Source organism: Huaxiibacter chinensis (assembly GCF_022171985.1).
Classification (GTDB): domain Bacteria; phylum Pseudomonadota; class Gammaproteobacteria; order Enterobacterales; family Enterobacteriaceae; genus Enterobacter; species Enterobacter chinensis_A.
The window spans coordinates 282,108-339,778 of sequence record NZ_JAJVHF010000001.1 but is presented as its reverse complement, the minus strand read 5'-3'; the positions used below and the strand labels follow the sequence as shown (position 1 = coordinate 339,778).

The following is a 57,671-nucleotide window of genomic DNA, read 5'->3' as shown; positions in this document are numbered from 1 at the left end:
TCAAAACCCAGGATCAGATCCTCAACACGCTGGTCAACCTGCGCTAACCGTCTAACGGGATGATGTAATGGATCACGCAATATATACCGCAATGGGCGCTGCCAGCCAGACGATGAATCAGCAGGCAGTGACGGCCAGTAACCTGGCGAACGCCTCCACGCCGGGCTTTCGCGCGCAGTTAAATGCGCTGCGGGCGGTGCCGGTGGAAGGGCTGACGTTGCCGACGCGTACGCTGGTTGTTGCCTCAACGCCGGGCGCCGACATGACGCCGGGTCAGATGGATTATACCTCTCGTCCGCTAGACGTTGCGCTGCAACAGGATGGCTGGCTGGCGGTGCAAACGGCCGACGGTTCAGAAGGTTATACCCGTAACGGCAACATTCAGGTTGATGCCGCAGGCCAGCTGACGATTCAGGGTCATCCTGTGATTGGTGAAGCAGGGCCGATTGCCGTGCCGGAAGGCTCGGAAGTTACCATTGCCGCCGACGGCACCATCTCTGCTCTCAATCCGGGCGATCCGGCGAATACCATCGCCCCTGTGGGCCGCCTGAAGCTGGTAAAGGCAGACGGCAAAGAGGTGATGCGTGGCGATGACGGAATGTTCCGTTTGACGCCGGCCGCACAGGCCACCCGAGGCGCAGCCTTGCAGGCCGATCCGAGCATCCGTGTGATGTCCGGCGTGCTTGAGGGCAGTAACGTCAAGCCGGTCGAAGCGATGACCGACATGATCGCCAGCGCCCGTCGGTTTGAAATGCAGATGAAGGTTATCAGCAGCGTTAATGAAAACGCAGGCAAGGCTAACCAACTGCTGTCTATGAGTTAACAGGGCTAAATATGATCAGTTCTTTATGGATTGCGAAAACGGGTCTCGACGCGCAGCAAACCAATATGGACGTTATCGCCAACAACCTGGCGAACGTCAGCACCAATGGTTTCAAACGTCAGCGTGCCGTTTTTGAAGATTTACTTTACCAGACCATCCGTCAGCCTGGTGCACAGTCGTCCGAACAGACGACGCTGCCGTCCGGCCTGCAGATTGGTACCGGTGTCCGTCCTGTTGCGACTGAACGTCTGCACAGCCAGGGTAACCTGTCTCAGACCAACAACAGCAAAGACGTGGCGATCAAGGGTCAGGGCTTTTTCCAGGTACAGTTACCGGATGGTACCTCTGCCTATACCCGTGATGGCTCTTTCCAGGTGGATCAAAATGGTCAGCTGGTAACGGCGGGTGGTTTCCAGGTGCAGCCTGCGATCACCATCCCGGCGAACGCGCTGAGTATTACCATCGGCCGTGATGGTGTGGTGAGCGTGACGCAGCAGGGGCAGGCTGCTCCTGTTCAGGTTGGACAGCTGAACCTGACCACCTTCATGAACGACACCGGTCTGGAAAGCATTGGTGAGAACCTGTACACCGAAACGCAGTCTTCCGGCGCGCCGAACGAGAGCACGCCGGGTCTGAACGGTTCAGGTCTGCTGTATCAGGGGTATGTTGAAACCTCGAACGTCAACGTCGCGGAAGAACTGGTCAACATGATCCAGGTTCAACGCGCGTATGAAATTAACAGTAAAGCAGTCTCGACGACCGACCAGATGCTGCAGAAACTGACGCAACTTTAAGGTGTAGCCCGGCGCGGTAAACGCTGCGCCGGCTCCCTGTTTTCGAAGATGAAGGCAATGCAAAAACACGCGGCGATTCGTTATCCGATAGTGACTGTCCTGGCTGTAACCCTGAGTGGTTGCGCCCTGATCCCGTCAAAACCTCTGGTGCAGGGTGCGACTTCCGCCCAACCCATTCCCGGCCCGGCGCCCGTGGTGAATGGTTCTATTTTCCAGACCGCGCAGCCAATCAACTATGGCTATCAACCGCTGTTTGAAGATCGCCGTCCACGTAATATTGGCGATACATTAACCATCGTGCTGCAGGAAAACGTGAGCGCCAGCAAGAGCTCTTCTGCAAATGCCAGCCGCGATGGCAAGACCAACTTTGGCTTTGATACCGTGCCGCGCTATCTGCAAGGCCTCTTTGGCAATGCCCGTGCGGATGTGGAAGCCTCCGGCGGCAATAGCTTTAATGGCAAAGGCGGCGCCAACGCCAGCAACACCTTTAGCGGCACGCTGACGGTGACGGTTGACCAGGTTCTGGTTAACGGCAACTTACACGTCGTGGGTGAAAAACAGATTGCCATCAATCAGGGCACTGAATTCATCCGCTTCTCGGGTGTGGTTAACCCACGCACGATCAGTGGCACCAACACCGTACCGTCCACCCAGGTGGCGGATGCGCGCATCGAGTATGTCGGTAACGGCTACATCAATGAAGCGCAGAATATGGGCTGGCTGCAACGCTTCTTCCTTAACTTATCGCCGATGTAAGCGAGGTGACCTATGTTTAAATCCCTCTTCGCAGTCGCGTTGGCCCTGGTGGCGACATTCGCCCAGGCCGACCGTATTCGCGATCTCACCAGCGTACAGGGCGTACGAGAAAACTCCTTAATCGGCTACGGCCTGGTGGTGGGCCTGGACGGTACCGGTGACCAGACCACGCAGACGCCGTTTACCACTCAAAGCCTGAACAACATGCTGTCCCAGCTCGGGATCACCGTCCCGACGGGGACGAACATGCAGCTCAAGAACGTGGCGGCGGTGATGGTAACCGCGTCCTATCCGGCCTTTTCGCGCCAGGGGCAGACTATCGATGTTGTGGTCTCCTCAATGGGTAACGCCAAAAGCCTGCGGGGCGGCACCTTGCTGATGACCCCGCTGAAAGGGGTCGACAGTCAGGTTTACGCGCTGGCCCAGGGGAATATCCTGGTCGGTGGCGCGGGCGCGTCGGCGGGTGGCAGCAGCGTGCAGGTTAACCAGCTGAACGGCGGGCGCATTACCAACGGCGCTATTATCGAACGTGAACTTCCGACCCAGTTTGGCGCAGGCAATACCATCAACCTGCAGCTGAATAATGAAGATTTCACCATGGCGCAGCAGATTGCCGACACCATCAACCGCAGCCGTGGATTTGGCAGCGCCACGGCGCTGGATGCGCGTACCGTGCAGATTCAGACCTCCAGCGGCGGCAGCAACCAGGTGCGTATGCTGGCGGATATTCAGAATATGGAAGTAAACGTCCCGCTGCAGGACGCGAAGGTGATTATCAACTCGCGTACCGGCTCGGTGGTCATGAATCGCGAAGTCACGCTGGACAGCTGTGCCGTGGCGCAGGGGAATCTCTCCATCAGCGTCAACCGTTCTGCGAACGTCAGCCAGCCGGACACGCCGTTTGGCGGTGGGCAGACGGTGGTCACGCCGCAGACGCAAATCGATCTGCGTCAGAGCGGAGGCTCGCTGCAGAGCGTGCGTTCCAGCGCCAATCTGAACAACGTGGTTCGGGCCCTGAACGCGCTGGGCGCCACGCCGATGGATTTGATGTCCATCCTGCAATCCATGCAGAGTGCAGGCTGTCTGCGCGCCAAACTGGAAATCATCTGATGCTGGGTGATAGCAAGCTGATGACAAGCGCGGCGTGGGATGCGCAGTCGCTGAATGAACTGAAAACCAAGGCAGGCACGGACCCGGCGGCGAATCTCCGCCCGGTCGCCCGCCAGGTGGAAGGGATGTTTGTGCAGATGATGTTGAAAAGCATGCGTGAAGCCTTGCCCAAAGATGGCATGTTCAGCAGCGATTCAACGCGTCTGTATACCAGCATGTACGATCAGCAAATTGCGCAGCAGATGACTTCCGGTAAGGGTCTGGGGCTTGCCGATATGATTGTGAAGCAGATGCAGGCCGCCCAGGGCGTTGCGCCTGAAGAGCAGCCGCGCCAGGTTCCGATGAAGTTCGATCTGGAAACGGTGACCAGCTATCAAAATCAGGCGTTGACCCAGATGGTGCGTAAAGCCGTGCCGAAACCGGCGGCTACGTCGGATGAACCTTTATCGGGCGACAGCAAAGATTTTCTCGCACAGCTTTCACTGCCTGCGCGTCTTGCCAGTGAACAAAGTGGCGTACCTCATCATCTGATTTTGGCACAGGCAGCGCTGGAATCTGGCTGGGGCCAGCGTCAGATTCGGCGTGAAAACGGCGAGCCGAGCTTTAACATCTTTGGCGTGAAGGCATCGTCGAGCTGGAAGGGGCCAACCACTGAAATCACCACAACGGAATATGAAAACGGTGCGGCGGTGAAGGTGAAGGCCAAATTCCGCGTGTACAGTTCATATCTGGAAGCGTTGTCAGATTACGTGGGGCTGCTGAGCCGCAATCCGCGCTATACGGCGGTGACGCAGGCGGCCACCGCAGAGCAGGGGGCACAGGCATTGCAGAATGCGGGCTACGCGACCGATCCACAGTATGCCCGCAAACTCACCTCCATGATTCAGCAACTTAAAGCCATGGGTGAGAAAGTCAGCAAGGCTTACAGCAACGACATCGAAAATCTGTTCTAAAGGCTCAAGTTTATGCCGCCGCTGTCGATAATTCCTATCAGGACTCGTGTCTGAAAGTTTACAAGGAACCTCAATGTCCAGTTTGATTAACAGCGCCATGAGTGGCCTCGGTGCGGCACAGGCGGCACTGAATACAGTCAGTAACAACATTTCAAGCTATAACGTGGCGGGCTACACGCGCCAGACCACGGTGCTGGGTGCGTCGAACAGTACGTTGACAGGCGGTGGCTGGGTCGGCAACGGCGTTTATGTCTCAGGCGTGCAGCGTGAGTACGACGCGTTTATCACCAACCAGCTTCGTGCCGCGCAGAACCAGAGCGCCGGCCTGACAACGCGTTATCAGCAGATGTCGAAAATTGACGACGTCCTGTCTGATACCACTAACTCCCTCTCCACCACGCTGCAGGATTTCTTTAAGAGTCTGCAAACGCTGGTCAGCAACGCAGAAGATCCTGCGGCGCGCCAGACGGTGCTGGGGAAAGCGGATGGTCTGGTCAATCAGTTCAAAACGAACGATCAGTACCTGCGCGACCAGGATTCACAGGTGAATACCGCGATTTCTGCCAATGTCGATCAAATTAATAACTACGCTAAGCAGATTGCCAATCTGAACGATCAGATCTCCCGTCTGACGGGGGTCGGTGCGGGTTCGTCGCCTAACGATCTGCTCGACCAGCGCGATCAACTGGTCAGCGAACTGAACAAAATCGTCGGTGTAGAAGTTTCTGTTCAGGATAGCGGCACCTATAACGTCTCTTTTGGCACGGGTTACAGCCTGGTACAGGGAAGCAAAGCGAACCAACTGGCCGCGGTGAAATCGAGCGCAGATCCTACGCGTACGACGCTTGCCTATGTCGATGACGTGTCCGGCAATATTGAAATTCCTGAGAAGCTGATCACGACCGGTACGCTCGGTGGGTTACTCACCTTCCGCTCAGAAGACCTGGATAAAGCCCGTAATAACCTGAACCAAATGGCTTTAGCCTTTGCGGATGCGATGAATAAGCAGCATGAGGCCGGTTTTGATGCTAACGGCGATACAGGGGGTAAGCTGTTCGACTTTGGTTTGCCTTCTGTTTTGTCCAACGGTAAAAACTCAGGCACCGCCGCCATGACAGCCTCTGTGGCGGACAGCACCAAAGTTCAGGCAACGGATTACAAGCTGCAGTTTAACGGAACCGACTGGACCGTCACCCGCACATCGGACAAAACAAGCTTTACGATGAGTCCGGATGCGAGCGGAAATATGTCGTTCGATGGCCTCACTATCAACGTGAGCGGCAACGCGAATAACAAAGACAGTTTCATCGTGAAGCCAGTGTCCGATGTTATCGTCGGTATGGGGCTCAAGTTTAAAGATGAGTCCAAACTGGCTATGTCATCGACAAGCGGTAGTGGCGAGAGTGACAACCGTAACGGACAAAAACTGCTGGACCTGCAAAACAGCAAAATTGTTGGCGGAAACAAATCCTTCAATGATGCTTATGCGTCTCTGGTCAGTACAGTGGGAAGTACCACTGCTTCACTTAAGACCAGCAGCGAAACGAAAGCCAATGTGGCTACGCAGTTAACCAAACAGCAGCAGTCCATTTCCGGGGTTAACCTCGACGAAGAGTACGGTAATTTGCAGCGCTATCAGCAGTATTACCTTGCCAATGCGCAGGTGTTACAAACTGCCAGCACGCTCTTTGATGCACTGATTAATATTCGCTAAGGCTGAGGTGAACAATGCGTATTAGCACCCAGATGATGTACGACCAAAACATGCGTGGGATCACCGACTCCCAGAGTAAATGGCTTGGTTATGGAGAACAAATGTCGACCGGTAAGCGTGTTAATCGCCCGTCGGACGATCCTATCGCGGCATCGCAGGCTATTGTTCTTTCGCAGTCTCAGTCTCAAAACAGCCAGTTTGCCCTGGCAAGATCCTTTGCCACGCAAAAAGTCTCGTTAGAGGATAATGTCCTGGGTCAGGTCACCGCAGCGATAACCAGCGCTAAAGAGAAATTGGTCTATGCTGGCAACGCGACGTTAAGCGATGACGATCGTCTCTCTTTGGCGAGCGATTTACAGGGTATTCGCGATCAGATGATGAATCTTGCAAACACGGCGGATGGAAACGGCCGCTTTATTTTTGCGGGTTTCAAAACTGAAGAGCCTCCTTTCGATGCTGTGACCGGCGCTTATAAAGGTGGCGCTGAGCCGATTTCGCAGCAGGTCGACACCGCGCGTAATCTGGTCATCAGCCACACGGGCGCGCAGATTTTTGAAGGTATTACCAGTAACGCTAAAGAAGTCGCTGGCGGTGGATACGGTGAGACCAATGTGTTCAAGAACCTGGATGCGGTGATTAAAGCGCTTAAAGTGCCCGTCGATACTGACTCTGCTGCGGCAGATGCGCTGGGCAAAGTCTTGTCCGACGCACAGACCGGAATCACAAATACGCAAAATAACGTCCTTACGGTGGTGGCTGATGTGGGGACAAAGCTGAATGAACTCGAAAAGCTCGATAACCTTGGAAACGATCGGGCACTGGGTCAGACCAAGCAGATGAGCGATCTGGTTGATGTGGACTGGAACGCAGCGATTTCGTCTTACACTATGCAGCAGGCCGCCCTTCAGGCGTCTTACAAAGCATTCAGCGATATGCAGGGTATGTCACTCTTCCAGCTGAACCGATAATTTTTGACCTTTAGAACATGTCTTGAAACTGGATATGTTTTGTCTGCCCAATCCGTTATGCGGATTGGGCTTTTTTTTTAGCGGGACTGCAGTTCCACACGGTTAACGCGAGCACTTTCACTAAGACGAATCAGGAAGGCGATACCGCCGCAGGCAGTGGCCAGTGCCACTACGCCCGTCCAGCCCGCCAGGGTATATAACTGGCTGCCGAGGGCCGAGCCCAGCGCCATACCGATAAAGATTACCGTAAACAACAGCGCGTTAAGGCGGCCCCGCGCCTGAGGTTCCAGGCTGTACACCAGATTTTGATGCGCCACCAGACTCGACTGCAGGCCGAGATCGAAGCCTATGGCAGACAAAGCAATCAGGATAAGCTGGCCCTGAACGCCTAATGCAGGCATCAGGAACATCATCGCGAAGGAAACGGTAACCAGCACGGCACCCAGCTGTGTGACTTTTCCTGCGCCCAATTTATCGGCAAGCCCGCCGGCCAGCGGTGCCGCGAGGGCCCCCGCAGCACCCGCAATGCCGTATCCTCCGGCCACGGCGCTGCCCAGGTGGAAACGCTCCAGTAGCATGACCGCAAGCGTAGACCAGAAGGCGCTAAAAGCGACAGAGAGAAAACCCTGTGCCAGTGCGGCACGACGCAAAGCCGGATAACGACGCCATAAATGTTCCATGGAACGCATCAGGGCAGGGTAGCTGAGCGTAGTGTGCGCCGCAAAGCGAGGTAAAACGGCCCACAACAGCACGCCGATCATGGCGATACTGGCGGCGGCGAGTTGATACATCACCCGCCAGCCGAATGCGTCACCCACCACGCCGCTGACGGTACGGGAGAGTAAAATCCCCAACAACAGGCCCGTCATCACGGTGCCGACCGTTTTACCCTGTTTACCCTCAGGGGCCAGAATGGCCGCCGCAGGCACAATATCTTGCGCCATGGTTGCCGCCATCCCCATCAGCAGGCTAACCATCAGCAGGGAGTGGAGGCTACCGGTCAGGCTGCAACCCAACAGAAAAAGCGCCAGCGCCGCGCTTTTTAGCAGGATCAAGGTACGACGGTCGTGACGATCCCCCAGCGGAAGCAGGAACAATATTCCCAGCGCGTAGCCCGCCTGAGTCAGGGTAGGGACCAGACCCATCCCCTCAATGCTCAAATGCAGGTCGGCGCCCATTAACGGTAAAAGGGGCTGGGCGTAATAGAGCGCGGCGACGCTAAAACCTGCGCCTAGCGCCAGGATAAAAATAACCCAGCGGCTGACGGGGTGAACCTGAGTAGCGGTGTGCATAAGAAAGTCCTCAATATTGGTGTGAGGCTATTTTTCCCGATGAAGGCTTGCGACGGTAGCCAGCCTGGTGGTAAAACGCTTATACGTTAGACGTATAGGTATGAGGTCTATGAACAAAAAAGAACGTATAGACAGGGTTGAGCTCATGCGAACATTTGTTCGTATCGTTGAAACCGGTTCGTTATCTGCGGCGGCCCGTCAGCTCGCGACCACGCAGGCGACGGTGAGCCGCCGGTTGCAGTCGCTTGAAACCATACTGGGCGTTCGGTTATTGCTGCGCACCACGCATGCCACAAAACTCACCGATGACGGTGAACGATGCTATCAGCATGCCAGGCGGGTCATCGACAGCTGGCTGGCGCTGGAGGACGAGGTCGGGCAATCTGAGGATGAACCCGTCGGCACGCTGCGCGTCCGCGCACCGCACGCGTTTGGTCAGGATCAGCTGCTAACGCCTCTGGCACGGTTTCTGGATCGTTATCCGCAACTCACCGTTGAATGGATGCTGAACGATAAATCGGTCGACTTTTTGAGTGACAACATTGACTGCGCGATCCGTGTCGGTGCCGACGTTGACCCGGCGACAGTCTCGGTGCATCTCGCCGAGGTTCCCCGATACATCGTCGCCTCACCGCAGCTGCTGGAACGTTTTCCGCCCGTGACTAAGCCCGAGGATCTCAGCGCGCTGCCGTGGGTGGCGCTTAATACCTTTTACAGCCGCCATATTGAGCTGTACGACGGCATCGCCGCGCAACCGGTCAGGGTGGCTATTTCGGCCCGTTTAAGCACGGATAGCCTGTATGTTACGCGAAGTATGGCGTTAATCGGCCAGGGCGTTGCGGCCGTTTCCGCCTGGACGGTGGAGGAGGATATCCGCGAGGGAAGGCTGGTGCATCTTCTTCCGCACTGGCAACCCGCGCCGCTACCCGTCCATCTGGTTTATCCATGGTCGCGCTACTACCCGGCGCGATTACGACGATTTCTGGAGATTATGCGAGAAGTCATGCCGCAAATAGCGGGGATGCGTCCCCCCGTGCGCGGGCAATAAAAAAGCCGACCCTTGGGTCGGCTTTTTAGCTTGTTGAGAATTTACTCAACCGGGTTAGGGCGTGTTGCCGGTGCGGTTGCCTGGTGGGTCGCACTGTGACCACCCGCAGCACCTTTACCGTCGAAATCAAAGGTCGGGCGCACCCAGCTGCTGTGACGTGGTGCTTCCGGCTGATACTCCGGCGCAGGCGCACGCGTCATTGGCGCTGTAGCAGTACGGTTGCGCGTCGTGACAACAGCGACAGGTTCTGGCTTCACCTCGGGTTCCGGGGTAACAACAGGGGCCTGTGGCGCGTCAACCGCCGCGTCAGTCACTGGGGTAACCTCTTCTGGTGCTGGCGTTTCAGCTGGAGTGGATTCCGCTTCAACAACAGGTTCAGCGGTCACGGTTTCTACAGGCTCAGCGGTCACGGTTTCAACCGGTGCAGCGGCCTGAGCTTCCTCAACAATGTGTTGAGCCACAGCGGTATCTTCTTCAGCGATAACCTGTGGTTGCTCATCAACCGGTGCAGCAATCACTTCCGGATGCGTGGTTTCAACGTCTACGGCTTCAACCGCAGGCTGTTCAGCCGCAACGGTTTGCGCTGCTTCAGCTTCGACAACGACAGCCGCTTCAGGTGCGGAAATCGGTGCAATCGTCGGTTGTTCAGCTGTTTCAGTCTCCACCGGGCTCACAACGTTCAGCTCTTCTGACTGCTGTTCCTGCGGACGGGCAACCGGATAACGGATCCAGACTTTGCCTGATGCCATTTCTGGTGAAGCACAGGCTACGGCCAGCGGCATGGCAGACTGCGTTGGGTAACGTTCGTCACGATAACGACGACGACGCTGACCGCTCACGCGCAGATGGCGTGGGGAACGGCGAGAACGACGCGGCATACCGTTGTTGTCACGCGCTTCAGCCGTCTCTTCCTGTTCGGATGCCGTGTCGACAACCGCAGGCAGGTCTCGTTTTGCTACCTGAGTGTTCTGTGCCACCTCGGCAACAGGTTCAGTCACCGAGATAACGGTCTCGTCAGTCTGCTCGGATTCATAGCGCACTTTCTGAGACAGCTGACGCGGCTTACGACGTGGCATGACCTGTACGCGTTCTTCCTGCTCTGCGTCCTGCTCGACCGGCTCTTCGCGGTTAACAGTTTTGGCTTCCTGCTGCGCCTGACGTTTATCATCATTGCGGCGGCGGTTGCGCTCACGACGCGGCTGCTGCTCGTCACGCTGTTTCGGCTTGTCAGACTCATCGCCCGCTGGCTGGCGGATTTCGCGATCTTCCACGTTCTGCTGTGGTTTCTCACGACGGTTACGACGGTTGTCTTCGCGCGGTTCACGGCCTTCGTTATTGTCGGAACGGTTGTCGCGACGGTCGTTACGCTCGCTGCGATCGCCACGCTCATTGCGATCGTTGCGGTCACGGCGGTTGTTTTGACGCTTACGACGGTCCTGAGGACGCTCTTTTTTCTCTTCTTTCGGCGCCACTACCGGCTCGACAGGCTTCGCTTCTTCACCGGCAAACATCTTTTTCAGCGCAGCGATGAAACGGCTCAGCAGGCCAGGTTCAGCGGAATCAGGTTTATTCTCCGCAGCGGTCTTTTTCTGTGCAGCAGGCTTAGCCGCCACTTTCTCCTGAGCCACTTCTGGCGGGGCTTCAGGCATGATGAAGGTGGCCAGTGCAGGCTGCTCAGGCAGTTTGCGCTCAGCGGGCTCTTCATCAGATGGCATCGCCATCTCTTCTTCGTGCAGCTTAGGCAGCAGGTAGCTCAGCGTTGAGGTCTCTTCCCCTTTGCGAACACGCAGTACGGAGTAGTGAGGCGTTTGCATCTGGTCGTTTGGCACGATAATGCAACGCACACCGCCCTGACGCGCTTCAACGGCGCTGACAGCAGTACGTTTTTCGTTCAGCAGGTAAGAGGCAATCGGTACAGGAACGATCGCGTGGACTTCTTTGGTGTTCTCTTTCAGCGCTTCTTCTTCAATCAGACGCAGGATGGAGAGAGACAGCGATTCGTTATCACGTACGGTACCCGTGCCGGAGCAGCGTGGGCAAACGTGGTGACTGGATTCACCCAGAGACGGGCTAAGACGCTGACGGGACATTTCCAGCAGGCCGAAACGAGAAATGTGGCTGATCTGGATGCGCGCACGGTCCTGACGAACCGCCTCACGCAGTCGGTTTTCAACCGCACGCTGGTGGCGCACCGGAGTCATATCGATGAAGTCGATAACGATCAGACCGCCAAGGTCGCGCAGGCGCAGCTGACGGGCAATTTCATCGGCCGCTTCAAGGTTGGTGTTGAACGCCGTCTCTTCGATATCGCCACCGCGCGTTGCACGTGCGGAGTTGATGTCGATGGCGGTGAGCGCTTCGGTGGAGTCGATAACAATGGAGCCGCCGGAAGGAAGACGCACTTCACGCTGGAAGGCGGATTCAATCTGCGATTCAATCTGGTAGTGGCTGAACAACGGGATCTCACCGGTGTACAGTTTAATTTTGCTGGTGAAATCAGGACGACCCAGCGCGGCGATGTGCTGGCGAGCCAGCTCAAGCACTTTCGGGTTATCAATCAGAATTTCGCCAATGTCCTGACGCAGATAGTCACGGAAAGCGCGGACGATAACGTTGCTCTCCTGGTGAATCAGGAAGGGAGCCGGACGGTTTTCAGCGGCTTTCTGGATAGCTTCCCAGTGCTTCAGACGGAATCCAAGATCCCACTGCAGCGCCTCCGCGGATTTGCCAACCCCTGCGGTGCGGACAATTAAGCCCATGCCATCAGGCAGTTCAAGGCTTGCCAGCGCTTCTTTCAGCTCGGTACGATCGTCGCCTTCGATACGACGGGAGATACCGCCCGCACGCGGGTTGTTTGGCATCAGCACCAGGTAGCTGCCTGCCAGACTAATAAAGGTGGTCAGCGCAGCGCCTTTGTTGCCACGCTCTTCTTTATCGATCTGAACAATGACTTCCTGGCCTTCGCGCAACACATCTTTAATGTTTGGACGACCATGGGAGTTATAGTTTGCAGGGAAGTATTCGCGGGCAATTTCTTTAAGAGGCAGGAAACCGTGGCGTTCAGCGCCGTAATCGACGAATGCGGCCTCAAGGCTGGGTTCAATGCGGGTGATTTTACCTTTGTAAATGTTCGCTTTTTTCTGTTCGTGTCCAGGACTTTCGATATCCAGATCGTACAGGCGCTGCCCATCCACAAGGGCGACACGCAACTCTTCTTGCTGAGTTGCGTTGATTAACATTCTTTTCATCGTAACTTACTCATTATTCTTACATTGACGACTAAGCTGCGGGCAAGGTGACGCTTTCCGGGGTATGAACCGATGGCCTCGTGTCTGTTCACGTCGCCAACCTCACGGTTGTCGTACGCTTAAGAGGCGCAGAGTGTCGGTTGCCTGTATTTCATACGGAAAAACAGCGCAATTATCAGGGGAACAGCCTGGGTAAAACTCTCCAGAGAAGATTCCATTTACCGGGAAGTACTGCAACCCGCAGCCCGCTAACTGTCTGAAAGATCAATACGTCTTACGCCATTGCTGCGTGGATGATCGGTCAGACAAAATGGGTTATTCCGTCATTAACCTTACAAAACCCAGATTTAACACGGAAAACAACCTCATTATTCCACTGCTAACCGGGTTATAGCAAGATGACTTTTACCAATTATCACCCGGTTACTCACAGTTTCTTCACTTCAATACGGTGATTGCTTTAATAACCACCAAATCGATTGCGTGAAAGTGTCGCACTCGGGATGAAACTCAATATAAGCACAGAAAAATGAGTGGCGCTAATGGCTGACGATATTTAGAATCGCCAACCATGAAAACAGAGACTCCATCGGTAAAAATGGTTGCGATCGCGGATGACGAAGCGGGGCAACGAATCGACAACTTTTTACGTACCCAATTAAAAGGTGTACCAAAAAGTATGATTTATCGCATCTTGCGCAAAGGCGAGGTGCGGGTGAATAAAAAACGCGTGAAGCCAGAGTACAAACTGGAAGCGGGCGATCAGATCCGCATACCTCCCGTGCGCGTTACGGAACGCGAAGAAGAGGGGGTGTCACCTAAACTGCAGAAAGTGGCCGCGCTGAGTGACGTTATCCTCTATGAAGACGACCACATTCTGGTGCTGAACAAACCCTCGGGCACGGCGGTCCATGGCGGCAGTGGTCTGAGCTTTGGCGTGATTGAAGGGCTGCGAGCCTTGCGTCCCGACGCGCGATTCCTTGAGCTGGTTCATCGTCTGGACCGTGACACCTCAGGCGTGCTGCTGGTGGCCAAAAAACGCTCGGCGCTACGTTCTCTGCATGAACAGCTGCGCGAAAAAGGGATGCAGAAGGATTATCTGGCGCTGGTGCGCGGCCAGTGGCAGTCGCACGTCAAAGTGGTGCAGGCGCCGTTGCTGAAAAATATCCTGCAAAGCGGTGAACGTATCGTGCGGGTAAACCAGGAGGGCAAGCCCTCAGAGACGCGCTTTAAGGTAGAGGAGCGTTACGCGTTTGCAACCCTGGTACGCTGCAGCCCGGTCACCGGTCGTACCCATCAGATCCGCGTGCATACGCAGTATGCCGGGCATCCGATTGCGTTTGACGACCGCTACGGCGATCGCGAGTTTGATAAACAACTGGCGGGTTCGGGGCTGTCTCGCCTCTTCCTGCATGCGGCAGCCCTGACGTTCACCCACCCGAATACCGGTGAAACGCTGCGTATCGAAGCGCCGCTGGACGATCAGCTCAAACGGTGTCTGACGTTTCTGCGCGGCTGATTTTGCCTTGGTCCCTCTCCCTGTGGGAGAGGGCATCAGACCGCAGCGGAACCCTCACGCCGTCAGCGGATTATACTCCTCACGTCTGAGCATCTGACACAGCGCAATCAGCGGGAGCCCCACCAGCGTGTTGGGATCGCGCCCGTCCAGCTTTTCAAATAGTGCGATACCTAGCCCTTCGCTTTTAAAGCTCCCCGCACAGTCAAGCGGACGTTCCCGGCGCACGTAATCGTTTATCTCCTGCTCGCTTAAATGGCGGAAGTGAACATCAAAGGGTTCGCACTCCGTTTGCAGGTGACCCGTCGCAGAGTTGTAAAGGGCAAGACCTGTATAAAAGGTGACAATATTGCCTCTGGCGCGCATCAGCTGCTGGCAGGCATTGGCTTCGGTGTGGGGCTTTCCGGCGATCTCGCCGTCCAGGACACACACCTGGTCCGATCCTATAATCAAGTGGTTGGGATACCGCGTTGCCAGACTTTGCGCCTTCTCTTTGGCCAGGCGAAGCACCAGATGACGAGGCGATTCAGCCGGTTGCGGCGTTTCGTCGGCGTCTGGCGCGGCGCATTCAAACGGGATCCCGAGCTTCTCAAGCAACATTCGGCGGTAGGGTGAAGTGGAAGCAAGGATAAGATTTGGCATATTTTTATCACCAGATATAGCGTATCGATGCCAGCCATTTTAAACTACGGGCCGCAATGTGTGCGAATAATTGGCAAAAGGCAGCTCAGGTTGCCTTTTTCTTTGACTCTATGACGTTACAAAGTTAATATGCGCGCCCTATGCAAAAGGTAAAATTACCCCTGACTCTTGATCCGGTCCGTACGGCTCAAAAACGCCTCGATTACGAAGGTATTTATACTTCCGATCAGGCTGAGCGTATCGCCGAATCTGTGGTCAGTGTGGACACTGATGTAGAATGCTCCATGTCGTTCGCTATCGACAACCAGCGCCTTGCCGTTTTAACCGGTGATGCAAAGGTGACGGTAACGCTCGAATGTCAGCGTTGCGGGAAACCGTTTGTGCAACATGTCCACACAACATATTGTTTCAGTCCGGTTCGTTCTGATGAACAGGCTGAAGCACTCCCGGAAGCGTATGAGCCGATTGAGGTTAACGAATTCGGTGAAATCGATCTGCTTGCATTGGTTGAAGATGAAATCATCCTCACCTTGCCTGTAGTTCCGGTGCATGATTCTGAACACTGTGAAGTGTCCGAGGCGGACATGGTCTTTGGGGAATTGCCTGTTGAAGCGCAAAAACCCAATCCATTTGCCGTATTAGCCAGCTTAAAGCGTAAGTAATTGAGGAGTAAGGTCCATGGCCGTACAACAGAATAAACCAACCCGTTCCAAACGTGGCATGCGTCGTTCCCATGACGCGCTGACTGCAGTTACCAGCCTGTCTGTAGACAAGACTTCTGGTGAAAAACACCTGCGTCACCACATCACTGCTGACGGTTTCTACCGTGGCCGCAAGGTAATCACTAAGTAATCACGCGCAAGCGTGATGAAGCTTAGTGAGGATTTCCCCAGGCAACTGGGGAAACACCAAACCAGGCAGTGACGACACCTTGACACGTCTAACCCTGGCGTTAGATGTCATGGGGGGAGATTTTGGCCCATCCGTGACAGTGCCTGCAGCTTTGCAGGCACTGAATTCTAATTCGCAACTCACACTTCTTTTAGTCGGTAATCCCGACGCAATCACGCCATTACTCGCAAAAGCTGACTTCGAACAACGTTCACGTCTGCAGATTATTCCTGCGCAGTCAGTTATTGCAAGTGATGCCCGGCCATCGCAAGCCGTGCGTAACAGCCGCGGAACGTCCATGCGGATCGCGCTGGATCTGGTTAAAGAAGGGCGCGCGCAAGCGTGCGTCAGCGCGGGGAATACCGGCGCGCTGATGGGGCTGGCTAAATTATTGCTCAAACCTATTGAGGGTATTGAGCGTCCGGCGCTGGTGACGGTATTGCCTCATCAGCAAAAGGGCAAAACGGTGGTGCTCGACCTGGGCGCTAACGTCGATTGTGACAGTACCATGCTGGCGCAGTTCGCCGTGATGGGATCGGTGCTGGCAGAGGAAGTCGTCGGGATAAAAAACCCTCGCGTCGCGTTATTAAACATCGGTGAAGAAGAGACCAAAGGTCTCGACAGTATTCGCGAGGCGGCGGAAATTCTGAAATCCGTCCCCTCGATCAACTATATTGGATATCTTGAAGCCAACGAGTTGCTGACCGGAAAAACGGATGTGCTGGTATGTGATGGTTTTACCGGCAACGTGACGTTAAAAACGATGGAAGGGGTGGTAAGGATGTTCCTTTCTCTGCTGAAATCGCAGGGAGAAGGGAAAAAAAGGTCCTGGTGGCTGATTATTTTAAAGCGTTGGTTACAAAAAAGCCTGACGCGGCGATTCAGTCACCTCAACCCCGACCAGTATAATGGCGCCTGTCTGTTAGGATTGCGCGGCACGGTGATAAAGAGTCATGGTGCGGCCAATCAGCGAGCGTTTACCGTCGCCATTGAACAGGCAGTGCAGGCGGTGCAGCGACAAGTCCCCCAGCGGATTGCCGCTCGCCTGGAATCTGTATTAGCAAAAAGTGACTGAGCGTACATGTATACGAAGATTTTAGGTACCGGCAGTTATCTGCCAAAACAAGTGCGTACCAACGCCGATCTGGAAAAAATGGTTGATACATCTGACGAGTGGATTGTCACGCGCACAGGTATCCGTGAACGCCGTATCGCCGCGCCAGATGAAACGGTTTCTACCATGGGCTACGAAGCGGGTCTTCGTGCTCTGGAGATGGCCGGTGTCGATAAAGAAGAGATCGGGCTGATCATTGTCGCAACGACCTCTGCGACGCATGCATTTCCAAGCGCTGCCTGCCAGATTCAGGGCATGTTGGGCATTAAAGGGTGTCCGGCGTTTGACGTTGCTGCCGCGTGTGCAGGTTTTACCTACGCGCTGAGCGTCGCAGATATGTACGTAAAATCCGGTGCGGTAAAATATGCTCTGGTGATCGGCGCGGACGTTCTGGCTCGTACGTGCGATCCTGCCGATCGTGGAACCATTATTATCTTTGGTGACGGCGCGGGTGCGGTTCTGTTGGGTCAGTCTGAACAACCCGGCATCATCTCGACGCATTTACACGCTGACGGTAGCTATGGTGAGCTGTTAACGCTGCCAAATGCCGATCGCGTTAATCCGGATAACCCAATCCACCTGACAATGGCCGGTAACGAGGTCTTTAAGGTCGCGGTAACTGAGCTTGCCCACATTGTGGATGAGACGCTGGCGGCCAATAACCTCGATCGTTCCGCGCTCGACTGGCTGGTTCCGCATCAGGCGAACCTGCGTATCATCAGTGCGACCGCGAAAAAGTTAGGCATGTCGATGGATAACGTTGTGGTGACGCTCGATCGTCACGGCAATACTTCTGCGGCATCGGTACCCTGCGCGTTTGACGAAGCGGTACGCGATGGGCGAATCAAACGGGACCAGCTGGTCTTGCTTGAAGCCTTCGGTGGCGGTTTCACCTGGGGTTCCGCGCTGGTTCGTTTTTAGTATAAGGATTAAAACATGACGCAATTTGCTTTCGTCTTCCCGGGACAGGGATCTCAGGCTGTTGGGATGTTGTCAGACATGGCAGCAACCTACCCGATCGTGGAAGAGACTTTCCGTGAAGCTTCTGATGCTCTGGGTTACGATCTTTGGGCGTTGACGCAACACGGTCCGGCAGAAGAGCTGAACAAAACCTGGCAAACTCAGCCTGCATTGTTAACGGCTTCCGTCGCGCTGTGGCGCGTCTGGCAGCAGCAGGGCGGTAAAGCACCTGCGATGCTGGCGGGCCATAGCCTGGGCGAATACTCTGCGCTGGTCTGTGCGGGCGTCATCGCCTTTGCCGATGCAGTACGTCTGGTCGAAATGCGGGGCAAATTCATGCAGGAAGCCGTGCCAGAAGGCACGGGCGGGATGTCTGCCATCATCGGTCTGGATGACGCGGCGATTGCGAAAGCCTGTGAAGAGTCCGCTGAAGGTCAGGTTGTTTCACCGGTTAACTTCAACTCGCCAGGCCAGGTGGTTATCGCCGGTCATAAAGAAGCGGTTGAACGTGCTGGTGCCGCCTGTAAAGCAGCAGGCGCTAAACGCGCGCTGCCGCTTCCTGTCAGCGTGCCGTCTCACTGTGCTCTGATGAAGCCTGCTGCCGATAAACTGGCCGTTGAGCTTGAAAAAATCACCTTTAACGCACCGACCCTTTCCGTTGTGAATAACGTCGATGTGAAATGCGAAACTGCGCCAGAGGCTATTCGCCACGCGCTGGTTCGTCAGCTTTATAGCCCGGTTCAGTGGACCAAAACCGTTGAGTTTATGGCATCACAGGGCGTTACGCATCTTTATGAAGTCGGTCCAGGGAAAGTCCTCACCGGTCTGACAAAACGTATTGTTGACACCCTGACTGCCTCGGCGCTTAACGAGCCGGAAGCCCTGTCAGCGGCTCTCTCGCAATAAAAGAGGAATACCATGAGTTTTGAAGGAAAAATCGCACTGGTAACAGGCGCAAGCCGCGGTATTGGCCGTGCCATTGCTGAAACACTGGTTGCGCGTGGCGCGAAAGTGATTGGTACAGCTACCAGCGAGAACGGCGCACAAGCCATTAGCGAATATTTAGGTGCGAACGGTAAAGGTCTGATGTTGAATGTGACCGATCCTGCATCTATCGAATCTGTTCTGGAAAATATTCGCGCAGAATTTGGCGAAGTGGATATTCTGGTAAATAATGCCGGTATCACTCGCGACAACTTGCTGATGCGAATGAAAGATGCTGAGTGGGACGATATCATCGAAACCAACCTGTCATCTGTATTCCGTCTGTCAAAAGCGGTAATGCGAGCTATGATGAAAAAGCGTCATGGGCGTATTATCACTATCGGTTCTGTGGTCGGTACCATGGGAAATGCTGGTCAGGCTAACTACGCTGCGGCGAAAGCGGGTCTGATCGGTTTCAGTAAAGCCCTGGCGCGTGAAGTTGCGTCCCGCGGTATTACTGTAAACGTTGTTGCTCCGGGTTTTATTGAGACGGACATGACGCGTGCGCTGACCGATGATCAGCGTGCGGGTACGTTGGCGGCTGTTCCAGCAGGACGCCTTGGCGATCCGAAAGAAATCGCCAGCGCGGTTGCATTTTTAGCTTCTGACGAAGCGGGTTACATCACTGGTGAGACCCTCCACGTCAACGGCGGGATGTATATGGTTTAACCACGATGAAAAATATTTGCGTTATTAGGGCGAATGGCCTCAGAATAACGTAAAATCGTGGTAAGACATGCCGGGATTTAGTTGCAAATTTTTCAACATTTTATACACTACGAAAACCATCGCGAAAGCGAGTTTTGATAGGAAATTTAAGAGTATGAGCACTATCGAAGAACGCGTTAAGAAAATTATCGGCGAGCAGCTTGGCGTTAAGCAGGAAGAAGTTGTGAACTCCGCTTCCTTCGTTGAAGATCTGGGCGCAGATTCTCTTGACACCGTTGAGCTGGTAATGGCTCTGGAAGAAGAGTTTGATACTGAGATTCCGGACGAAGAAGCTGAGAAAATCACCACCGTTCAGGCTGCCATTGATTACATCAACGGTCACCAGGCGTAAGTGAACATCTCCAGGCGGTCATTCGACCGCCTGAGTTTTATCTTTTTTAGTCCCACGAAACTCTTTTTTTATCCCTCCCTGGAGGACATACGTGTCTAAGCGTCGTGTAGTTGTGACCGGACTTGGCATGTTGTCTCCTGTCGGCAATACCGTAGAGTCCACCTGGAAAGCTCTCCTTGCCGGTCAGAGCGGCATCAGCCTAATCGACCATTTCGATACTAGCGCCTATGCAACGAAATTTGCTGGCTTAGTAAAGGATTTTAACTGTGAAGAGATCATCTCGCGCAAAGAACAGCGCAAGATGGATGCCTTCATTCAATATGGAATTGTCGCTGGCGTTCAGGCCATGCAAGATTCTGGCCTGGAAATTACGGAAGAGAACGCTACCCGCATTGGCGCCGCTATTGGCTCCGGGATTGGTGGTCTTGGCCTGATCGAGGAAAACCATAGCTCTCTGGTTAATGGTGGCCCGCGCAAGATCAGCCCGTTCTTCGTTCCGTCTACGATTGTTAACATGGTGGCCGGTCATTTGACCATCATGTTCGGTCTGCGTGGCCCAAGCATTTCCATCGCGACCGCCTGTACCTCTGGTGTGCATAACATCGGTCAGGCCGCGCGTATCATTGCCTACGGCGATGCGGATGCCATGGTCGCAGGTGGTGCGGAAAAAGCCAGTACGCCGCTGGGCGTAGGGGGCTTTGGCGCAGCACGTGCATTGTCGACCCGCAACGACAATCCTCAGGCAGCCAGTCGTCCATGGGATAAAGACCGTGATGGTTTTGTTCTGGGTGACGGTGCAGGCATGATCGTACTCGAAGAGTATGAACATGCGAAAAAACGCGGCGCGAAAATTTATGCTGAAATCGTTGGTTTCGGTATGAGTAGCGATGCCTACCACATGACGTCGCCGCCAGAAGACGGCGCGGGTGCTGCGCTGGCCATGGTGAACGCAATTCGCGATGCCGGTATCGAGCCAGGTCAGATTGGCTACGTTAATGCGCATGGCACCTCGACGCCTGCGGGCGACAAAGCAGAAGCTCAGGCCGTTAAATCCGTATTTGGTGATGCTGCAAGCCGTATCATGGTCAGCTCAACCAAATCGATGACGGGTCACCTGTTGGGCGCGGCGGGTGCAGTAGAATCTATCTACTCTATCCTTGCACTGCGCGATCAGGCTGTGCCGCCAACCATTAACCTGGATAACCCGGATGAGGGTTGCGATCTGGACTTCGTGCCACACGAAGCGCGTCAGGTCAGCGGTCTGGACTACACCCTGTGTAACTCCTTTGGCTTTGGTGGAACTAACGGTTCTTTGATCTTTAAAAAGATCTAAATCGTCTGGCCATCACAGTGTTTAAAAAGGTCCGCTTGTCGGGCCTTTTTTATTCGGTTTTCTTCCCTTGTCCACCGTGATCCTTCCTGCCAAACTATCCCGCTACGACTAAGGAGTGACCATGTTTTTGATCAATGGCCATGAGCAGGATTGTCTTGCTGCGAACGACAGGGCAATTCAGTTTGGCGACGGATGCTTTACCACCGCGCGAATTGTGGAAGGAGAGATCGATCTTCTTCCCGCCCACCTGCATCGATTGCGAAAGACCTGTGAAACGCTTCTTATCCCTTTCACGGCGTGGTCGACGCTGGAAAACGAGATGAAACGCCTGGCCGCCGGTCATGCACAGGGCGTACTGAAGGTGATACTCAGCCGGGGCAGCGGCGTGCGCGGGTACAGCGCGTCTGACTGTCTGCATCCCACGCGTCTTCTCTCTGTTTCGGCTTATCCTGCACACTACGAACGCTGGCGCAGGGAAGGTATCACACTGGAATTGAGTCCTGTCCGCCTTGGTCGTAACCCGATGCTTGCGGGTTTGAAGCATCTTAATCGTCTTGAACAGGTGTTGATCCGTACTCATCTTGAGCAGTCAGCGGCGGATGAAGCCCTGGTGGTTGACAGCGAAGGGTTCATTACGGAATGCTGTGCGGCTAATTTACTGTGGCGACAGGGTAATGATGTCTTTACACCACGCCTGGATCAGGCTGGCGTAAACGGCGTCATGCGCCAGTTTTGTATGCAGAAGCTGGCACACTCTGGCTTTCGTGTTGTCGAAGTCAATGCGCGCATTGAGGCACTGGACGCTGCCGAGGAGGTAGTGGCCTGCAATGCGTTGATGCCCGTTGTACCGGTACGTGCTTGTGGCAACCTGCGCTTTTCATCGCGTACGTTGTTCCAGTTTTTGGCCCCACTGTGTGAGCAAACCAGATAGTCATGAAAAAAATGTTGCGCTTTGTCCTCTTACTCATTGTCGTGCTGGCGATTGCCGGCGGCGTCGGGATGTGGAAAGTTCGTCAGATGGCGGACAGTAAAATCCTGATTAAAGATGAGACCATATTCTCGCTGAAACCAGGGACCGGACGGCTCGCCCTGGGGGAACAACTTTATGCGGATAAGGTGATCAATCGTCCCCGCGTCTTCCAGTGGTTGCTGCGCGTCGAACCCGAGCTATCCCATTTTAAAGCCGGAACCTATCGCTTTACGCCAGGTATGACGGTGCGTGACATGCTTGAGCTGCTGGAGAGCGGTAAAGAGGCTCAATTTCCGCTGCGTTTTGTCGAAGGGATGCGCCTGAGCGATTATCTCAAACAGCTCCGCGATGCGCCTTATATCAAACACACCTTAAAAGACGATCGCTACGCCACGGTGGCTGAGGTGCTGTCCCTTGAACATCCGGAGTGGGTAGAAGGCTGGTTCTGGCCAGATACCTGGATGTATACCGCCGGAACAACCGATGTATCAATCCTTAAGCGGGCCCATAAAAAGATGTTGGCCGCGGTCGAGACGGCCTGGGAAGGACGTGCAGAAGGGTTACCCTACAAAGATCAGAATCAATTTGTGACCATGGCGTCCATTATTGAGAAAGAAACGGCGGTCGCCAGCGAGCGCGATCGGGTGGCCTCTGTCTTTATCAACCGTCTGCGCATCGGCATGCGGCTGCAAACCGACCCGACGGTCATTTACGGAATGGGCGAAAGCTATACCGGCAAAATCACGCGTAAGGATCTGGAGACGGCAACCGCGTATAATACCTACGTGATTAACGGGTTGCCGCCGGGTCCGATTGCGACACCGGGCCAGGCATCGCTGGATGCCGCAGCGCATCCGGCTAAAACACCGTATCTCTATTTTGTGGCGGATGGTAAGGGAGGGCATACCTTTAATACAAACCTTGCCAGCCACAATCGCTCTGTTCAGGACTATCTGAAAGCACTTAAGGAAAAAAATGCGCAGTAACTACATCGTCATTGAGGGGCTGGAAGGCGCCGGGAAAACCACGGCGCGTAACGTGGTTGTTGAGACACTCAAAGCGCTGGGCATTGCCGAGATGGTGTTTACCCGCGAACCTGGCGGTACCCAGCTTGCGGAAAAACTGCGAAGCCTGGTGCTCGACATCAAATCCGTCGGCGATGAAGTTATCAATGATAAAGCCGAAGTGCTGATGTTTTATGCTGCCCGCGTTCAGCTCGTTGAGACGGTCATCAAACCGGCACTGGCGAAAGGGCAGTGGGTCATTGGCGATCGCCACGATCTCTCCACCCAGGCGTATCAGGGAGGAGGGCGTGGTATCGATCAAACCATGCTGGCGACCCTGCGCGATGCGGTGCTGGGTGATTTTCGCCCCGACCTGACGCTCTATCTGGACGTTACGCCAGAAATCGGTCTTAAACGCGCGCGTGCCCGGGGCGAACTGGATCGCATAGAACAAGAGTCTTTCGATTTCTTTAACCGCACCCGCGCGCGTTATCTCGAACTGGCCGCACAGGATTCGTCGATTCGCACGATTGATGCCACGCAGCCGCTTGAAGCCGTCACCCTCGCGATTCGTGAAACCGTGACGCGCTGGTGGCAGGAGCAAACGGCATGAAATGGTATCCATGGCTGCGTCCGCACTTTGATCAGCTGATCGCCAGCTATCAGGCCGGTCGGGGGCATCATGCGTTACTGATTCAGGCTTTGCCCGGCATGGGTGAAGACGCGCTGATTTACGCGATCGCCCGTTTTTTGATGTGCCAGCAGCCACAAGGACAAAAAAGCTGTGGCAAATGCCGGGGCTGTCAGCTGATGCAGGCGGGCACACACCCGGATTACTACCGGCTCGAACCCGAGAAAGGGAAAAGTACTCTGGGAATTGATGCGGTACGCGATATCAGTGAAAAACTGTATGAGCATGCGCGCCTCGGCGGAGCGAAAGTTGTGTGGCTGAGCGACGCGTCGCTTCTGACGGAAGCGGCGGCGAACGCCCTGCTAAAAACCCTTGAAGAGCCGCCGGAAAAAACCTGGTTCTTTTTATCCTGCCGCGATCCGGGACGGTTACTGGCAACCTTACGCAGCCGCTGTCGTCATCACCACGTGGCGGTGCCTCAGGAAACCTGGGCATTAAGCTGGCTACAGCGTGAAGTGACAGCGTCACAAGAATCGGTTCTGGCCGCGTTGCGTCTTTGCAGCGGTGCGCCCGCAGCGGCACTGGAACTGCTGCAAAAAGAGGCGTGGTCACACCGAATGCAGCTGTGCGGTGCCGTGGAACAGGCGATCAACAGCCGCGACTGGCTAAGCGTGTTGAGCGTGCTTAATCACGATCGGGCCCCCGAGCGTCTTCACTGGCTGGTCTCTTTATTGCTGGATGCGATGAAACTCCAGCAGGGCGCCACGCTGGTCTCTAACGTTGATGTCTGGCCACTGGTGAATACGCTGGCAAACGCGCTGCCAGGCGCAACGCTACGCGCTATGGTTCACGAAATATGCCTCAGCCGCGAACAACTTCTGACGGTAACCGGTCTGAATCGCGAGCTTGTGCTCACCGATCTGTTACTGCGTATCGAACATTACCTGCAATCAGGCACGGTTCTGCCGGCCTCCCATCTCTGAGAGAGACATTATGTTTTTAGTCGACTCACACTGCCATCTTGATGGCCTGGATTATCAATCGCTGCATAAGGATGTGGATGATGTGCTGGCGAAAGCCGCCAGCCGTGACGTTAAGTTTTGTCTGGCCGTGGCGACAACGCTGCCGGGATATCGCAGCATGCGCGAACAGGTAGGGGTGCGCGACAACGTGGTCTTTTCCTGCGGAGTACACCCGTTAAACCAGGATGAAGCATACGAGCCGGAAGACCTTCGCCGTCTGGCCGCGGAGGAGGGCGTGGTAGCCATGGGTGAAACCGGACTGGATTATTATTACACGCCGGAAACCAAACCCCGCCAGCAGGAATCCTTCCGCCACCATATCCGCATCGGACGCGAGCTGAATAAGCCGGTTATTGTCCATACGCGTGATGCTCGCGCCGATACGCTGGCGATCCTGAGCGAAGAAAAAGTGACGGATTGCGGTGGCGTACTACACTGTTTCACAGAAGACAGAGAAACGGCGGGAAAATTGCTGGATATGGGCTTTTATATCTCCTTTTCCGGCATTGTGACGTTTCGTAATGCTGAGCAAATCCGGGACGCGGCACGTTACGTTCCGCTCGATCGCATTCTGGTCGAGACAGATTCTCCTTATCTGGCGCCGGTACCGCACCGCGGGAAAGAAAACCAGCCTGCCATGACAAGAGATGTCGCTGAGTATATGGCCGTATTGAAGGGTGTCAGTATTGAAGAACTGGCCCGCGTGACCACTGAAAACTTCGCCAGCCTGTTCCATATCGACCCCGCCCGCCTGCAATCTGTCTGATAGGTCTCTTTTTTTTAGGCTCGTAATTAATAAACAAAGCGAGTAGAGTTCACCGCCTCATTTGGGGCGGTGATGAAGTTTTTGGACACATCCGGACATGCTTTTTGTAAATAACTGAAAGTTTTTCGACCGTCTCGAGCTGAAACGTGATAGCCGTCAAACAAACCCGGAGTGATTTATTTTACTCTGTGTAATAAATAAAGGGCGCTTAGATGTCCTGTCCACGGCGCGGTTCTCCCCCCGGGCCAATGCGTGAAAACGTAAAAAAAGCACAAATACTCAGGAGCACTCTCAATTATGTTTAAGAATGCATTTGCTAACCTGCAAAAGGTCGGTAAATCGCTGATGCTGCCAGTATCCGTACTGCCTATCGCAGGTATCCTGCTGGGCGTCGGTTCTGCAAACTTCAGCTGGCTGCCAGCCGTAGTCTCTCATGTGATGGCCGAAGCAGGCGGTTCTGTTTTTGCTAACATGCCGTTGATCTTCGCTATCGGTGTTGCACTGGGCTTCACCAATAACGACGGTGTCTCTGCACTGGCATCAGTAGTGGCTTACGGCATCATGGTGAAAACCATGGCTGTGGTTGCGCCTCTGGTCCTGCACTTACCGGCTGAAGAGATCGCAGCGAAACACCTGGCCGATACCGGTGTTCTCGGCGGTATCATCTCGGGTGCGATTGCGGCGTATATGTTTAACCGCTTCTATCGTATTAAGCTGCCTGAGTATCTGGGCTTCTTCGCTGGCAAGCGCTTCGTCCCGATCATCTCTGGTCTGGCGGCTATCTTCACCGGCGTGGTGCTGTCCTTCATCTGGCCACCCATCGGCTCTGCAATCCAGACCTTCTCTCAGTGGGCCGCATATCAGAACCCGGTAGTGGCGTTCGGTATCTACGGTTTCGTTGAGCGTTGCCTGGTGCCATTTGGCCTGCACCATATCTGGAACGTTCCTTTCCAGATGCAGATTGGTGAATACACCAACGCAGCCGGTCAGGTATTCCACGGTGATATTCCACGTTACATGGCGGGCGACCCAACGGCAGGTAAACTGTCTGGTGGCTTCCTGTTCAAAATGTACGGTCTGCCAGCGGCTGCGATCGCTATCTGGCACTCTGCAAAACCAGAGAACCGTGCAAAAGTGGGCGGCATCATGATCTCCGCAGCGCTGACCTCGTTCCTGACCGGTATTACCGAGCCAATCGAGTTCTCGTTCATGTTCGTTGCGCCGATTCTGTACGTTATCCACGCGATTCTGGCGGGTCTGGCGTTCCCAATTTGTATTCTGTTGGGTATGCGTGACGGGACATCCTTCTCGCACGGTCTGATCGACTTTATCGTCCTGTCGGGTAACAGCAGCAAACTGTGGCTGTTCCCAATCGTCGGTATTTGCTATGCGATCGTTTACTACACCATCTTCCGCGTGCTGATCAAAGCACTGGACCTGAAAACACCAGGCCGTGAAGATGCAACGGAAGACAGCAAATCAACCGCGACCAGCGAAATGGCCCCGGCACTGATTGCAGCCTTCGGTGGTAAAGACAACATCACTAACCTGGACGCGTGTATCACTCGTCTGCGTGTGAGCGTGGCTGACGTGGCGAAAGTTGACCAACCTGGCCTGAAAAAATTGGGCGCAGCGGGTGTGGTTGTTGCGGGTTCGGGTGTTCAGGCAATCTTCGGAACGAAATCCGATAACCTGAAAACCGAAATGGATGAATACATCCGCAGCCACTAAGTTGTGACCTGGGGAGACTAAGGCAGCCGAATGGCTGCCTTTTTTATTGTCGATACATCAGAACTGATAGCTTGCGGTCACGCTCACGTTACGCGGTTCACCGTAGACCAGTGAACCCTGAACGTTAGTGTCGTACGTCTTATCAAACAGGTTATTCAGGTTACCCTGCAGGGAGAAATTCTTCGTGACCTGATAACGGGTGAAAAGGTCGACGAGCGCATAACTGCCTTGCTCGGCTCGCCAGGTGCCGTAAGCAGTGGCAACGTCGCTATATACCCGGTTCTGCCAGGTTACCCCGCCGCCAACCGTTAACGCAGGCACGGTCGGCAGGCGATAGCGGGTGAACAGTTTAACGCTGGTCCGCGGCAGATTTGGATTCACCGCTTTACCCTCGCTATCTTCTGCGACGTAGCGGGTCGCGCCAAAGGTCATCTGCCAGTTATCGGTCAGCGCCCCGTTGATTTCGAATTCCACCCCTTTGCTCACGGTTCCATCGACACCTTCATAGGCAGTATCGCTGGTGCCCGGAATAATCCGGCCCGTGCTCTGGCCCAGATTATCCTGTTCGATACGGAACAGGGCGAGCGTGGTCGTCAAACGGCTGTTCATCCAGTCAGATTTCAGACCCACTTCATAGTTATTACCGGTAATCGGCGCCAGATATTTTCCACTGCTGTCGCGGTAATTTTGCGGCTGGAAAATAGAGGTATAACTGCCGTAAGCAGACCAGTTCTCGTTGATGTCATATACCAGCCCGGCGTAAGGCGTGGTGTGGTTTTTCTCCATACCATAAGTCATGGTATCGACACGCCAGTTGGTATAGCGCGCGCCAAGAATGAGATGCAGCGGGTCGGCAAGGGAAATACGGGTCGCCGCGTAGAGCGACTTCATATAGGTCTTGTCATCCTGCGCCAGCGCCTGGGAGCCCCAGTTGGTTTCCGGGAAATTACCGTCATAGTCATAGAAACTGCCCAGCTCATCAGGGAAGACGTTAGACCACGAGTTCGTGTACCGGTTGGTCTGGCGGCTATAGCTTGCGCCGATCATCATGGTGTGCTGACGATCAAAAAGCTCGTAACCGCCGTCGGCAAAGAGATCGACCGCGTCAACCTTACGCTTGCCACTGTTCCATCCCGTCCCGCCTATGTAATCGTAGCCCGGGCCATAATTCACATACGGGCCTGTCAGCATTCCCGTGTTCTTGTCGACGAGCGCGTCAAGATACATCGCCTTGCTGTCAAATTTCGCTTCAGTATGGGTGGCGTTTAAGGTGGCCTGCCAGTTTTCGGCAAAGCGTTGCTTCAGGGTGACGAAGAACTTGTTGAACTCTTTATCATTGTAAGCCCAGTCAGGGGCCGTGCTGTGGGCACGGTCATAATGTCTGACGCTCCCGTCCGTGTTCCAGCGCGGCAGGCCGCCCCAGGTCTGATTGTTCACATCAATTCGCTGGTACTCATAACCCGCGGCGAGCGAGGTGGTGTCGCCCAGGTCGGCGTCAAGGATCCCTGAGAAGAACGTTTTCTTCTGGTTGTAATTGTCCAGCCAGGAGTCGTTATCCTGGTAACCCGCCACGATACGCCCGCGCACATTGCCATCAGCGGTCAACGGGCTTTGCATATCCATGACGTAACGTTGTTTATTCCAGCTACCGTATTCGGCCGAAAGGTTACCTTTAAACTCGCGGCTGGTGGCGTGCTTACGCACCATATTGATGGCCGCAGACGGGTTACCTGTCCCGGTCATTAAACCATTTGCGCCGCGAACGACCTCTACGCGCTCGTAAAGGGCGGTATCCGAGAGCGCATCACCCAAATTCCATCGCGACTCAAAATAGGTCGGGATGCCATCGATCATATAATTATCGATTTCAAAACCACGCGAGTAATAGCTGCTGCGATCGGAATCAGCCGTACTTTTGCTGATCCCCATCGTGTTATCCATCACATCGCCCAGCGTCTGAAGCTGTTGATCTTCCATTCGCTGCTGACTCACGATAGTCACTGACTGAGGAATATCGCGCTGGACCATCTGCATTTTCGTGCCAACGGTCGTGGTTTTTACGTTGTAATCCTGTGCTTCACTGTCCTGGCCGGACTGAGAGGATCCGTCGACAAGCAGCGTCTCTTCGCTTGTCGGCGCGGCAAAACTCATGGCTGGCATCAATGCCATAGCAATACAGGCTGCCAGCAACGAAGGTGTTGCGACAGGCTGACGTTGCCCATCCCTGGTATGAATAATGAAAGACATCATCAAACCCTTTCTGAATGAAATGTGAATGGTGTGCCTCCGTACCCTTTAAACGGCCGGAAGTCGTTATCTATGTTGGTAATGCGCATGGAAATGCAAATGCGAAATATACGCATTGTGATTAAGCCTGTAAACAGACGTTTCGGTGGGAAGTGAAATATTGTTTCAGGGCGAAAAGGGGAGGAGAAGCGGTGAAGAGTGTACTAATTGCACGATAAGGAAAGAAATCGAGGGATAAGGTTGAAAGGTCAGGAGAATCTCGCTCATACTCTTGTGTCGTGTCACAAACGCGATGCATGGAACGTGTTATCGCCTGGCGTGCCACGCCAGATTAACTAAAAAGGAAAACGTCATGGCTGAAGAAACGATTTTCAGTAAAATTATCCGTCGCGAAATTCCGTCGGATATCGTGTATCAGGACGAGCTGGTCACGGCTTTTCGCGATATTTCGCCTCAGGCACCGACACACATCCTCATCATTCCCAATATTCTGATTCCGACCGTTAACGACGTGAAACCCGAGCACGAACGGGCATTAGGCCGTATGCTGACGGTAGCCGCTAAAATTGCGCAGCAGGAGGGGATAGCAGAAGACGGTTACCGTCTGATCATGAACTGCAATCTTCATGGCGGCCAGGAAGTTTACCATATTCATATGCATCTGCTTGGCGGCCGTCCGCTGGGGCCTATGCTGGCGCACAAAGGTCTTTAATATGCTTAAAGGACGTATCGCTGTTCTGGCACTCACTATCCTGATAGCAGGCTGCAGTTCGCGTCCGGCTATTCCGGTGAGTGATGAGCAGACGCTGGTGATGGAGTCGTCGGTGCTGGCGGCGGGGATCACCGCTGAAACGCCGTCACTGACCATCAGTGACATTCAGCCATCGGCGTCCTCACGGCTTTATAACGAACGAAATGAACCTATTACCGTACATTATCGCTTTTACTGGTATGACGTAAGAGGTCTTGAGATGCATCCGCTTGAGGCGCCGCGTAACGTGACTGTCCCGGCGAATTCGTCGGTCACGCTTTACGGTAGCGCCAACTATCTGGGTGCACATAAGGTCAGACTTTATCTTTATTTGTGAGGGGTGAACCTTGATTAAAAATCTTAGCCGCTACGCGCTCGTGACGGCATTTGCGCTTTTCCTGTCCGGGTGTATTACGCGTACTGAACAACAGCCTGCACCCGTCGATGAAGCCAAACCGGGTACAGAGCAACCTGTTCCGCCTGGTCAGCCGGTGCCAACCGTGCCATCAGTGCCTACGATCCCGGCTCAGCCAGGCCCGATTGAACATCCGGACCAGACTTCACAGCCTGCGCCACGCGTTCGTCATTATGACTGGAATGGCGCGATGCAGCCGATGGTGGGCAAAATGTTGCAGGCTCAGGGCGTGACGGCAGGGAGCGTTCTGCTGGTAGACAGCGTCAATAACCGGACTAACGGCACGCTGAACGCCGGCGAAGCCACTGAAACGCTGCGCAATGCCCTGGCGAATAACGGCAAGTTTACGCTGGTTTCCGCTCAGCAGTTGTCCATGGCGAAACAGCAGTTAGGTCTCTCTCCGCAGGACAGCCTCGGCACGCGCAGTAAAGCGATCGGTATCGCCCGCAACGTGGGCGCGCAGTACGTCCTTTATTCGAATGCCACGGGCAATGTGAATGCGCCATCGCTGCAAATGCAGCTGATGCTGGTGCAGACAGGCGAGATTATCTGGTCAGGTAAAGGTGCCGTTACACAGCAATAAAAAGATGACGCGCGAGGCGATCCTTGCGCGCTATTTTCCCCGGTATCGCCTTATCGCGCCGCAAACCCACGCCGGGTTTAGCGGCGCGAGTTGCATTATTGAACGGGAGGGGCAGCGCAAGGTCTTGCGGCACCACCACGATGCTGCTGTTCCCGCTTTTCACTTTCGTCGCCAGTTTCGCGCCCTGCAGCGTCTGCCGAACAGTCTGGTTCCTGAACCCTGTTTCTTTGCTCACGGCTGGATGGCGGTGGAGTATCTTCCCGGTGAGGTCAAAAGCGTGCTGCCGGCAACGCCAACGCTTGCCGGCATGCTGTATCATCTCCACCGACAACCCCGTTTAGGCTGGCGTATCACGCTGTTGCCGCTGCTCGACTATTACTGGCAGCAGGCAGAACCTGCCCGACGCACCGTGCAGTGGCTAAGATGTCTTAAGCGTCTGCGGCAACAACGCGAGCCACGGCCTCTGCGTCTGGCTCCCTTGCATATGGATGTCCATGCCGGAAATATCGTGCATACCCGGGCAGGCGAAAGGTTGATTGACTGGGAATATTGCGGTGATGGCGATGTGGCGCTTGAACTGGCCGCCGTCTGGATGCCAACCGACGAGGCAAGACGGTTGCTTGTGCAGGCCTATGCCGATATTGCCAGCATCCCGGAGGCATTGCTGCAAAAACAGGTCAGGCGCTGGCGTCCCTGGGTATTGATGTTAATGGCCGGATGGTTCGAGCTGCGCTATCAGCAAACGGGCGATAAACAATTTATTACGCTGGCGGATGACGTCTGGCGTCAGTTACAAACTAAAGGATAAGAGAGGTGGGTGTGGGTCCGGTAATGTTGGATGTAGAAGGGTATGAACTGGATGCAGAAGAGCGTGAAATACTTGCGCATCCGCTGGTAGGCGGACTGATTCTGTTCACCCGCAACTATCACGATCCCGCGCAGCTGCGTGAACTGGTGCGGCAAATTCGCGACGCGTCGCATCATCGTCTGGTGGTCGCCGTCGATCAGGAAGGCGGGCGCGTACAACGTTTTCGTGAGGGCTTTACGCGTCTGCCTGCTGCGCAATCTTTCGCGGCGCTCCTGGGCGCTGAAGAGGGCGGCAAGCTGGCGCAGGACGCAGGTTGGCTGATGGCCAGTGAAATGATTGCGATGGATATCGATATCAGTTTTGCCCCGGTGCTGGATGTCGGACATATCAGCGCAGCGATTGGCGAACGTTCTTATCATGCCGATCCGCACATCGCCCTGGCAATGGCGACGCGTTTTATTGACGGCATGCATGCGGCAGGGATGAAAACCACAGGGAAACATTTTCCTGGACATGGCGCGGTGACGGCTGATTCACATAAAGAAACGCCACGCGATCCGCGCCCGGAAGAGGTCATTCGGGCTAAAGATATGTCGGTGTTTCGTTCGTTGATTACCGACAATAAGCTGGATGCCATCATGCCCGCGCATGTTATCTACAGTGAGGTTGATCCGCGTCCGGCCAGCGGTTCACCGCACTGGTTAAAAACCGTTTTAAGACAAGAACTGGGTTTCAACGGCGTGATTTTCTCCGACGATCTGTCGATGGAAGGGGCGGCGATCATGGGCAGCTATGCCGAACGGGGCCAGGCTTCGCTGGACGCCGGTTGCGATATGATCCTCGTCTGTAATAATCGTAAAGGTGCAGTTAGCGTGTTAGATAACCTGTCGCCGATCAATGCTGAACGTGTTACACAATTGTATCATAAAGGAACATTTGGCCGTCAGGAGTTGATTGATTCAGCGCGCTGGAAGGCGATCCACACAGAGCTTGAAGCCCTGAATGAACGCTGGCTGGCACATAAAGCGGGCCAATAACCCCTCTCGTAAGACGTAGCGTGGTGAGGATACGATGATCATTTATTTGCACGGTTTTGATTCGAACAGTCCGGGTAATCATGAAAAAGTGCTGCAGCTGCAGTTTATCGATCCGGATGTCCGGCTGATTAGTTACAGCACCCGACACCCCAAGCATGACATGCAGCATCTGCTCAAAGAAGTGGATAAAATGTTGCAGCTGAATGTTGATGACCGCCCGCTCATTTGCGGTGTGGGTCTGGGTGGGTACTGGGCTGAGCGTATTGGTTTTTTGTGCGATATCCGCCAGGTCGTGTTTAATCCAAACCTGTTCCCCAACGAGAATATGGAAGGCAAGATTGACCGGCCTGAAGAGTATGTTGATATCGCGACCAAATGCGTGAGTAACTTCCGCGAGAAGAACCGTGACCGCTGTCTGGCTATCCTTTCACGTCATGACGAGGCGCTGAGCAGTCAGCGATCGGCTGAGGTGTTGCATCACTTCTATGAAATTGTCTGGGATGAAGAACAAACCCACAAATTCAAAAGCATCTCACCGCATCTTCAGCGTATAAAAGCCTTCAAAACGCTGGGTTAACTCCCGTCGTTTCGTCCTCAGGCCCGGCAGCGAAAGCTGGCCGGGCCTTCTCTTTGCTACAATTGGTTAAATTACACCCACCAAAACTTGATTCACATCAATTTTGGTATGACCAATGCGCCTTGCATGTTATTCTCAATGCACCTGAATGGTTTCAGTGCTGTAACCTGTTGTTAATTAAGGGTTATTTTTATAACGTTTAATTAACAATTGGTTAATAATTTGAGGGGGTCACGTTGACTACACCATTGAAAAAGATAGTGATTGTGGGTGGCGGTGCAGGCGGCCTGGAGCTGGCGACGCAACTTGGCAAAAAGCTGGGACGCGGTAAAAAAGCCAAAATTACCCTGGTCGATCGTAACCACAGCCATCTGTGGAAACCCTTACTGCATGAAGTGGCAACCGGTTCGCTGGACGAAGGTGTGGATGCGCTGAGCTATCTGGCGCATGCGCGCAATCACGACTTCCAGTTCCAGTTGGGTTCCGTAGTGGATATCAATCGCGAGAGCAAAACGCTGACGCTGGCCGAACTGCGCGATGATAAAGGTGAACTGCTGGTACCAGAGCGTAAAATCGCGTATGACACGCTGGTCATGGCGCTGGGCAGTACCTCCAATGATTTCAACACCCCGGGTGTTAAAGATCACTGTATTTTCCTGGATAATCCGCATCAGGCGCGCCGTTTCCATCAGGAAATGCTTAACCTGTTCCTCAAGTACTCCAATAACCTTGGTGCGAACGGCAAGGTCAACATCGCCATTGTCGGCGGGGGCGCCACGGGCGTTGAGCTTTCTGCAGAACTGCACAATGCGGTTAAACAGCTGCATAGCTACGGTTATAAAGGGTTGACCAACGAGGCGTTAAACGTGACGTTGGTTGAAGCCGGCGAGCGTATTCTGCCTGCCTTACCGCCGCGTATATCCGGTGCCGCCCATAACGAACTGACCAAAATGGGCGTGCGCGTGCTGACCCAAACCATGGTCACGAGCGCGGATGCGGGCGGTCTTCACACTAAAGAAGGCGAATATATCCAGGCCGACCTGATGGTTTGGGCGGCAGGGATTAAAGCACCTGATTTCATGAAAGATATCGGCGGACTGGAAACGAACCGCATTAATCAGCTGGTGGTTGAACAGACGCTGCAGACCACACGCGATCCGGATATCTACGCCATTGGCGATTGTGCTTCTTGCGCGCGCCCTGAAGGTGGTTTCGTGCCTCCGCGTGCGCAGGCCGCTCATCAGATGGCCAGCCTGGCGCTGCATAATATTCTGGCGCAGAACAAAGGTAAGCCACTGAAAGCCTATGTTTATAAAGATCATGGTTCTCTGGTGTCGTTATCAAACTTCTCCACCGTGGGCAGCCTGATGGGTAACCTGATGCGCGGTTCGATGATGGTAGAAGGGCGCATTGCCCGCTTCGTCTATATCTCGCTCTATCGTATGCATCAGGTGGCGCTGCACGGTTATTTTAAAACCGGCTTAATGATGCTGGTGGGCAGTATCAACCGCGTCATTCGTCCACGTCTTAAGCTGCATTAATCATGAGCCCCGCCTGACCTGGCGGGGCGCATTTCTCCTTTCGCGCCTTTAACGTAAGAGTTCTCTGAAACGCGCTGTCACCTCCCTTATAACCGGTTTTTTGATCCTTATTCTGATTGGCGAAATCACACCTTGATTGCAGAATTGTTTCCAATAGCAACAAAGGAGGAACTCCCGTGAATAAATCTATGTTGGCGGGTATCGGTATTGGCGTCGCGGCGGCATTAGGTGTGGCAGCAGTAGCCAGTCTCAATGTACTGGATCGTGGTCCACAATATGCGCAGGTCGTCTCTGCGACACCGATTAAAGAGAGCGTGAAAACGCCTCGTCAGGAATGCCGTAACGTTGCCGTCACGCATCGTCGTCCGGTGCAGGACGAAAACCGCATCGCAGGTTCTGTATTAGGTGCGGTAGCCGGTGGGGTGATTGGTCATCAGTTTGGCGGCGGCCGCGGTAAAGATGTTGCCACCGTAGTCGGTGCACTGGGCGGCGGCTATGCCGGTCATCAGGTCCAGGGCGCTATGCAGGATAACGATACTTACACGACGACTCAGCAGCGTTGCAAAACGGTCTATGACAAGTCAGAGAAAATGCTGGGTTACGACGTAACCTACAAAATTGGCGATCAGCAGGGAAAAATCCGTATGGATAAAGATCCCGGCACGCAAATTCCTCTCGATGGAAATGGTCAGCTGGTCTTGAATAACAAAGCGTAAAAAAGCTGTTCTCATAATTTGGCTCCTCATCGCTCAGGCTGAGGAGCCTTTTTTATGGCTTAAAAGGTTAACGCATAGTTAAGGCCAAAGGTCCGTCCACGGCCTTTGTATTCGTAAAGGGCAGCGTTGCCATAGGTTGGGCTGTACAGCAACGGCGCGCGCTGGCCCCACAGGGTGGTGTACTCTTTGTCCAGCAGGTTCTCAATACTGAATGACAGCTTCCCAAGCGGCAGCTGATAGCTTCCCAGGAAATCAACGGTATTATAGCCGTCCAGCTTGTTGCCGGTGGCATCGCTCAGATCGAAGGATTGCTGCGTCTGAATGCGTAGTGACCATGGCTCAGGCGCCCAGCCGATATACGCTGTGGCTTTCGACGGTGAGGCCTGGGTGACATCCCATTTTTCCCAGGACCCGTCCGTTTTGATTTCAGATTTCAGGACGTTAAAGTTCCCGCCCAGACTCCATTCGCTGTCCGGAATGAAATAATCCACTGCGCCTTCCGCGCCATAAATGCGTCGTTCTTGCGGATTGACATCGATGGTCATATCGCTGCGGTTGATATCAATGGATTTATCGGACAGTGAATAATAAAGCGCGATCTGCGTGCGCAGGTGGTTGCCGGTAAAACGCCAGCCAAGCTCCCAGGAGTTAACCTTGATCCCTTCAAGCTTTGCATCACCCGGATTGACGCTTTTACCCAGCGCCAGATGGCCTTGTGCATCTGCTGGAGCATAGGCACCATTGCCGTAATATTTACCCGGGTCGGGCAATTCCACACCCTGAGAGAAACTAAACCAGACCTGCTGACGCTCGGTCAGGTGTGCCAGGATCCCGGCGTTAAAGAGAACGTTATCGTAGTCGGTCTTCCCGCCTGGAATAGCATCAGCAGAAGCGGCTTTACCGTTGGCAATGGCCTGCTGCTGCGCATAGCCAATAAAGTCATCGACCCGGTTTTCAGTCCACTGATAGCGAACGCCGCCGCTCAGGGTGAAAACGTCGTTAATGTCATAGCTGTTTTGCAGGAATGGCGCGACGTTAGTGATGCTGTAGCCCGGATAACGCCCGGTGGAGTAGATCGACTGATTATTCATGCCGCCGGACGGGACCGATTTATTCAGGTCGAAGAACATCTGGTTAGCGTTAAAGGTTTCATGATCGGCATCCAGCCCCCACGTGACCTGCCAGCCATCAAGCGGGGTGCTGTTCAGCGTCAGTTTGGCACCGTACTGATCGGTATTCTGTTCTGAGGCAGCAAAGCTGGTGACCTTTTTATTTTTGTCGACGGTCGGGAACGGATAGAACCGCAGCGACTCATCGCGGTAGTAGATCTGTCCAACCAGCTCCTGACCCAGGAAATCGGTATCGGAATACTGCATGCTGATGAGATGACGTTCAGTGCCCGGTATGCGATCGGAGCGAAAACCCTGTTGCGTTCGCGCTGTGCCATTTCCCGTTACGGCGCTCATGTTTTTATCCAGATAGAGTCCGTAGTCATCATCACCCTGGCTTTTATAATATTGCGTCACCACCTGCAGCTGGCGCGTGTCGTCAATCTCCAGCGTACCGGTTCCCATCACGTCTAGGCGATCGGAATGCTGTAGACCGGTCTGGGTATTATCGAAGGTGAGTGCATCCCCGTTTCCGTCGTACCAGCCGCCAAATTGCTGATAGGCAACTGAAAGACGACCTGAGGCGTGGTCGTTACCGCCGCTTACGGCTGCGGCAACGCGCTCATCACGGTCACGACTGTTGTTAAAGCCACTTTTGCCTCCCAGCTCTAAATCAACCTGCGGGTCAGGCTGGCCTTTTTTTGTCACGATATTGACAATCCCGCCGGTACTTCCTCCGCCATATAACGCGGTTGAACCCGAGATGACTTCAATATGTTCAATGTTAAAGGGATCGATGGCATCCAGCTGGCGGCTGTCGGTGCGTGACGAATTGAGTCTCACCCCGTCGATTAACACGACAATGGAGCGCCCGCGCATGTTCATACCATAGTTAGTGCGCCCCTGGCTGCTGACGTCCATGCCGGGAATTAACTGGCCGAGAATATCTTTAAACTCCTTCCCACCCTGAACCTGCTGCTCAATTTCCTGGCCTTCAATGATCCACGTGGTCTGCGCCATTTCCGCCACCGTGCGATGGCTACGGTTGGCGCTGACCACTAAATTCTCTTCCTCAGTTTGTTCAGCATAAAGCGGCAGGGCGATTGCCAGCAGCACCGGATTGAGCACCCAGAGGCTCTTTTTCATCATCATTCCTTATTGAGCTGTCGCTCTTTTTTTATAGGCAGGTCGAAACACACTGCGGGGCAGTGTGAATGCATTTAAAAAATGTAAACGCGAATATTGCCGATAAAGAGTCTCATTATCAACCCAAGGAATGAGGGGGGTAATCGACTGAAAAACGGGAGGATTGAAGCAGGAGAGGGCGGCAGGCCGCCCCCGGTCGGTCAGGCGTCTTTGAGCAGTTCAGGCCACAGACGAAGCGTGGTGCGGGTGATGCTGTGCAGTTTTGCAAAATCAGCCCCTTCACGGGCGCTGATAGACATCCCCTGAAGAATGCAGTTCAGATACTGCGCTAATTCCTGCGGATGACAATGGGCCGGCAGTTCGCCGCGGGATTGTCGTTGCGTTAAAAATGCGGTTAAGGTCTCTTCCTGCATCGCATGGCGTGACTTGACCGTTTTAGCGATCTCTTTAGACGATGCCGCAAGCGTCGCCGACGTATTAATCATAAAGCAGCCGGCTGGCGTATCTTTACTGGTGAAGCAGGTGGCGACTGCTGTGAAATAGTCCAGTAACGCCTGCTCAACGGTTTTCTCTTCACAAAACAGCTGGGCTTCATGCTTCGCGGCAAAGCGGGAAATATACCTGTCCAGCACGGCACGGAACAGGCCTTCCTTGTTAGTGAATTCTGCATACAGCGTGGGTGCCTTGGCACCCGTTGCTTCCACCAGATCGGAGAGCGATGTGGCTTCATAGCCGTGCTGCCAGAACAGCGTCATGGCCTTATCGAGCGCCGCTTCCCTGTCGAACACTTTTGGTCGGCCACGGCTTTTTTTTACGCAACTCGTGATGTCGGTTGTCATGTGCCGTTGTACCTCTGTTGATTTGTTGAACAACCATTATAAAAATAATTGCCATCCACGACCAGCGTTGATTTCAGAAAAATAAATTCATCTTATGAATATGAAAAATAAGGCATTAAAAATTAATTTAATGGTCGTTATAAAAATGGGTTGACGAGTGACCTGGATCACACTTATCATTTACCTATCGATCGTTAATTAAATGATTAACGGCCAAAACATTCATCTGCCTGAAGGTCTAAAAACATGAAAAACGTTAAAACTCTTATCGCTGCCGCTGTACTAAGCTCCCTTTCTTTCGCCAGCTTCGCCGCGGTTGAAGTGCAATCTACCCCGGCTGACCAGCAAAAAACCGGCACCATCTCCGCCAATGCGGGGACGAATCTGGGTTCACTGGAAGAACAACTGTCGCAAAAAGCCGATGCCATGGGCGCAAAATCATTCCGTATTACCTCTGTGACGGGTCCAAATAACCTGCACGGTACCGCTGTCATCTACAAATAAGCACCGCAGAACCCTCATCTCTGCCACTGCAATAAAAAAGGCCCTGCTCTCGCGAGCAGGGCCTTTTTGTTGACGTATTACAGGGTTTGCTGAGCCACAGCGTGAGGCAGCGTCACATCTACTGGCATACCTGCACGCGCTTCCATTGCACGTTCCATAACCTGGCTATTCGCCCCCGCTTTGAACGCTTGCATGGCTGGCGTCAGGACAATGGGCAGCGTCTGCGGATCGTCGTCGATATTTTTAGAAAGCGGCTGATGGATCTCCACCAGACGTTTGCCGCCCGGCTCCTCGGACACTTTAATCGGCGTGTTAATAATGTTGACCTTTGTGCCCGGTGCGATCTCGCGGAAGAGGGCTTCAATATCCCCGTCGCGCAGGCGAATGCAGCCAGAACTGACCCGCATACCAATGCCAAAATCTGCATTGGTTCCGTGGAGCAGATAAACGCCACCGTAAGCGGCAAGGCGGATCGCATGATGGCCCATTGGGTTATCCGGGCCTGCCGGAACCACCGCGGGTAATTCAATTCCCTGCGCTTTATAGCGCGCGCGGATATTGGCCGTTGGGGTCCAGGTTGGATTAGCCCGCTTGTCCGACACGGTCGTTACCATGGTTGGCGTCAGCGTATCGCCCCCCAGTTGACCAATGCCGATAGGATACACCGTGACGTTATTTTGACCGGGTGGATAGTAGTAAAGGCGAAGCTCAGCCAGGTTAATGACCAGGCCTTCCCGCGGGGCATCAGGCAGCAGGCTTTGCAGGGGGATCGTCAGCACGCTGCCCGCGCGAGGAACATAGGGGTCGACGCCCGGGTTCGCCTGCAACAGCGCCAGGAAGCCAACGTTGTATTTTTTGGCAATCGCTTCAAGCGATCCGCCATCATTTTCCACCACGTGGAAACGGTTTTCTCCCACCAGACGACTGCCCGCCGGTGGCAAGGGCCAGGTGTTGGCGCGGGCGGGAAGGGTCATGGCAACGGTCGCAACCAGAGCCAGCAGGGTTAGCCAGTAAGTCAAACGCTGAGTCATCATAAATACCCTAAATCCAGATCAAGAGTGTGGTTATTTTTATATGGGAACTACGGGATCATTATGGCGAAGGGATGTGTCGGGAAGTCCAGGGGGAGTGCAAGAGTTTGTAAATTGTCGGTCCCGGCGTACGATGCATCACCGGGACCGGCGTTTCGTCAGGCAATGCTGTTCTCGGCAAGCTGGCGCATAAACTGATTAACCCACTCCATGCGAACTTTGCGTTCCGCTAAATCCTGGGTGAATTTCAGGCGCGTAGGCCCATCCAGACGGAAGTGCTGGGGTTGCTTTTGCAGCAGACTAATCAGCCACATCGGATCAACGTGATTTTTTTCAGCAAACTCAATCGTACCGCCTTTATCATGGCTCTCAAGTTTACGAATGCCCAGCTTTTGCGCCTGCTGGCGAAGAGAAGCCACCTCCAGAAGGGTGCGCGCGGCATCCGGTAAAAGCCCAAACCGGTCAATCAGTTCGACTTTGATCTCCTCCAGTTCGGCCTCTTTTTTGGCGCTGGCAATGCGTTTGTAGAACGACAGACGCGTGTTGACGTCCGGAATATAATCGTCCGGCAACAGGGAAGGCATGCGCAGTTCGACTTCAGTTTGCTGGCTGGTGAGGTCTTCAAGGGAAGGCTCACGCCCCGCTTTCAGCGCGTCAACGGCGTTCTCCAGCAGCTCCATGTATAACGAGAAACCGATGGTTTCCATGGAACCGCTTTGATCTTCTCCCAGCAGCTCCCCTGCGCCACGAATTTCCAGATCGTGCGTCGCCAGGGCAAAGCCCGCACCCAGATCCTCCAGCGACGCTATGGCTTCCAGACGCTTCTGCGCATCCGTAGTCATGGCCTTAGGATGAGGCGTCATCAGCCAGGCGTAGGCCTGATGATGCGAACGCCCAACGCGCCCACGCAGCTGGTGAAGCTGGGCCAGGCCAAAGTGATCGGCGCGCTCAATGATGATGGTGTTGGCGGTCGGAATATCGATACCGGTTTCGATGATGGTGGTACAAACCAGCACGTTAAAACGCTGGTGATGGAAATCGTTCATCACCCGCTCCAGCTCGCGCTCGCGCATCTGTCCGTGACCAATCGCAACGCGCGCCTCCGGAACCAGCGCCGCCAGCTTATCCGCGGCTTTTTGAATGTTTTCTACATCATTGAACAGATAGTAAACCTGGCCTCCGCGCAACACTTCGCGCAGGATGGCTTCGCGAACCACCAGGCTGTCGTACTCGCGTACGAAGGTTTTCACCGCAAGGCGACGCGCAGGCGGCGTGGCAATAATAGACAGATCGCGCATGCCGCTCATCGCCATGTTGAGGGTTCGCGGGATCGGCGTCGCCGTCAGGGTCAGAATGTCCACATCGGCGCGCATGGCCTTGATACGCTCTTTATGACGAACCCCAAAGCGGTGCTCCTCATCGACGATAAGTAAGCCCAAATCTTTCCATTTCACGTCGCTTTGCAGCAATTTATGCGTGCCAATCAGAATATCGATTTTCCCTTCGCTGGCCTGCTCGAGGATCTGCGTCTGTTCTTTGGCACTGCGAAAGCGTGACAGCATTTCGATGCGTACCGGCCAGTTTGCAAAGCGATCGCGGAAATTGTCGTAGTGCTGCTGGGCGAGCAGAGTGGTAGGCACCAGCACGGCCACCTGCTTGTTATTTTCAATTGCCAGGAAGGTGGCGCGCATGGCGACTTCGGTTTTACCGAAGCCCACGTCGCCGCACACCAGACGATCCATCGCCAGCGGCTGACACATATCGCTGAGTACGGCATTAATGGCCTGAGCCTGATCCGGCGTGGTTTCAAACGGGAAGCTGTCGCAGAAAAGCTGATACTGCTCTTTATCGTGCTTAAAGGCATAGCCGGATTTCGCCGCGCGTTGGGCATAAATATCCAGCAGCTCTGCTGCCACATCACGCACTTTTTCCGCCGCTTTCTGCCGCGCCCGCGTCCAGGCATCCCCGCCAAGCTTGTGCAGCGGCGCGTTTTCTTCAGCGCCGCCCGCATAGCGGCTGATGAGATGCAAAGAGGAGACCGGGACATAGAGCTTTGCATCACCTGCATAGGTCAGCATCAGATACTCACCCTTAATACCGCCCGCTTCCAGGGTGGTCATTCCGGCATAGCGACCCACGCCATGCTCCAGATGGACGATCGGCTGACCCGGGTGTAATTCTGCCAGGTTGCGAATTAAGGTATCAGGGTTAATGGTGCGACGGCTGTCCTGACGACGACGGGCGACGCGTTCACCCAGCAGATCGCTTTCACAAATTAGCGCCCGGTTGTTTAGGGTGTCGATAAAGCCATGCTCGGCGGCGCCAATCATCAGATAACGTCCGCTCTCGCGGGCTTCATCCAGACGTAAAATACGTTTAGGCGCGATTTTGATTCGCCCAAGCAGCTCGCCCAGCGCCTCGCGACGACCTTCGCTTTCGACAGAGAAAATCACCGGGCCGTTAAAGGATTCCAGGAATCGACGCAGGTTATCCAGCGGCGACTTCTGCTGCGCCTGAACCGCGATATCCGGCAGTTTCTCGAAAGCCAGGTTGGTATTAGCGGCTTTGTCCGCCAGCTTTTCAGTTTTGAGCTGAACGCGCGGCCAGCGTTTAAGTTCAGAGAACAGTTCGTCGGTGCGCAGCCACAGCTGTTCTGGCGGCAATAACGGACGCATAGGATCGACGCCACGGTTCTCATAGCGCGCGCGGGTTTCATTCTCAAAACGGGTGGCGCTGGACTCCACATCGCCGGTGTTCACCACCAGCGTGGAAGCCGGGAAATAACTAAAGAGGGCAGGGAGCGGCTCACTAAAGAACAACGGCTGCCAGTACTCAATCCCCGCGGGCAAGGTCCCTTTACTGACTTGTTGATAGATATGTTCTGCGTCGCGCTTTACATCGAACCGGTCGCGCCACTGGCTGCGGAACAGCTCAATGGCGGTTTTATCGGTCGGGAATTCATGGGCGGGCAGTAAATTTATCGCCTCGACCTCTTCCAGCGTGCGCTGAGTATCCGCATCAAAGACGCGCAGGCTGTCGATTTCATCATCAAAGAAATCCAGGCGGTACGGCTGGGTGCTTCCCATCGGGTAGAGGTCCAGCAGGGCGCCACGCGTGGCATATTCACCATGCTCCATGACCTGATCCACATGACGATAACCGGCGCTGTCTAGCTGCGCGCGCAGTGCATCCCGGGACAGGCGCTGGCCTTTTTTCATCACCAGGGCGTGCCCATGCAGATAGCTGTGGGGACAGACGCGCTGCATTAAGGTATTCACCGGGACGATCAGCACGCCACGCTGCATGGACGGTAACTGATACAGGGTCGACAGACGCGAGGAGATGATCTCCTGATGTGGGGAGAAGCTGTCGTAAGGCAGCGTTTCCCAGTCCGCGAGGCTGAAGACCAGGCTGTCGGTAAACTGGCGAATTTCATCATGCAGACGCAGGGCGTTTTGCATATCCGGGGCGATAAGCACCACCGGGCCAGGGTGGCGCTCAGCGATTTCCGCAACGAGGGTGGCACAGGCTGCACCCGTTAGTTCACCCAGCTGACGCTGGTCGCCCGCTTTGCCGGGCAGAGAGTAACGATATTGTTCAGGCATAGCTTTGTCAGGATCTCTTATGGATATACCAACAGTATTGGGGCATATCACTGATACGCAATGTCTTTATTATCCTTGATCGTTTTGTATTAGCAAACCGGAACCGCACACAGGGAGAATTCGCCCCCAAATGGGGGGCGAAAACGGATTAGCGCGCAGCCTGTACAGGCGCCAGGCGGGCTGGGGGCGTAAAGAAAATATCGCCAAAAAGAGCGCTGGAAAGTTTACGTGCGCCCAGGCCAACCAGCGTACAGACGATCAGGCTGGCGAAGGGATAGATCAGGATAAGCGTCAGTTCGGCCCACACCGGCCAGTCGGCGGCGTTGAGTTCGCCGATGAAAAAGAGGCTGAACGCCTCAATCAGGATCCGGTGTGTGGTGTAGATGGCTATCGTGTTCGAGCCCACGACGTTGAGCAGATTGTTGGGATGTACGGCGTAGCGCTGCTCGACGCTGTAGAACACTTTCATGATGAGCAAAATAGAGAGCAATGACAGCAGCAACGGTACGTTGGCAAACCATAAAACCACGGAAACGGCGCCAAAGAGCGCGACGGGGAGCCAGTAACGGCTGATGGTCAGACTTTTCATCCACTCCATCAGCTGCGCGCCAAACCAGGCACCCAGGCTGTAGTAGATCATATTGCGTACCACGCTGTTCATCCCCCACCAGGGCAAGGGCAGGAAATTAATCGCGACGCTTGCCAGCGCCAGTGCGCAAAGTACGGGCAATTTCCAGCGACTTAACAGTTTGCACAGCGTAAAATAGACCACCAGCGCATAGAGGTACCACAGGCTGGTGCTGGCCGTCAGCATGCCGCGAAGGAAACCCGTCAGGGAGTCGGCATACGCGGCGTTGGAGGCGGTCGCCAGGTCGCGTTCGGGGGCCAGCCAGGCATTTATATGGATAAGCGCCTGCCACTGCACAATTCCCCACAGGGCCAGCACCCACACGATGCTCCAGACCCGTTTATCCAGGCTGGTTCGCCAGCCAACTTCATCAATATAGCGGCGTATTAAATAGCCGGAAATAAAGAAAAAGACCGGCATGCGAAACGGTGCAAGATAGAGATTAAAATAGACCCAGCATTTTGCGAGTAAACCGGATAGCGGGAGCTGTAGGCCGGTAAGGTGGGGATAAAAGGTGATCACCGAGTGGTAAATAACCACCAGGCAGATACATAATCCCTTTATCTGATTTATCCATAATGCTTTTTGTTTCATCGGTCACTGATACCTGTGTTGCCAAAAAAGACCGCCAATCCTGAGCGAAGGGCAAAGGGATGTAATGGGTAAGAGTCTGTATCGGGACGATTTTAGGAAAAGGTGGAGGGCTGTGCAGCACGGCACGGTCGATAGCTTTATGATTTATCTGAATTTTTCGGATAAATGATTACCAAAGCTTACGGTTTCAGTCATTTACGCTTAACGGAATCGCTTATATACTCGTGGGCCTGCTATCAGCAACCAGACGGATTCCATGTATCAACCTGTCGCACTCTTTATAGGCTTACGTTACATGCGTGGGCGCGCCGCGGACCGCTTCGGTCGCTTTGTCTCCTGGCTTTCCACCATTGGCATTACGCTTGGCGTAATGGCGCTGGTGACGGTGCTATCCGTGATGAATGGCTTTGAGCGCGAGCTGCAAAATAACATTCTGGGGCTTATGCCTCAGGCCATTCTCTCTTCGGCAAACGGTTCGGTGAATCCTCAACAGCTGCCGGAAAGCGCTATTAAACTTCAGGGTATCAGCCGCGTAGCGCCGCTGACCACGGGCGATGTGGTGCTGCAAAGCGCCCGCAGCGTTTCGGTGGGCGTTATGCTGGGTATCGATCCGGCGCAAAAAGATCCGCTTACCCCCTGGCTGGTGAATGTCAAACAGACCGATCTGGCACCGGGTAAATACAACGTGATTCTGGGTGAACAGCTTGCCGGACAGCTGGGCGTCAATCGTGGCGATCAGCTGCGGGTGATGGTGCCTTCCGCCAGCCAGTTCACGCCAATGGGACGGTTGCCCAGCCAGCGTCTGTTTAATGTGATTGGCACTTTTGCCGCGAACAGCGAAGTCGACGGCTATCAAATGCTGGTTAACATCCAGGATGCCTCCCGCCTGATGCGCTATCCGCTGGGGAATATCACCGGCTGGCGTCTGTGGCTGAACGAACCGTTAAAAGTTGACGAGCTCAGCGAACAAACGTTGCCAGAAGGGACAAAATGGCAGGACTGGCGCGAACGCAAAGGCGATCTTTTCCAGGCCGTGCGCATGGAGAAAAACATGATGGGGCTGTTGCTGAGCCTGATCGTGGCCGTGGCGGCATTTAATATTATTACTTCGCTCGGCCTGATGGTGATGGAAAAGCAGGGTGAGGTCGCGATTCTCCAGACCCAGGGGCTCACGCCGCGTCAGATCATGGCGGTGTTTATGGTACAAGGTGCCAGCGCCGGGGTTATTGGCGCACTGCTGGGCGCAGTGTTGGGCGTTCTGCTTGCCAGCCAGCTTAACAATTTAATGCCTGTTATAGGCGTGCTGATTGACGGTGCCTCTTTACCCGTTGCTATCGAACCGATGCAGGTCATGGGCATTGCACTCGTGGCGATGTTCATCGCACTTTTATCAACGCTTTATCCTTCCTGGCGCGCTGCCGCCACACAACCCGCTGAGGCTTTACGTTATGAATAAAATCCTGTTGCAATGCGACAACCTGTCCAAACGCTATCAGGAAGGCACCGTGCAGACCGATGTCCTGCATGAGGTAAGTTTCAGCGTGGGCGAAGGCGAAACGATGGCGATTGTCGGCAGTTCCGGCTCCGGTAAAAGTACGCTGCTGCATCTGTTAGGCGGGCTGGATACACCTACCTCAGGCGATGTGATTTTCTCGGGTAAATCTCTCAGCACGATGTCATCGACGGCCAAAGCGGAGCTGCGTAACCGTGAGCTGGGTTTCATCTACCAGTTTCACCATCTGCTGCCTGACTTCACCGCGCTGGAAAACGTGGCGATGCCGCTGTTGATTGGTAAGAAGAAACCAGCAGAAATTAACGCCCGCGCCAGTGACATGCTGAAGGCCGTGGGTTTGGGTCATCGTGGAAACCATCGTCCATCAGAGCTTTCCGGTGGTGAACGTCAGCGCGTGGCGATTGCCCGTGCGCTGGTGAATAACCCGCGTCTGGTGCTGGCCGATGAACCGACCGGTAACCTGGACGCGCGCAATGCCGACAGTATTTTCCAGTTACTGGGTGAGTTAAACGCCTCACAGGGCACGGCATTTCTGGTTGTCACGCATGATTTGCCTCTGGCTCGCCGCATGAGCCGTCAGCTTGAGATGCGCGACGGGCGTCTGACGGCCGATCTGACCCTGATGGGAGCGGAGTAATGGCTTCACCATTATCACTTCTTATCGGGCTGCGATTCAGCCGGGGCCGTCGCCGTGGCGGCATGGTATCGCTGATCTCGGTTATTTCAACAATCGGTATTGCGCTCGGCGTGGCGGTGTTGATTGTTGGCCTGAGTGCGATGAACGGATTCGAGCGGGAGCTCAATAACCGCATTCTGGCGGTGGTGCCTCACGGTGAAATCGAGCCGGTTAATCAGCCGTGGAAGAACTGGAACGAAGCCTTAACCAGGGTCGAAAAAGTCCCGGGTATCCTGGCTGCAGCGCCCTATATTAACTTTACCGGGCTGGTGGAGAGCGGGGCGAATCTGCGCGCCATTCAGGTGAAAGGCGTCAATCCTGAACAGGAGTCGCGTTTAAGCGCGCTGCCGCAGTTTGTGCAAAACAACGCGTGGACAGGCTTTAAGGCCGGCGAACAGCAAATCATCATTGGTAAAGGTATTGCGGATGCGCTGAAGGTCAAGCAGGGCGACTGGGTGTCGATCATGATCCCTAACGCCAGCGCGGATCATAAGCTTCAGCAGCCCAAGCGCGTGCGCCTGCATGTAACCGGTATTCTGCAGCTTAGCGGTCAGCTCGATCATAGCTTCGCTATGGTGCCGCTTGAGGATGCCCGTCAGTATCTGGATATGGGCAGCAGCGTCACCGGCATCGCCATTAAGGTGAGCGACGTCTTTAATGCCAATAAACTGGTGCGCGATGCCGGCGAAGTGACCAACAGCTATGTCTATATCAAGAGCTGGATTGGGACTTATGGCTATATGTACCGTGACATCCAGATGATCCGCGCCATCATGTATCTGGCGATGGTGCTGGTGATTGGCGTGGCCTGTTTCAACATCGTTTCGACGCTGGTCATGGCGGTGAAAGATAAGAGTGGTGATATCGCCGTTCTGCGCACCCTGGGGGCGAAAGATGGTCTTATTCGGGCCATATTCGTCTGGTATGGGCTTCTGGCCGGGCTGTTTGGCAGCCTGTGCGGCGTGGTGATCGGTGTGGTCGTGGCGCTGCAACTGACGCCTATCATCAACGGCATCGAAAAACTCATCGGCCATCAACTCCTGTCTGGCGATATCTATTTTATTGACTTCCTGCCGTCTGAATTGCACTGGCTGGACGTTTTTTATGTGCTGGTTACAGCACTTTTACTGAGTCTGCTGGCAAGCTGGTACCCGGCGCGTCGCGCGAGCCGTATCGATCCGGCGAGGGTATTAAGTGGTCAGTGATTACGTCATGATTGGTCGTCTATTCCGCCACATCCTTTATGCAGCCTGCGCAAGGGCTGCGTAAAAGACGACGTGTATAGCCGCCAAATCAGAAAGAGGAATGCGTTATGTATTATGGATTTGATATTGGCGGCACAAAAATTGCGCTTGGCATATTTGATGATCAACTCAGGTTGCAGTGGGAAACACGTGTTCCCACTCCACGTGAGAGCTATGAAGCCTTTCTGACGGCAATTATCACCCTGGTCAATGAAGCCGATACGCGTTTTGGTGTGAAAGGTTCCGTTGGCATAGGCATTCCCGGCATGCCTGAAACTGACGACGGCACGCTATACGCGGCGAATGTGCCCGCCGCCAGCGGCCGACCGCTGCGTGCGGATCTCTCTGCCCGTCTCGACCGCGACGTGCGTCTTGATAACGATGCCAACTGTTTTGCCCTCTCGGAAGCCTGGGATGAGGAGTTTCGTCAGTTGCCCCTCGTCATGGGCTTGATCCTCGGTACGGGCGTTGGCGGGGGTATTGTCTTTAACGGCAAACCGATCGCGGGACGCAGCTATATCACCGGTGAATTTGGGCATATTCGTCTACCCGTAGACGCGCTCAATGTGGTGGGCCGCGATTTCCCTCTGGTACGCTGCGGATGCGGGCAACACGGATGTATCGAAAACTATCTCTCTGGCCGTGGGTTTGCATGGCTTTACGAACACTTCTATCATCAAAAACTTGAGGCGCCGCAAATCATCACGCTGTGGGAGCAGGGGGATGCGCAGGCCCGGGAGCACGTTGAACGTTATCTCGATCTGCTGGCGGTGTGCTTAGGCACTATTTTGACCATCGTGGATCCCGACCTGCTGGTGATTGGAGGTGGGCTGTCGAACTTTACGGTGATTACGGAGCAATTGTCCGGGCGTTTGCCCCGTCATTTGCTGCCGGTTGCCCGCGTACCGCGTATCGAACGTGCGCGTCATGGGGATGCTGGAGGTATGCGCGGAGCGGCATTCCTCCATCTCACTCGCTAGCAATTAAGAGGTTATTATGCTGTCGCGTCGGTTAGGTCGACTGGGTCGTTTTCGTAAAACTAAACGCCGCCTGCGTGAACGCTTACGCCAGCGGATCTTTTTCAGAGACAGGGTGATGCCAGAAGGTATGGAAAAGCCAAGAGTTGTCGTATTAACCGGGGCGGGGATCTCCGCCGAGTCCGGTATCCGCACCTTTCGCGCTGCGGATGGTTTGTGGGAGGAGCACCGGGTGGAAGATGTCGCCACGCCCGAAGGTTTTGCCCGTAATCCCGACCTGGTGCAGCGGTTTTATAACGACCGCCGCCGTCAGTTACAGTCCCCAGACATTGCACCAAACGCGGCGCATTTAGCGCTGGCAACGCTCGAAGAGGCGCTGGGCGATCGTTTCCTGCTGGTGACCCAGAACATCGACAATCTGCACGAGCGCGCGGGTAACCGCCAGATTATTCACATGCACGGCGAATTACTTAAAGTTCGCTGTGCGTCGAGCGGACAGGTGCTGGACTGGACCGGTGACATTACCCCCGAGGATAAATGCCACTGCTGTCAGTTCCCGCAAGCCTTGCGTCCGCACGTTGTCTGGTTTGGTGAGATGCCGCTGGGAATGGATGAGATTTACAGCGCGTTGGCAATGGCCGACGTCTTTATCGCCATCGGCACCTCCGGCCACGTCTATCCCGCCGCTGGCTTTGTACACGAGGCAAAACTGCACGGGGCGCATACCGTTGAGCTGAATCTCGAACCAAGCCAGGTCGGCAGCGAATTTGAAGAGAAACAGTACGGTCTGGCGAGTGAAGTGGTGCCGGAGTTTATCGAGAAACTGCTGAAGGGATTATAACGTCGTGACTCGTTGGCCCGGCAAGCGCACGCTACCGGGCCAGGAGTCAGTTCAGCGCAGGGTTAACGTCCTGCTTTTAGCTTCTGATAATACTCTTCATAAATCCGGCTGGCGTCACCGACGTCGTTTTGCCACTCACCGGCTTTAATCGTCTCCGCATCCGGATAAAGCGTTTTGTCGTTAGCCACCTCCGGGCTGAGGAGCTTGCGCGCGGCCAGGTTTGGGGTCGGGTAGCCGATGGTTTCGGCAACCTGTTTGGCCACATCGGGACGCAGCAGGAAGTTAATCAGCTTCATTGCGCCCTCGACATTTTTGGCGTTAGCCGGAATCGACAGGCTATCCATCCAGAAGATCCCACCCTCTTTTGGCCAAACCACCGTCAGCGGCGTGCCGGCCTGACGCGCGACATAAGCCGAACCGTTCCACACCATGCCCAGATTCACTTCCCCTTCCATATAGGGGTTAGCCGGGTTATCCGAGTTGAAGGCGGCCACGTTTGGCATCAGTTTTTTGAGCTCGTTATACGCAGCTTCAATCTCTTTTGGATCGGTCGTGTTTCCCGAATAGCCCAGTTTGCGCAGCGCCATCTGGAAGACTTCACGGGCGTCGTCAGTCAGCAGCAGGCTGCTTTTATATTCAGGCTTCCACAGGTCGGCCCAACGGGTCACGGTTTTAGGGTCGATCTCATCGCTGTTCACACCGATGGCCGTCGCCCCCCAGATATAGGGGATCGAATAGTCATTATTCGGATCGAAAGGTTTATTCAGCATCTCCGGATCGAGATTGTTGAAGTGGGTGAGTTTCGATTTGTCGATCTTTTGAATCATGCCCTCTTTGCGCATTTTATCGACGAAATAGGTCGATGGGACGACCAGATCGTACGCGCCGTCTTTATAGGTTTTGAGCTTGGCATACATGGTTTCGTTCGATTCATAGGTCGAATAGATAACCTTGATGCCGGTCTCTTTGGTGAACTGCTCCAGCAGGCCGGGCGGCACATACTCGGTCCAGTTGTAGAAGTAGAGCGTTTTGCTGTCATCCGCGTGCGCGGCGCTCATTCCCAGTGCAAGCGCGCCTGCCGCGAGCAGGTGGCGTGACCATTTTTTCATTTTAACGTCCCCTGAGTTGCGAGCCTTACCGGCCCTTTGTTTTATCTCGAGCAATCAGCTGGCTGGCAATCACCATGACCAACGATAACACCAACAGAATCGTCGCCAGCGCGTTCACTTCCGGTGAGACGCCAACTTTTACCATGGAGTAGATCTTCAATGGCAGAATTTCATAGCCCGGCCCCGTCACGAACGACGAAACCACCACATCGTCCATGGAGAGGGTGAAGCTCAACAACCATCCTGCCGCCACGGCGGGCATCGCCAGCGGCAAAATGATTTTGCGTAAAATGGTCAGTTCACTGGCGCCTAAATCCTTCGCGGCCTCCAGCATGCGCACGTCAAAACCTTTGAGGCGCGAATAGACCGTTACAACCACAAACGGCAGGCAGAAGGTGATATGCGAAAAGAGCAGAGACCAAAAGCCGAGCTGGATACCGAGTAGCATAAACAGCACCAGCAGCGAAATCGCCATCACGATATCCGGTGACATCATCACCACAAACAGCATGCCGCTGACGAAAGGCTTACCGCGAAAACGGTAGCGATAAAGCGCCACCGCGGTCAGCGAGCCTATCAGCGTGGCAAAGGTGGCAGAGAAAATCGCCATGGTCAGCGAATGTTGCGCCGCCTGCAGCAGGCTGTCGTTATTCATCAGCAGGCCATACCATTTTGTCGTAAAGCCCTGCCAGTTGATCCCGAATCGCGAACTGTTAAACGAATTCACGATTAAAATGATAATAGGAATATAGAGATAAGCATAAATGGCGGTCATGAAACCGCCGCGAAGCAGTCGACCGATCATTCGAGTTCCACCTTCTTGTTAAGCAAGCGAGAGGCGCGCCAGTAAATCAGCAGCATCAAGCCCATCACCAGGGTCAGCGTAATGCTGGTGGCCGATCCAAATGGCCAGTCGCGGATGTTCAGGAACTGACTCTTGATGATATTACCGATCAGCAAATTCTTCGCGCCGCCCATCAGGTCTGACACGTAGAACAACCCCATTGCTGGCAGCATCACAAGCAGACAACCGGCGATAATGCCGGGCATGGTCATCGGAATGACAATGCGCAGAAACGTTTGCAACTTGCTTGCGCCAAGATCTCTTGCCGCTTCCAGCAGCGGTTTATCGAGCTTTTCGATACTGGAATAGAGCGGCATAACCATGAACGGCAACAAAATATAGACCAGACCGATAATCACCGCGCCTGGGCTATACATAATGCGTATCGGCGTATCGATAATGCCTGTCCATAACAAGAACTCATTCAGATAGCCTTTGGTGCTGAGAAATATTTTCAGGCCATAAATACGAATGAGGGAGTTGGTCCAGAAGGGCACGATCAGTAAAAACAGCAGCAGCGGACGCACTTTCTGCGGCAAACGCGCCAGAAACCAGGCGAAGGGGTATCCCAGCACCAGACAGGCCACGGTGGCAATAGCCGCCATGTTAAGCGAATGGAGCAGCACATCCAGGTAAAGCGGGTCCAGTAAATGGGCATAGTTGTCCAGCGTAAAGACCAGCTTGACGAAGTTATCGTTGTCGCGGGTCAGGAAGCTGGTGACGATGATCATCAGGTTGGGAAGAAAGACAAACAACACAAGCCAACCGACGATGGTGGCAATCACCACTTTCTGGAACTTACTTGTGTTCTTCATCAGCCAGTACGACCTCCCAGCTTTCGACCCAGTTGACGACCATTTTCTGATCGAGGGGGTGGTCAAAGTCAGGATCATCTTCATTGAAGAATTCGCTGACCAACACCATTTTGCCGTTTTCCAGCTCAACCACCGATTCCAGCGTCATCCCTTTGTAGTTACGCTCGCGAATGTAGCCAATCAGACCTTCGGCTTCCGTGCTGTCATGAATTTCATCCACGCGAAGATCTTCCGGGCGCAGCATGACGTTGAGTTTTTGACCTTTTACAACGGGAAAATTGACCGTGATATGACATTCGCGCCCTTCAATGTTCGCGAGCACGCGCAGCTCATCGAGGCGCTCAATCACGGTGGCATTGAAGATATTGATCTCACCTATGAAGCTGGCGACAAACAGGTTCTTCGGCTCTTCGTAGATTTCACGGGGGGTACCGTCCTGCTCGATTTTTCCATCGCGCATCACCACGATACGGTCGGACATCGTTAAGGCTTCTTCCTGATCGTGCGTCACAAAAACAAAGGTGATACCCAGCTTACGCTGCAGGGCCTTCAGCTCGTTCTGCATCTGCTTGCGCAGCTTATAATCCAGGGCTGAAAGCGACTCATCCAGCAGAAGCAGCCGGGGCTTGTTCACGACCGCACGGGCAATGGCCACACGCTGCTGCTGACCGCCGGAAAGCTGATGCGGTTTGCGCTGGGCGAATTCATCAAGCTGTACCATGCGAAGCGCGTCAGTCACGCGTGGGGCAATCTGCTCGCGAGGGGTCTTTTGCATTCGCAGGCCAAACGCGACGTTTTCAAATACCGTCATATGCGGGAAAAGCGCGTAGCTCTGAAAAACGGTATTGACGTGACGGTGTTCGGCAGCAACATCCGTGATGTTCTGATCTTCAAGATGGATGTGGCCGCTGTCGACGCTTTCCAGCCCGGCGATAAGGCGCAGTACGGTTGTTTTTCCGCAGCCGGAAGGGCCTAACAGCGTCAGAAACTCGCCGTTGTTGATTGTCAGATTCAGGTCAGAAATGACCGTTTTACCATCAAAACTTTTGCAAATCCCTGCCAGCTGAACCAGCGGTGAGAGTTTACCCGGTTGATTATTCAATTTTTGACTCTGTCCCATATAGACGCTACGAATGGGTTATCGGTAGCGGGGTTTGTGTTGAACCACCTTGGTGACGCATGACGAGGGCGGACATTCTACGGCAAAGCACTATCCACGCCAATCCTTGTGACTGATTCATAAGCTACATTTATTAACGCACCACGACATAAACGAAAATATTCTCGTTTACGGGATAAAAGTGACCTGACGCAATATTTGGGTTTTGATGCTTAATGATAATGTTGTCACAAAAAGAGAGGGTGACTGCATGGATAAATTACTTGAGCGTTTTTTACAGTACGTTTCGCTGGATACCCAATCTAAGGCGGGCGTCAGACAGGTACCGAGCACGGAAGGCCAATGGAAGCTGTTGAACCTGTTAAAGGAGCAGCTTGAAGCACTCGGACTGGTGAACGTGACCTTAAGCGAGAAAGGGACGGTGATGGGCACGTTACCGTCGAACGTCGAAGGCGAGGTCCCGGCGATTGGCTTTATTTCTCATGTCGATACCTCTCCTGATTTTAGCGGGAAAAATGTGAATCCGCAGATAGTCGAAAACTATCGTGGAGGCGATATCGCGCTCGGCATTGGCGATGAGGTGCTTTCACCCGTCATGTTCCCGGTGCTGCATCAGCTTCTCGGACAGACACTGATTACCACCGACGGCAAAACCCTCCTCGGCGCTGACGACAAAGCGGGCGTCGCCGAGATCATGACCGCGCTTGCGGTGTTGAAGGAAAAAAATATTCCTCACGGGGATATCCGCGTGGCCTTTACCCCCGATGAAGAGGTGGGCAAAGGGGCGAAATATTTTGACGTTGCGCAATTCGACGCGAAGTGGGCCTATACCGTGGATGGCGGGGGGGTGGGCGAACTGGAGTTCGAAAACTTCAACGCCGCCTCGGTCACCATCAAAATTGTCGGTAACAACGTTCACCCTGGCTCAGCAAAAGGCGTCATGGTCAATGCGCTCTCTCTGGCTGCGCGAATTCATGCGGAAGTCCCGTCAGAGGAAAGCCCGGAAAACACCGACGGTTACGAAGGGTTTTACCATCTCACCAGCCTGAAAGGGACGGTGGACAGCGCACAGATGCATTACATTGTGCGCGATTTTGATCGTAAGGCTTTCGAAGCGCGTAAGCGTAAGATGATGGAAATTGCCAAAAAGGTGGGCAAGGGTCTGCATCCGGATTGCTACATCGAACTGATCATAGAAGACAGTTACTACAACATGCGCGACAAGGTGATTGAGCACCCGCATATTCTGGATATCGCCCAGCAGGCGATGCGCGACTGTGATATCGAGCCGCTATTAAAACCCATACGCGGCGGAACCGACGGTTCGCAGCTTTCCTTTATGGGATTGCCCTGTCCAAACCTGTTTACCGGGGGGTATAACTACCACGGCAAACATGAATTTGTCACGCTGGAAGGCATGGAGAAAGCGGTAAAGGTGATTGTGCGTATTGCGGAGTTAACCGCGAAGCAGAAATGACCAGATGCCCGGAAACGCCGTGCTTGCCGGCGTAATATCGGCAGAAGAGCGGGCAATAAAAAGCCGGGCGGCGGCGCCTTACCCGGCTTAATGATTGTTACTCTTCGAAGAACCAGTAGCCGCTGTTCACCAGCGCCGCGAGCATGGCGAGGAAGGAAGGGTCTTCCAGCGCATCACCAAACGTGTCGGCGGAAAGCCGCATGTGGCTTGCCAGCGCCTCCAGGGCAGGGCGATGCGGAGAGTCGAGTTTCTCGCCGTTGACGAAAATCTCATCGCCAATTCGCAACACTCTCAGACCCCCCAAACGCACCAGGGTATCGCCTTGTTGCAGCGCGTCGTAAATCTCATCAGGCTGATACGGCGGCTCTGCCGGGGCAACGTCCAGCTCATGGCGCGACTGGCTAATAAACTCACCGAACCACTGTTTGAAATGTTCAGGTTCGTTAATCAGACCCAGCATCATTTCACGCAGTTTATCGAGCTCCTGCGGCAGGATATCCGCAGGGTGCTCGCGTGTCGGCACATCAGGATCGCTGTAGCGATGGCTGCCCAGTTCACGTTGCAGGACGTAATCGGCAAAACCGCTGATCATCTCGCGTCCGCTCGGCGCACGGAAACCGACCGAATAGTTAAGCGAGTTTTCCAGAGAGTAGCCTTCGTGCGGGAAACCTGGCGGGATATAAAGAATATCACCCGGCTCCATCTCTTCATCGATGATGGCTTCAAAAGGATCCACCTGCAGCAAATCCGGGTGCGGGCAGTGCTGCTTCATCGGCACTTTATCGCCCACGCGCCAGCGGCGGCGGCCAGTGCCCTGAATGATAAAGACGTCGTACTGGTCAAGGTGCGGACCAACGCCACCGCCCGGTACGGAGAAGGAGATCATCAGATCGTCCATCCGCCAGTCGGGAAGGGCGCGGAACGGGTGCATCAAGGCTGCGGTAGGTTCATGCCAGTGGTTAACGGCCTGGACCAGTAATGACCAGTTATTCTCGCCCAGATGGTCGTAGCTTTCGAAAGGACCATGACTGACCTGCCATTTTCCCTCCTGATGACTCACCAGACGGCTGTCTACCTCGTTTTCCATCGCCAGCCCGGCCAGTTCGTCGGGAGAGATAGGGTCGACAAAATTGCTGATGCCGCGCTTCAGCACTACCGGGCGTTTCTGCCAGTAGCGTTCGATAAAGTCGGGCCAGTTCAGTGCTAAGTGATATTCCATATTTATTATTTCCGCAGGCTCTTACTGACTCGGATTATAACGGAAGCACAAGCGCCTGCGTGCGCGAATATCGCTTTTTTCGCATTCCGCGCTAACTATCGTCGGCGGTAGGGTGCTGACGACCGAAAACGGCCTCCATGCGCGCACCGCCCAGCAGACTTTCGCCCGGATCAATACGGCCGTCATACTGATCGACAATCTCACGCGCCACGGACAACCCTACCCCTTGCCCCGGGCGAAGCGTATCAGCCCGCTGGCCGCGATCGAAGACCATGTCACGTTTGTTTGCCGGGATCCCCGGACCGTCATCCTCAACGATAATATGCAGTTCGTTGTCCGTCTGGCGTGCCGTCACTTCCACAAATTCCAGACAAT

The 57,671-nt window shown here is 54.4% G+C and carries 54 protein-coding genes (2 of these 54 cut by a window edge); 39 read left to right on the top strand and 15 right to left on the bottom strand.

The genetic code is table 11. The features are described from left to right. The 8 genes from flgE to flgL form a co-directional block, all read left to right on the top strand. Positions 1–47: the 3' portion of a flagellar hook protein FlgE gene (gene flgE, locus LZP96_RS01710; protein WP_064325679.1), read on the top strand. It extends 1,162 nt beyond the left edge of the window; only the last 47 of its 1,209 coding nucleotides appear in the window; the start codon falls outside the window, past its left edge; the stop codon is at positions 45–47. Positions 48–67: 20 nt separating this feature from the next. Next, the gene (locus LZP96_RS01705) at positions 68–823 is read left to right on the top strand and encodes a flagellar basal body rod protein FlgF (RefSeq protein ID WP_064325680.1); all 756 of its coding nucleotides are present in this window, start codon (positions 68–70) and stop codon (positions 821–823) included. Between the two features lie 11 nt (positions 824–834). Continuing rightward, the gene (gene flgG / locus LZP96_RS01700; RefSeq protein ID WP_064325681.1) at positions 835–1,617 is read left to right on the top strand and encodes a flagellar basal-body rod protein FlgG; all 783 of its coding nucleotides are present in this window, start codon (positions 835–837) and stop codon (positions 1,615–1,617) included. 57 nt (positions 1,618–1,674) lie between these two features. Then, the gene (gene flgH / locus LZP96_RS01695) at positions 1,675–2,373 is read left to right on the top strand and encodes a flagellar basal body L-ring protein FlgH (RefSeq protein WP_082904923.1); all 699 of its coding nucleotides are present in this window, start codon (positions 1,675–1,677) and stop codon (positions 2,371–2,373) included. 12 nt (positions 2,374–2,385) lie between these two features. Then, positions 2,386–3,483: a flagellar basal body P-ring protein FlgI gene (locus tag LZP96_RS01690; RefSeq protein WP_064325683.1), complete on the top strand. Its 1,098-nt coding sequence runs from the start codon at positions 2,386–2,388 to the stop codon at positions 3,481–3,483. After that, a complete protein-coding gene (gene flgJ, locus LZP96_RS01685) occupies positions 3,483–4,436 on the top strand; it encodes a flagellar assembly peptidoglycan hydrolase FlgJ (protein WP_064325684.1) in 954 nt (317 codons plus the stop codon). The genes LZP96_RS01690 and flgJ overlap by 1 nt, the downstream gene beginning before the upstream one ends. A 73-nt stretch (positions 4,437–4,509) precedes the next feature. Beyond that, on the top strand, positions 4,510–6,150 hold the full coding sequence (gene flgK, locus LZP96_RS01680; RefSeq protein WP_258925665.1) for a flagellar hook-associated protein FlgK: 1,641 nt from the start codon (positions 4,510–4,512) through the stop codon (positions 6,148–6,150). Between the two features lie 14 nt (positions 6,151–6,164). Beyond that, the gene (flgL, locus tag LZP96_RS01675; protein ID WP_064325686.1) at positions 6,165–7,118 is read left to right on the top strand and encodes a flagellar hook-associated protein FlgL; all 954 of its coding nucleotides are present in this window, start codon (positions 6,165–6,167) and stop codon (positions 7,116–7,118) included. A 77-nt stretch (positions 7,119–7,195) separates the two neighbouring features. Here the strand turns inward: flgL and LZP96_RS01670 are convergent, their stop codons facing one another. Further along, positions 7,196–8,410 (bottom strand): MFS transporter, encoded by a 1,215-nt coding sequence (locus LZP96_RS01670; protein ID WP_064325687.1) that lies wholly within the window; start codon positions 8,408–8,410, stop codon positions 7,196–7,198. A 109-nt stretch (positions 8,411–8,519) separates the two neighbouring features. Between LZP96_RS01670 and LZP96_RS01665 the strand changes: the two genes are divergently transcribed. Continuing rightward, positions 8,520–9,458, top strand: a complete 939-nt coding sequence (locus LZP96_RS01665) for a LysR family transcriptional regulator (RefSeq protein ID WP_258925664.1) — start codon at positions 8,520–8,522, stop codon at positions 9,456–9,458. 41 nt (positions 9,459–9,499) lie between these two features. On the opposite strand, the gene rne is transcribed toward LZP96_RS01665, so the two are convergent. Then, positions 9,500–12,706 (bottom strand): ribonuclease E, encoded by a 3,207-nt coding sequence (gene rne, locus LZP96_RS01660; RefSeq protein WP_258925663.1) that lies wholly within the window; start codon positions 12,704–12,706, stop codon positions 9,500–9,502. A 571-nt stretch (positions 12,707–13,277) separates the two neighbouring features. Between rne and rluC the strand changes: the two genes are divergently transcribed. Further along, positions 13,278–14,225: a 23S rRNA pseudouridine(955/2504/2580) synthase RluC gene (gene rluC, locus LZP96_RS01655; protein WP_258925662.1), complete on the top strand. Its 948-nt coding sequence runs from the start codon at positions 13,278–13,280 to the stop codon at positions 14,223–14,225. 54 nt (positions 14,226–14,279) lie between these two features. On the opposite strand, the gene LZP96_RS01650 is transcribed toward rluC, so the two are convergent. Beyond that, complete coding sequence (locus LZP96_RS01650; protein ID WP_064325691.1) at positions 14,280–14,864, bottom strand: Maf family protein; 585 nt, start codon at positions 14,862–14,864, stop codon at positions 14,280–14,282. Positions 14,865–15,004: 140 nt separating this feature from the next. Between LZP96_RS01650 and yceD the strand changes: the two genes are divergently transcribed. The 14 genes from yceD (at position 15,005) to ptsG (ending at position 27,330) form a co-directional block, all read left to right on the top strand. Beyond that, positions 15,005–15,526, top strand: coding sequence for a 23S rRNA accumulation protein YceD (yceD, locus tag LZP96_RS01645; protein ID WP_064325692.1), 522 nt, complete (start codon positions 15,005–15,007; stop codon positions 15,524–15,526). Positions 15,527–15,542: 16 nt separating this feature from the next. After that, a complete protein-coding gene (gene rpmF, locus LZP96_RS01640; protein WP_003857964.1) occupies positions 15,543–15,716 on the top strand; it encodes a 50S ribosomal protein L32 in 174 nt (57 codons plus the stop codon). A gap of 79 nt (positions 15,717–15,795) precedes the next feature. Continuing rightward, entirely contained in the window at positions 15,796–16,830 is a 1,035-nt protein-coding gene (gene plsX, locus LZP96_RS01635; protein ID WP_087892583.1) for a phosphate acyltransferase PlsX, read from the top strand. Between the two features lie 6 nt (positions 16,831–16,836). Then, complete coding sequence (locus tag LZP96_RS01630; protein WP_064325694.1) at positions 16,837–17,790, top strand: beta-ketoacyl-ACP synthase III; 954 nt, start codon at positions 16,837–16,839, stop codon at positions 17,788–17,790. A gap of 15 nt (positions 17,791–17,805) precedes the next feature. Next, positions 17,806–18,735, top strand: coding sequence for an ACP S-malonyltransferase (fabD, locus tag LZP96_RS01625; protein WP_258925661.1), 930 nt, complete (start codon positions 17,806–17,808; stop codon positions 18,733–18,735). A 12-nt stretch (positions 18,736–18,747) separates the two neighbouring features. After that, positions 18,748–19,482 (top strand): 3-oxoacyl-ACP reductase FabG, encoded by a 735-nt coding sequence (fabG, locus tag LZP96_RS01620; protein WP_064325696.1) that lies wholly within the window; start codon positions 18,748–18,750, stop codon positions 19,480–19,482. Positions 19,483–19,636: 154 nt separating this feature from the next. Further along, a complete protein-coding gene (acpP, locus tag LZP96_RS01615; RefSeq protein WP_003857954.1) occupies positions 19,637–19,873 on the top strand; it encodes an acyl carrier protein in 237 nt (78 codons plus the stop codon). A 91-nt stretch (positions 19,874–19,964) separates the two neighbouring features. Next, positions 19,965–21,206: a beta-ketoacyl-ACP synthase II gene (fabF, locus tag LZP96_RS01610; RefSeq protein ID WP_064325697.1), complete on the top strand. Its 1,242-nt coding sequence runs from the start codon at positions 19,965–19,967 to the stop codon at positions 21,204–21,206. Between the two features lie 121 nt (positions 21,207–21,327). Further along, positions 21,328–22,137 (top strand): aminodeoxychorismate lyase, encoded by an 810-nt coding sequence (pabC, locus tag LZP96_RS01605; RefSeq protein WP_064325698.1) that lies wholly within the window; start codon positions 21,328–21,330, stop codon positions 22,135–22,137. 2 nt (positions 22,138–22,139) lie between these two features. Beyond that, positions 22,140–23,162 (top strand): cell division protein YceG, encoded by a 1,023-nt coding sequence (gene yceG, locus LZP96_RS01600; RefSeq protein WP_064325699.1) that lies wholly within the window; start codon positions 22,140–22,142, stop codon positions 23,160–23,162. Then, positions 23,152–23,793: a dTMP kinase gene (gene tmk / locus LZP96_RS01595; protein ID WP_064325700.1), complete on the top strand. Its 642-nt coding sequence runs from the start codon at positions 23,152–23,154 to the stop codon at positions 23,791–23,793. Before yceG ends, tmk begins: the two co-directional genes overlap by 11 nt. Continuing rightward, positions 23,790–24,794, top strand: coding sequence for a DNA polymerase III subunit delta' (gene holB / locus LZP96_RS01590; protein WP_064325701.1), 1,005 nt, complete (start codon positions 23,790–23,792; stop codon positions 24,792–24,794). The genes tmk and holB overlap by 4 nt, the downstream gene beginning before the upstream one ends. Before the next feature lie 10 nt (positions 24,795–24,804). Next, positions 24,805–25,599, top strand: a complete 795-nt coding sequence (locus LZP96_RS01585; protein WP_064325702.1) for a metal-dependent hydrolase — start codon at positions 24,805–24,807, stop codon at positions 25,597–25,599. A gap of 297 nt (positions 25,600–25,896) precedes the next feature. Then, positions 25,897–27,330 (top strand): PTS glucose transporter subunit IIBC, encoded by a 1,434-nt coding sequence (gene ptsG / locus LZP96_RS01580; protein ID WP_064325703.1) that lies wholly within the window; start codon positions 25,897–25,899, stop codon positions 27,328–27,330. A gap of 57 nt (positions 27,331–27,387) precedes the next feature. Here the strand turns inward: ptsG and fhuE are convergent, their stop codons facing one another. After that, entirely contained in the window at positions 27,388–29,577 is a 2,190-nt protein-coding gene (fhuE, locus tag LZP96_RS01575) for a ferric-rhodotorulic acid/ferric-coprogen receptor FhuE (protein ID WP_064328101.1), read from the bottom strand. Positions 29,578–29,929: 352 nt separating this feature from the next. Here fhuE and hinT point away from each other — a divergent pair, with 352 nt between their 5' ends. The 8 genes from hinT to LZP96_RS01535 all read left to right on the top strand — a co-directional run bounded on the left by hinT (position 29,930) and on the right by LZP96_RS01535 (position 36,005). Further along, on the top strand, positions 29,930–30,289 hold the full coding sequence (hinT, locus tag LZP96_RS01570) for a purine nucleoside phosphoramidase (RefSeq protein WP_064325704.1): 360 nt from the start codon (positions 29,930–29,932) through the stop codon (positions 30,287–30,289). A 1-nt stretch (position 30,290) separates the two neighbouring features. Continuing rightward, positions 30,291–30,665, top strand: coding sequence for a YcfL family putative periplasmic lipoprotein (locus LZP96_RS01565; RefSeq protein ID WP_064325705.1), 375 nt, complete (start codon positions 30,291–30,293; stop codon positions 30,663–30,665). 13 nt (positions 30,666–30,678) lie between these two features. Then, positions 30,679–31,326 carry a penicillin-binding protein activator LpoB gene (gene lpoB / locus LZP96_RS01560; protein WP_087892680.1) on the top strand — a complete coding sequence of 216 codons (648 nt, stop codon included), beginning with the start codon at positions 30,679–30,681 and terminating at the stop codon, positions 31,324–31,326. Beyond that, positions 31,307–32,134, top strand: a complete 828-nt coding sequence (thiK, locus tag LZP96_RS01555) for a thiamine kinase (protein ID WP_064325707.1) — start codon at positions 31,307–31,309, stop codon at positions 32,132–32,134. Before lpoB ends, thiK begins: the two co-directional genes overlap by 20 nt. 11 nt (positions 32,135–32,145) lie before the next feature. Next, positions 32,146–33,171, top strand: coding sequence for a beta-N-acetylhexosaminidase (gene nagZ, locus LZP96_RS01550; RefSeq protein WP_064328102.1), 1,026 nt, complete (start codon positions 32,146–32,148; stop codon positions 33,169–33,171). Positions 33,172–33,205: 34 nt separating this feature from the next. Beyond that, the gene (gene ycfP / locus LZP96_RS01545) at positions 33,206–33,748 is read left to right on the top strand and encodes an alpha/beta hydrolase YcfP (protein ID WP_064325708.1); all 543 of its coding nucleotides are present in this window, start codon (positions 33,206–33,208) and stop codon (positions 33,746–33,748) included. A 236-nt stretch (positions 33,749–33,984) separates the two neighbouring features. Beyond that, complete coding sequence (locus LZP96_RS01540; RefSeq protein ID WP_064325709.1) at positions 33,985–35,289, top strand: NAD(P)/FAD-dependent oxidoreductase; 1,305 nt, start codon at positions 33,985–33,987, stop codon at positions 35,287–35,289. A 176-nt stretch (positions 35,290–35,465) separates the two neighbouring features. Then, positions 35,466–36,005, top strand: coding sequence for a glycine zipper 2TM domain-containing protein (locus LZP96_RS01535; RefSeq protein ID WP_087892585.1), 540 nt, complete (start codon positions 35,466–35,468; stop codon positions 36,003–36,005). 59 nt (positions 36,006–36,064) lie between these two features. Here LZP96_RS01535 and LZP96_RS01530 read toward each other — a convergent pair whose 3' ends face one another. Further along, positions 36,065–38,260, bottom strand: coding sequence for a TonB-dependent siderophore receptor (locus LZP96_RS01530; protein ID WP_064325711.1), 2,196 nt, complete (start codon positions 38,258–38,260; stop codon positions 36,065–36,067). A gap of 200 nt (positions 38,261–38,460) precedes the next feature. After that, positions 38,461–39,099 (bottom strand): TetR/AcrR family transcriptional regulator, encoded by a 639-nt coding sequence (locus LZP96_RS01525; RefSeq protein WP_064325712.1) that lies wholly within the window; start codon positions 39,097–39,099, stop codon positions 38,461–38,463. Positions 39,100–39,345: 246 nt separating this feature from the next. Here LZP96_RS01525 and bhsA point away from each other — a divergent pair, with 246 nt between their 5' ends. Then, on the top strand, positions 39,346–39,603 hold the full coding sequence (bhsA, locus tag LZP96_RS01520; RefSeq protein WP_064325713.1) for a multiple stress resistance protein BhsA: 258 nt from the start codon (positions 39,346–39,348) through the stop codon (positions 39,601–39,603). A gap of 77 nt (positions 39,604–39,680) precedes the next feature. On the opposite strand, the gene ldtC is transcribed toward bhsA, so the two are convergent. The 3 genes from ldtC to LZP96_RS01505 all read right to left on the bottom strand — a co-directional run bounded on the left by ldtC (position 39,681) and on the right by LZP96_RS01505 (position 45,461). Next, the gene (gene ldtC, locus LZP96_RS01515; protein ID WP_258925659.1) at positions 39,681–40,637 is read right to left on the bottom strand and encodes a L,D-transpeptidase LdtC; all 957 of its coding nucleotides are present in this window, start codon (positions 40,635–40,637) and stop codon (positions 39,681–39,683) included. A gap of 155 nt (positions 40,638–40,792) precedes the next feature. Then, positions 40,793–44,239, bottom strand: a complete 3,447-nt coding sequence (gene mfd, locus LZP96_RS01510; RefSeq protein ID WP_064325715.1) for a transcription-repair coupling factor — start codon at positions 44,237–44,239, stop codon at positions 40,793–40,795. Positions 44,240–44,387: 148 nt separating this feature from the next. Continuing rightward, a complete protein-coding gene (locus tag LZP96_RS01505; RefSeq protein ID WP_064325716.1) occupies positions 44,388–45,461 on the bottom strand; it encodes an acyltransferase family protein in 1,074 nt (357 codons plus the stop codon). A gap of 256 nt (positions 45,462–45,717) precedes the next feature. On the opposite strand from LZP96_RS01505, the gene lolC reads away from it, so the two are divergent. From lolC to cobB, 5 genes are all read left to right on the top strand, one after another. Further along, entirely contained in the window at positions 45,718–46,917 is a 1,200-nt protein-coding gene (gene lolC, locus LZP96_RS01500) for a lipoprotein-releasing ABC transporter permease subunit LolC (RefSeq protein WP_064325717.1), read from the top strand. Next, complete coding sequence (gene lolD, locus LZP96_RS01495) at positions 46,910–47,611, top strand: lipoprotein-releasing ABC transporter ATP-binding protein LolD (protein ID WP_064325718.1); 702 nt, start codon at positions 46,910–46,912, stop codon at positions 47,609–47,611. Before lolC ends, lolD begins: the two co-directional genes overlap by 8 nt. Then, a complete protein-coding gene (gene lolE, locus LZP96_RS01490) occupies positions 47,611–48,855 on the top strand; it encodes a lipoprotein-releasing ABC transporter permease subunit LolE (RefSeq protein WP_064325719.1) in 1,245 nt (414 codons plus the stop codon). The genes lolD and lolE overlap by 1 nt, the downstream gene beginning before the upstream one ends. A gap of 107 nt (positions 48,856–48,962) precedes the next feature. Further along, on the top strand, positions 48,963–49,874 hold the full coding sequence (gene nagK, locus LZP96_RS01485; RefSeq protein ID WP_064325720.1) for an N-acetylglucosamine kinase: 912 nt from the start codon (positions 48,963–48,965) through the stop codon (positions 49,872–49,874). A gap of 16 nt (positions 49,875–49,890) precedes the next feature. Beyond that, a complete protein-coding gene (gene cobB, locus LZP96_RS01480) occupies positions 49,891–50,712 on the top strand; it encodes a Sir2 family NAD+-dependent deacetylase (protein WP_064325721.1) in 822 nt (273 codons plus the stop codon). A gap of 62 nt (positions 50,713–50,774) precedes the next feature. Here the strand turns inward: cobB and potD are convergent, their stop codons facing one another. The 4 genes from potD to potA are packed head-to-tail and all read right to left on the bottom strand — an operon-like array spanning position 50,775 to position 54,600. Then, positions 50,775–51,821: a spermidine/putrescine ABC transporter substrate-binding protein PotD gene (gene potD, locus LZP96_RS01475; RefSeq protein WP_064325722.1), complete on the bottom strand. Its 1,047-nt coding sequence runs from the start codon at positions 51,819–51,821 to the stop codon at positions 50,775–50,777. Between the two features lie 25 nt (positions 51,822–51,846). Beyond that, positions 51,847–52,626, bottom strand: a complete 780-nt coding sequence (gene potC / locus LZP96_RS01470) for a spermidine/putrescine ABC transporter permease PotC (protein WP_064325723.1) — start codon at positions 52,624–52,626, stop codon at positions 51,847–51,849. Next, the gene (gene potB, locus LZP96_RS01465) at positions 52,623–53,480 is read right to left on the bottom strand and encodes a spermidine/putrescine ABC transporter permease PotB (RefSeq protein WP_064325724.1); all 858 of its coding nucleotides are present in this window, start codon (positions 53,478–53,480) and stop codon (positions 52,623–52,625) included. Before potB ends, potC begins: the two co-directional genes overlap by 4 nt. Next, a complete protein-coding gene (potA, locus tag LZP96_RS01460; RefSeq protein ID WP_064325725.1) occupies positions 53,464–54,600 on the bottom strand; it encodes a spermidine/putrescine ABC transporter ATP-binding protein PotA in 1,137 nt (378 codons plus the stop codon). Before potA ends, potB begins: the two co-directional genes overlap by 17 nt. Positions 54,601–54,850: 250 nt before the next feature. Here potA and pepT point away from each other — a divergent pair, with 250 nt between their 5' ends. Next, the gene (pepT, locus tag LZP96_RS01455; RefSeq protein ID WP_064325726.1) at positions 54,851–56,077 is read left to right on the top strand and encodes a peptidase T; all 1,227 of its coding nucleotides are present in this window, start codon (positions 54,851–54,853) and stop codon (positions 56,075–56,077) included. A gap of 97 nt (positions 56,078–56,174) precedes the next feature. On the opposite strand, the gene LZP96_RS01450 is transcribed toward pepT, so the two are convergent. Both LZP96_RS01450 and phoQ read right to left on the bottom strand, forming a co-directional pair. Then, on the bottom strand, positions 56,175–57,296 hold the full coding sequence (locus LZP96_RS01450) for a ribosomal protein uL16 3-hydroxylase (RefSeq protein WP_064325727.1): 1,122 nt from the start codon (positions 57,294–57,296) through the stop codon (positions 56,175–56,177). 91 nt (positions 57,297–57,387) lie between these two features. Then, on the bottom strand, positions 57,388–57,671 hold the 3' portion of the coding sequence (phoQ, locus tag LZP96_RS01445; RefSeq protein WP_064325728.1) for a two-component system sensor histidine kinase PhoQ. The gene runs 1,180 nt beyond the window's last position; the window shows 284 of its 1,464 coding nt (coding positions 1,181–1,464); its start codon lies off the right edge, out of view — the gene reads right to left on this strand; it ends in the stop codon at positions 57,388–57,390.

Bases quoted from the DNA above. Each gene is read 5' to 3' on its own strand.
- LZP96_RS01705 (WP_064325680.1), top strand. From the start codon at position 68: ATGGATCACGCAATATATACCGCAATGGGCGCTGCCAGCCAGACGATG.
- flgG (WP_064325681.1), top strand. From the start codon at position 835: ATGATCAGTTCTTTATGGATTGCGAAAACGGGTCTCGACGCGCAGCAA.
- flgH (WP_082904923.1), top strand. From the start codon at position 1,675: ATGCAAAAACACGCGGCGATTCGTTATCCGATAGTGACTGTCCTGGCT.
- LZP96_RS01690 (WP_064325683.1), top strand. From the start codon at position 2,386: ATGTTTAAATCCCTCTTCGCAGTCGCGTTGGCCCTGGTGGCGACATTC.
- flgJ (WP_064325684.1), top strand. From the start codon at position 3,483: ATGCTGGGTGATAGCAAGCTGATGACAAGCGCGGCGTGGGATGCGCAG.
- flgK (WP_258925665.1), top strand. From the start codon at position 4,510: ATGTCCAGTTTGATTAACAGCGCCATGAGTGGCCTCGGTGCGGCACAG.
- flgL (WP_064325686.1), top strand. From the start codon at position 6,165: ATGCGTATTAGCACCCAGATGATGTACGACCAAAACATGCGTGGGATC.
- LZP96_RS01670 (WP_064325687.1), bottom strand. From the start codon at position 8,410: ATGCACACCGCTACTCAGGTTCACCCCGTCAGCCGCTGGGTTATTTTT.
- LZP96_RS01665 (WP_258925664.1), top strand. From the start codon at position 8,520: ATGAACAAAAAAGAACGTATAGACAGGGTTGAGCTCATGCGAACATTT.
- rne (WP_258925663.1), bottom strand. From the start codon at position 12,706: ATGAAAAGAATGTTAATCAACGCAACTCAGCAAGAAGAGTTGCGTGTC.
- rluC (WP_258925662.1), top strand. From the start codon at position 13,278: ATGAAAACAGAGACTCCATCGGTAAAAATGGTTGCGATCGCGGATGAC.
- LZP96_RS01650 (WP_064325691.1), bottom strand. From the start codon at position 14,864: ATGCCAAATCTTATCCTTGCTTCCACTTCACCCTACCGCCGAATGTTG.
- yceD (WP_064325692.1), top strand. From the start codon at position 15,005: ATGCAAAAGGTAAAATTACCCCTGACTCTTGATCCGGTCCGTACGGCT.
- rpmF (WP_003857964.1), top strand. From the start codon at position 15,543: ATGGCCGTACAACAGAATAAACCAACCCGTTCCAAACGTGGCATGCGT.
- LZP96_RS01630 (WP_064325694.1), top strand. From the start codon at position 16,837: ATGTATACGAAGATTTTAGGTACCGGCAGTTATCTGCCAAAACAAGTG.
- fabD (WP_258925661.1), top strand. From the start codon at position 17,806: ATGACGCAATTTGCTTTCGTCTTCCCGGGACAGGGATCTCAGGCTGTT.
- fabG (WP_064325696.1), top strand. From the start codon at position 18,748: ATGAGTTTTGAAGGAAAAATCGCACTGGTAACAGGCGCAAGCCGCGGT.
- acpP (WP_003857954.1), top strand. From the start codon at position 19,637: ATGAGCACTATCGAAGAACGCGTTAAGAAAATTATCGGCGAGCAGCTT.
- pabC (WP_064325698.1), top strand. From the start codon at position 21,328: ATGTTTTTGATCAATGGCCATGAGCAGGATTGTCTTGCTGCGAACGAC.
- yceG (WP_064325699.1), top strand. From the start codon at position 22,140: ATGAAAAAAATGTTGCGCTTTGTCCTCTTACTCATTGTCGTGCTGGCG.
- tmk (WP_064325700.1), top strand. From the start codon at position 23,152: ATGCGCAGTAACTACATCGTCATTGAGGGGCTGGAAGGCGCCGGGAAA.
- holB (WP_064325701.1), top strand. From the start codon at position 23,790: ATGAAATGGTATCCATGGCTGCGTCCGCACTTTGATCAGCTGATCGCC.
- LZP96_RS01585 (WP_064325702.1), top strand. From the start codon at position 24,805: ATGTTTTTAGTCGACTCACACTGCCATCTTGATGGCCTGGATTATCAA.
- ptsG (WP_064325703.1), top strand. From the start codon at position 25,897: ATGTTTAAGAATGCATTTGCTAACCTGCAAAAGGTCGGTAAATCGCTG.
- fhuE (WP_064328101.1), bottom strand. From the start codon at position 29,577: ATGTCTTTCATTATTCATACCAGGGATGGGCAACGTCAGCCTGTCGCA.
- hinT (WP_064325704.1), top strand. From the start codon at position 29,930: ATGGCTGAAGAAACGATTTTCAGTAAAATTATCCGTCGCGAAATTCCG.
- LZP96_RS01565 (WP_064325705.1), top strand. From the start codon at position 30,291: ATGCTTAAAGGACGTATCGCTGTTCTGGCACTCACTATCCTGATAGCA.
- ycfP (WP_064325708.1), top strand. From the start codon at position 33,206: ATGATCATTTATTTGCACGGTTTTGATTCGAACAGTCCGGGTAATCAT.
- LZP96_RS01530 (WP_064325711.1), bottom strand. From the start codon at position 38,260: ATGAAAAAGAGCCTCTGGGTGCTCAATCCGGTGCTGCTGGCAATCGCC.
- LZP96_RS01525 (WP_064325712.1), bottom strand. From the start codon at position 39,099: ATGACAACCGACATCACGAGTTGCGTAAAAAAAAGCCGTGGCCGACCA.
- bhsA (WP_064325713.1), top strand. From the start codon at position 39,346: ATGAAAAACGTTAAAACTCTTATCGCTGCCGCTGTACTAAGCTCCCTT.
- ldtC (WP_258925659.1), bottom strand. From the start codon at position 40,637: ATGATGACTCAGCGTTTGACTTACTGGCTAACCCTGCTGGCTCTGGTT.
- mfd (WP_064325715.1), bottom strand. From the start codon at position 44,239: ATGCCTGAACAATATCGTTACTCTCTGCCCGGCAAAGCGGGCGACCAG.
- LZP96_RS01505 (WP_064325716.1), bottom strand. From the start codon at position 45,461: ATGAAACAAAAAGCATTATGGATAAATCAGATAAAGGGATTATGTATC.
- lolC (WP_064325717.1), top strand. From the start codon at position 45,718: ATGTATCAACCTGTCGCACTCTTTATAGGCTTACGTTACATGCGTGGG.
- lolD (WP_064325718.1), top strand. From the start codon at position 46,910: ATGAATAAAATCCTGTTGCAATGCGACAACCTGTCCAAACGCTATCAG.
- lolE (WP_064325719.1), top strand. From the start codon at position 47,611: ATGGCTTCACCATTATCACTTCTTATCGGGCTGCGATTCAGCCGGGGC.
- nagK (WP_064325720.1), top strand. From the start codon at position 48,963: ATGTATTATGGATTTGATATTGGCGGCACAAAAATTGCGCTTGGCATA.
- cobB (WP_064325721.1), top strand. From the start codon at position 49,891: ATGCTGTCGCGTCGGTTAGGTCGACTGGGTCGTTTTCGTAAAACTAAA.
- potD (WP_064325722.1), bottom strand. From the start codon at position 51,821: ATGAAAAAATGGTCACGCCACCTGCTCGCGGCAGGCGCGCTTGCACTG.
- potC (WP_064325723.1), bottom strand. From the start codon at position 52,626: ATGATCGGTCGACTGCTTCGCGGCGGTTTCATGACCGCCATTTATGCT.
- potB (WP_064325724.1), bottom strand. From the start codon at position 53,480: ATGAAGAACACAAGTAAGTTCCAGAAAGTGGTGATTGCCACCATCGTC.
- potA (WP_064325725.1), bottom strand. From the start codon at position 54,600: ATGGGACAGAGTCAAAAATTGAATAATCAACCGGGTAAACTCTCACCG.
- pepT (WP_064325726.1), top strand. From the start codon at position 54,851: ATGGATAAATTACTTGAGCGTTTTTTACAGTACGTTTCGCTGGATACC.
- LZP96_RS01450 (WP_064325727.1), bottom strand. From the start codon at position 57,296: ATGGAATATCACTTAGCACTGAACTGGCCCGACTTTATCGAACGCTAC.